The sequence below is a fragment of the Ruegeria sp. F12 genome (assembly GCF_056533885.1).
Genome location: NZ_JBQFOV010000007.1, coordinates 57672 through 112915, shown reverse-complemented (window position 1 = coordinate 112915; position 55244 = coordinate 57672). Strand labels below are relative to the sequence as shown.

The 55244-nt window shown below is 59.0% G+C and carries 61 protein-coding genes (1 of these 61 only partly in view); 24 read left to right on the top strand and 37 right to left on the bottom strand.

What is annotated here, in order from left to right; genetic code table 11:
• The 4 genes in view from flhA to ACR0CA_RS11770 are tightly spaced (each overlapping or abutting the next) and all read left to right on the top strand, a layout consistent with a single transcriptional unit that may run on beyond the window.
• On the top strand, window positions 1-1122 hold the 3' portion of the coding sequence (gene flhA / locus ACR0CA_RS11785; protein WP_480899193.1) for a flagellar biosynthesis protein FlhA. The gene continues 966 nt to the left of window position 1, outside the view; 1122 of the gene's 2088 nt are visible here — the last part of the coding sequence; the start codon falls outside the window, past its left edge; its stop codon occupies window positions 1120-1122.
• Window positions 1119-1892: a flagellar biosynthetic protein FliR gene (locus ACR0CA_RS11780; protein WP_480899191.1), complete on the top strand. Its 774-nt coding sequence runs from the start codon at window positions 1119-1121 to the stop codon at window positions 1890-1892. Before flhA ends, ACR0CA_RS11780 begins: the two co-directional genes overlap by 4 nt.
• Complete coding sequence (gene flhB, locus ACR0CA_RS11775; protein ID WP_480899189.1) at window positions 1889-2971, top strand: flagellar type III secretion system protein FlhB; 1083 nt, start codon at window positions 1889-1891, stop codon at window positions 2969-2971. Before ACR0CA_RS11780 ends, flhB begins: the two co-directional genes overlap by 4 nt.
• On the top strand, window positions 2971-3354 hold the full coding sequence (locus ACR0CA_RS11770) for a hypothetical protein (RefSeq protein WP_170790095.1): 384 nt from the start codon (window positions 2971-2973) through the stop codon (window positions 3352-3354). The genes flhB and ACR0CA_RS11770 overlap by 1 nt, the downstream gene beginning before the upstream one ends.
• Before the next feature lie 5 nt (window positions 3355-3359).
• Here the strand turns inward: ACR0CA_RS11770 and ACR0CA_RS11765 are convergent, their stop codons facing one another.
• From ACR0CA_RS11765 to ACR0CA_RS11725, 9 genes are read right to left on the bottom strand one after another with little or no spacing between them, the layout of a single operon-like run.
• Entirely contained in the window at window positions 3360-3887 is a 528-nt protein-coding gene (locus ACR0CA_RS11765) for a flagellar basal body-associated FliL family protein (protein ID WP_170790096.1), read from the bottom strand.
• Window positions 3888-3897: 10 nt separating this feature from the next.
• Window positions 3898-4629: a flagellar basal body L-ring protein FlgH gene (flgH, locus tag ACR0CA_RS11760; protein ID WP_480899186.1), complete on the bottom strand. Its 732-nt coding sequence runs from the start codon at window positions 4627-4629 to the stop codon at window positions 3898-3900.
• Window positions 4629-5045, bottom strand: coding sequence for a flagellar basal body P-ring formation chaperone FlgA (gene flgA, locus ACR0CA_RS11755; protein ID WP_480899184.1), 417 nt, complete (start codon window positions 5043-5045; stop codon window positions 4629-4631). Before flgA ends, flgH begins: the two co-directional genes overlap by 1 nt.
• Window positions 5045-5830: a flagellar basal-body rod protein FlgG gene (gene flgG, locus ACR0CA_RS11750; RefSeq protein ID WP_480899182.1), complete on the bottom strand. Its 786-nt coding sequence runs from the start codon at window positions 5828-5830 to the stop codon at window positions 5045-5047. The genes flgA and flgG overlap by 1 nt, the downstream gene beginning before the upstream one ends.
• A gap of 21 nt (window positions 5831-5851) precedes the next feature.
• Entirely contained in the window at window positions 5852-6562 is a 711-nt protein-coding gene (locus ACR0CA_RS11745; protein WP_480899180.1) for a flagellar hook-basal body complex protein, read from the bottom strand.
• The gene (locus ACR0CA_RS11740; protein WP_170353788.1) at window positions 6562-6834 is read right to left on the bottom strand and encodes a flagellar biosynthetic protein FliQ; all 273 of its coding nucleotides are present in this window, start codon (window positions 6832-6834) and stop codon (window positions 6562-6564) included. Before ACR0CA_RS11740 ends, ACR0CA_RS11745 begins: the two co-directional genes overlap by 1 nt.
• A gap of 4 nt (window positions 6835-6838) precedes the next feature.
• On the bottom strand, window positions 6839-7129 hold the full coding sequence (gene fliE, locus ACR0CA_RS11735) for a flagellar hook-basal body complex protein FliE (RefSeq protein ID WP_480899178.1): 291 nt from the start codon (window positions 7127-7129) through the stop codon (window positions 6839-6841).
• Between the two features lie 11 nt (window positions 7130-7140).
• Window positions 7141-7527, bottom strand: coding sequence for a flagellar basal body rod protein FlgC (flgC, locus tag ACR0CA_RS11730; protein WP_170790101.1), 387 nt, complete (start codon window positions 7525-7527; stop codon window positions 7141-7143).
• Window positions 7528-7539: 12 nt separating this feature from the next.
• On the bottom strand, window positions 7540-7926 hold the full coding sequence (locus ACR0CA_RS11725) for a FlgB family protein (RefSeq protein WP_480899245.1): 387 nt from the start codon (window positions 7924-7926) through the stop codon (window positions 7540-7542).
• 87 nt (window positions 7927-8013) lie between these two features.
• Here ACR0CA_RS11725 and ACR0CA_RS11720 point away from each other — a divergent pair, with 87 nt between their 5' ends.
• The 6 genes from ACR0CA_RS11720 to ACR0CA_RS11695 all read left to right on the top strand — a co-directional run bounded on the left by ACR0CA_RS11720 (window position 8014) and on the right by ACR0CA_RS11695 (window position 15238).
• The gene (locus tag ACR0CA_RS11720) at window positions 8014-9351 is read left to right on the top strand and encodes a FliI/YscN family ATPase (RefSeq protein WP_480899176.1); all 1338 of its coding nucleotides are present in this window, start codon (window positions 8014-8016) and stop codon (window positions 9349-9351) included.
• Window positions 9352-9437: 86 nt separating this feature from the next.
• Window positions 9438-10274 carry a flagellar motor protein MotB gene (locus ACR0CA_RS11715; RefSeq protein ID WP_480899174.1) on the top strand — a complete coding sequence of 279 codons (837 nt, stop codon included), beginning with the start codon at window positions 9438-9440 and terminating at the stop codon, window positions 10272-10274.
• Window positions 10275-10371: 97 nt separating this feature from the next.
• Window positions 10372-11667 carry a flagellar hook protein FlgE gene (locus ACR0CA_RS11710; protein WP_170790104.1) on the top strand — a complete coding sequence of 432 codons (1296 nt, stop codon included), beginning with the start codon at window positions 10372-10374 and terminating at the stop codon, window positions 11665-11667.
• An 18-nt stretch (window positions 11668-11685) separates the two neighbouring features.
• Entirely contained in the window at window positions 11686-13137 is a 1452-nt protein-coding gene (gene flgK, locus ACR0CA_RS11705; RefSeq protein ID WP_480899172.1) for a flagellar hook-associated protein FlgK, read from the top strand.
• 2 nt (window positions 13138-13139) lie between these two features.
• A complete protein-coding gene (locus tag ACR0CA_RS11700; protein ID WP_480899170.1) occupies window positions 13140-14147 on the top strand; it encodes a flagellin in 1008 nt (335 codons plus the stop codon).
• Complete coding sequence (locus ACR0CA_RS11695) at window positions 14144-15238, top strand: flagellar basal body P-ring protein FlgI (RefSeq protein WP_480899168.1); 1095 nt, start codon at window positions 14144-14146, stop codon at window positions 15236-15238. The genes ACR0CA_RS11700 and ACR0CA_RS11695 overlap by 4 nt, the downstream gene beginning before the upstream one ends.
• 56 nt (window positions 15239-15294) lie before the next feature.
• On the opposite strand, the gene ACR0CA_RS11690 is transcribed toward ACR0CA_RS11695, so the two are convergent.
• The 8 genes from ACR0CA_RS11690 to ACR0CA_RS11655 all read right to left on the bottom strand — a co-directional run bounded on the left by ACR0CA_RS11690 (window position 15295) and on the right by ACR0CA_RS11655 (window position 22715).
• Window positions 15295-15942, bottom strand: coding sequence for a DUF1523 family protein (locus tag ACR0CA_RS11690; protein ID WP_480504199.1), 648 nt, complete (start codon window positions 15940-15942; stop codon window positions 15295-15297).
• 11 nt (window positions 15943-15953) lie between these two features.
• Window positions 15954-16220 (bottom strand): hypothetical protein, encoded by a 267-nt coding sequence (locus ACR0CA_RS11685; RefSeq protein ID WP_170790109.1) that lies wholly within the window; start codon window positions 16218-16220, stop codon window positions 15954-15956.
• On the bottom strand, window positions 16221-17558 hold the full coding sequence (locus ACR0CA_RS11680; RefSeq protein ID WP_480899166.1) for a DUF6638 family protein: 1338 nt from the start codon (window positions 17556-17558) through the stop codon (window positions 16221-16223).
• A gap of 241 nt (window positions 17559-17799) precedes the next feature.
• Window positions 17800-18096: a hypothetical protein gene (locus ACR0CA_RS11675; protein WP_480899164.1), complete on the bottom strand. Its 297-nt coding sequence runs from the start codon at window positions 18094-18096 to the stop codon at window positions 17800-17802.
• A gap of 154 nt (window positions 18097-18250) precedes the next feature.
• Window positions 18251-20182, bottom strand: a complete 1932-nt coding sequence (locus ACR0CA_RS11670; RefSeq protein WP_480899162.1) for an AAA family ATPase — start codon at window positions 20180-20182, stop codon at window positions 18251-18253.
• 57 nt (window positions 20183-20239) lie between these two features.
• On the bottom strand, window positions 20240-21358 hold the full coding sequence (locus tag ACR0CA_RS11665; protein ID WP_480899160.1) for a hypothetical protein: 1119 nt from the start codon (window positions 21356-21358) through the stop codon (window positions 20240-20242).
• Window positions 21355-21615: a hypothetical protein gene (locus ACR0CA_RS11660; protein WP_480899158.1), complete on the bottom strand. Its 261-nt coding sequence runs from the start codon at window positions 21613-21615 to the stop codon at window positions 21355-21357. Before ACR0CA_RS11660 ends, ACR0CA_RS11665 begins: the two co-directional genes overlap by 4 nt.
• Before the next feature lie 20 nt (window positions 21616-21635).
• A complete protein-coding gene (locus ACR0CA_RS11655) occupies window positions 21636-22715 on the bottom strand; it encodes a hypothetical protein (protein ID WP_480899156.1) in 1080 nt (359 codons plus the stop codon).
• Window positions 22716-22985: 270 nt separating this feature from the next.
• Between ACR0CA_RS11655 and ACR0CA_RS11650 the strand changes: the two genes are divergently transcribed.
• Window positions 22986-25169 (top strand): esterase-like activity of phytase family protein, encoded by a 2184-nt coding sequence (locus tag ACR0CA_RS11650; RefSeq protein ID WP_480899154.1) that lies wholly within the window; start codon window positions 22986-22988, stop codon window positions 25167-25169.
• 73 nt (window positions 25170-25242) lie between these two features.
• Here ACR0CA_RS11650 and ACR0CA_RS11645 read toward each other — a convergent pair whose 3' ends face one another.
• The 7 genes from ACR0CA_RS11645 to ACR0CA_RS11615 all read right to left on the bottom strand — a co-directional run bounded on the left by ACR0CA_RS11645 (window position 25243) and on the right by ACR0CA_RS11615 (window position 31975).
• Window positions 25243-25485: a glycine zipper 2TM domain-containing protein gene (locus ACR0CA_RS11645; RefSeq protein WP_480899152.1), complete on the bottom strand. Its 243-nt coding sequence runs from the start codon at window positions 25483-25485 to the stop codon at window positions 25243-25245.
• A gap of 252 nt (window positions 25486-25737) precedes the next feature.
• Window positions 25738-26205 carry an Hsp20 family protein gene (locus ACR0CA_RS11640; RefSeq protein ID WP_170771055.1) on the bottom strand — a complete coding sequence of 156 codons (468 nt, stop codon included), beginning with the start codon at window positions 26203-26205 and terminating at the stop codon, window positions 25738-25740.
• A 123-nt stretch (window positions 26206-26328) separates the two neighbouring features.
• Window positions 26329-27141, bottom strand: coding sequence for a trypsin-like serine peptidase (locus ACR0CA_RS11635; RefSeq protein ID WP_480899150.1), 813 nt, complete (start codon window positions 27139-27141; stop codon window positions 26329-26331).
• Window positions 27138-27926, bottom strand: coding sequence for a trypsin-like serine peptidase (locus ACR0CA_RS11630; RefSeq protein WP_237217300.1), 789 nt, complete (start codon window positions 27924-27926; stop codon window positions 27138-27140). The genes ACR0CA_RS11635 and ACR0CA_RS11630 overlap by 4 nt, the downstream gene beginning before the upstream one ends.
• A gap of 115 nt (window positions 27927-28041) precedes the next feature.
• Window positions 28042-29364: a glycolate oxidase subunit GlcF gene (glcF, locus tag ACR0CA_RS11625; protein ID WP_480899148.1), complete on the bottom strand. Its 1323-nt coding sequence runs from the start codon at window positions 29362-29364 to the stop codon at window positions 28042-28044.
• 4 nt (window positions 29365-29368) lie between these two features.
• Window positions 29369-30469, bottom strand: coding sequence for an FAD-binding protein (locus ACR0CA_RS11620; RefSeq protein ID WP_480899146.1), 1101 nt, complete (start codon window positions 30467-30469; stop codon window positions 29369-29371).
• 66 nt (window positions 30470-30535) lie between these two features.
• Window positions 30536-31975: an FAD-linked oxidase C-terminal domain-containing protein gene (locus ACR0CA_RS11615; protein WP_480899145.1), complete on the bottom strand. Its 1440-nt coding sequence runs from the start codon at window positions 31973-31975 to the stop codon at window positions 30536-30538.
• 82 nt (window positions 31976-32057) lie between these two features.
• On the opposite strand from ACR0CA_RS11615, the gene ACR0CA_RS11610 reads away from it, so the two are divergent.
• Together ACR0CA_RS11610 and ACR0CA_RS11605 are read left to right on the top strand one after the other, a co-directional pair.
• Entirely contained in the window at window positions 32058-32756 is a 699-nt protein-coding gene (locus tag ACR0CA_RS11610; protein WP_480899144.1) for a DUF599 domain-containing protein, read from the top strand.
• A gap of 35 nt (window positions 32757-32791) precedes the next feature.
• Window positions 32792-33139 carry a hypothetical protein gene (locus ACR0CA_RS11605; RefSeq protein WP_170786363.1) on the top strand — a complete coding sequence of 116 codons (348 nt, stop codon included), beginning with the start codon at window positions 32792-32794 and terminating at the stop codon, window positions 33137-33139.
• A gap of 2 nt (window positions 33140-33141) precedes the next feature.
• On the opposite strand, the gene ACR0CA_RS11600 is transcribed toward ACR0CA_RS11605, so the two are convergent.
• The 4 genes from ACR0CA_RS11600 to ACR0CA_RS11585 all read right to left on the bottom strand — a co-directional run bounded on the left by ACR0CA_RS11600 (window position 33142) and on the right by ACR0CA_RS11585 (window position 36008).
• Window positions 33142-33627: a flavodoxin family protein gene (locus tag ACR0CA_RS11600; protein WP_480899143.1), complete on the bottom strand. Its 486-nt coding sequence runs from the start codon at window positions 33625-33627 to the stop codon at window positions 33142-33144.
• A 1-nt stretch (window position 33628) separates the two neighbouring features.
• Window positions 33629-34099 (bottom strand): 23S rRNA (pseudouridine(1915)-N(3))-methyltransferase RlmH, encoded by a 471-nt coding sequence (gene rlmH, locus ACR0CA_RS11595; protein ID WP_170771073.1) that lies wholly within the window; start codon window positions 34097-34099, stop codon window positions 33629-33631.
• Window positions 34100-34143: 44 nt separating this feature from the next.
• Window positions 34144-34503: a ribosome silencing factor gene (gene rsfS / locus ACR0CA_RS11590; RefSeq protein WP_058276550.1), complete on the bottom strand. Its 360-nt coding sequence runs from the start codon at window positions 34501-34503 to the stop codon at window positions 34144-34146.
• 155 nt (window positions 34504-34658) lie between these two features.
• Window positions 34659-36008 (bottom strand): mechanosensitive ion channel family protein, encoded by a 1350-nt coding sequence (locus tag ACR0CA_RS11585; protein WP_170790124.1) that lies wholly within the window; start codon window positions 36006-36008, stop codon window positions 34659-34661.
• A 90-nt stretch (window positions 36009-36098) separates the two neighbouring features.
• Here ACR0CA_RS11585 and ACR0CA_RS11580 point away from each other — a divergent pair, with 90 nt between their 5' ends.
• The 6 genes from ACR0CA_RS11580 to ACR0CA_RS11555 all read left to right on the top strand — a co-directional run bounded on the left by ACR0CA_RS11580 (window position 36099) and on the right by ACR0CA_RS11555 (window position 41076).
• Window positions 36099-36206 (top strand): isopropylmalate isomerase, encoded by a 108-nt coding sequence (locus ACR0CA_RS11580; protein WP_174819376.1) that lies wholly within the window; start codon window positions 36099-36101, stop codon window positions 36204-36206.
• A 43-nt stretch (window positions 36207-36249) separates the two neighbouring features.
• A complete protein-coding gene (gene leuC, locus ACR0CA_RS11575; protein WP_170786357.1) occupies window positions 36250-37653 on the top strand; it encodes a 3-isopropylmalate dehydratase large subunit in 1404 nt (467 codons plus the stop codon).
• Between the two features lie 37 nt (window positions 37654-37690).
• The gene (locus ACR0CA_RS11570; protein WP_170771080.1) at window positions 37691-38245 is read left to right on the top strand and encodes an HdeD family acid-resistance protein; all 555 of its coding nucleotides are present in this window, start codon (window positions 37691-37693) and stop codon (window positions 38243-38245) included.
• A 42-nt stretch (window positions 38246-38287) separates the two neighbouring features.
• On the top strand, window positions 38288-38893 hold the full coding sequence (leuD, locus tag ACR0CA_RS11565; RefSeq protein WP_170790125.1) for a 3-isopropylmalate dehydratase small subunit: 606 nt from the start codon (window positions 38288-38290) through the stop codon (window positions 38891-38893).
• A 327-nt stretch (window positions 38894-39220) separates the two neighbouring features.
• Window positions 39221-40051: a hypothetical protein gene (locus ACR0CA_RS11560; protein WP_170771085.1), complete on the top strand. Its 831-nt coding sequence runs from the start codon at window positions 39221-39223 to the stop codon at window positions 40049-40051.
• On the top strand, window positions 40048-41076 hold the full coding sequence (locus ACR0CA_RS11555) for an endonuclease/exonuclease/phosphatase family protein (protein ID WP_480899139.1): 1029 nt from the start codon (window positions 40048-40050) through the stop codon (window positions 41074-41076). Before ACR0CA_RS11560 ends, ACR0CA_RS11555 begins: the two co-directional genes overlap by 4 nt.
• Before the next feature lie 97 nt (window positions 41077-41173).
• Here the strand turns inward: ACR0CA_RS11555 and ACR0CA_RS11550 are convergent, their stop codons facing one another.
• Entirely contained in the window at window positions 41174-41572 is a 399-nt protein-coding gene (locus ACR0CA_RS11550; RefSeq protein ID WP_480899137.1) for a hypothetical protein, read from the bottom strand.
• A gap of 182 nt (window positions 41573-41754) precedes the next feature.
• Between ACR0CA_RS11550 and ACR0CA_RS11545 the strand changes: the two genes are divergently transcribed.
• Window positions 41755-42609 carry a LysR family transcriptional regulator gene (locus tag ACR0CA_RS11545; RefSeq protein WP_480551606.1) on the top strand — a complete coding sequence of 285 codons (855 nt, stop codon included), beginning with the start codon at window positions 41755-41757 and terminating at the stop codon, window positions 42607-42609.
• A gap of 24 nt (window positions 42610-42633) precedes the next feature.
• On the opposite strand, the gene ACR0CA_RS11540 is transcribed toward ACR0CA_RS11545, so the two are convergent.
• On the bottom strand, window positions 42634-43161 hold the full coding sequence (locus ACR0CA_RS11540; RefSeq protein ID WP_170786347.1) for a redoxin domain-containing protein: 528 nt from the start codon (window positions 43159-43161) through the stop codon (window positions 42634-42636).
• A gap of 91 nt (window positions 43162-43252) precedes the next feature.
• On the opposite strand from ACR0CA_RS11540, the gene leuB reads away from it, so the two are divergent.
• Window positions 43253-44356, top strand: coding sequence for a 3-isopropylmalate dehydrogenase (gene leuB, locus ACR0CA_RS11535; RefSeq protein WP_480899135.1), 1104 nt, complete (start codon window positions 43253-43255; stop codon window positions 44354-44356).
• A 57-nt stretch (window positions 44357-44413) separates the two neighbouring features.
• Here the strand turns inward: leuB and ACR0CA_RS11530 are convergent, their stop codons facing one another.
• The gene (locus ACR0CA_RS11530) at window positions 44414-46600 is read right to left on the bottom strand and encodes a transglycosylase domain-containing protein (protein WP_170790127.1); all 2187 of its coding nucleotides are present in this window, start codon (window positions 46598-46600) and stop codon (window positions 44414-44416) included.
• Between the two features lie 258 nt (window positions 46601-46858).
• Between ACR0CA_RS11530 and ACR0CA_RS11525 the strand changes: the two genes are divergently transcribed.
• Both ACR0CA_RS11525 and ACR0CA_RS11520 read left to right on the top strand, forming a co-directional pair.
• Window positions 46859-47197: a P-II family nitrogen regulator gene (locus tag ACR0CA_RS11525; protein WP_058273036.1), complete on the top strand. Its 339-nt coding sequence runs from the start codon at window positions 46859-46861 to the stop codon at window positions 47195-47197.
• A gap of 32 nt (window positions 47198-47229) precedes the next feature.
• Window positions 47230-48534, top strand: coding sequence for an ammonium transporter (locus ACR0CA_RS11520; protein ID WP_170771102.1), 1305 nt, complete (start codon window positions 47230-47232; stop codon window positions 48532-48534).
• Window positions 48535-48642: 108 nt separating this feature from the next.
• Here ACR0CA_RS11520 and ACR0CA_RS11515 read toward each other — a convergent pair whose 3' ends face one another.
• From ACR0CA_RS11515 to ACR0CA_RS11500, 4 genes are all read right to left on the bottom strand, one after another.
• Window positions 48643-49827, bottom strand: a complete 1185-nt coding sequence (locus ACR0CA_RS11515; protein WP_480859527.1) for an amino acid aminotransferase — start codon at window positions 49825-49827, stop codon at window positions 48643-48645.
• Window positions 49827-50681: a 3-mercaptopyruvate sulfurtransferase gene (sseA, locus tag ACR0CA_RS11510; RefSeq protein WP_480899133.1), complete on the bottom strand. Its 855-nt coding sequence runs from the start codon at window positions 50679-50681 to the stop codon at window positions 49827-49829. The genes ACR0CA_RS11515 and sseA overlap by 1 nt, the downstream gene beginning before the upstream one ends.
• A gap of 80 nt (window positions 50682-50761) precedes the next feature.
• Window positions 50762-51031, bottom strand: coding sequence for a CBU_0592 family membrane protein (locus ACR0CA_RS11505; protein ID WP_170786337.1), 270 nt, complete (start codon window positions 51029-51031; stop codon window positions 50762-50764).
• Between the two features lie 22 nt (window positions 51032-51053).
• Window positions 51054-51605: a helix-turn-helix domain-containing protein gene (locus ACR0CA_RS11500; RefSeq protein WP_170771112.1), complete on the bottom strand. Its 552-nt coding sequence runs from the start codon at window positions 51603-51605 to the stop codon at window positions 51054-51056.
• Between the two features lie 108 nt (window positions 51606-51713).
• Between ACR0CA_RS11500 and ilvD the strand changes: the two genes are divergently transcribed.
• Window positions 51714-53546, top strand: a complete 1833-nt coding sequence (gene ilvD / locus ACR0CA_RS11495; RefSeq protein WP_480899131.1) for a dihydroxy-acid dehydratase — start codon at window positions 51714-51716, stop codon at window positions 53544-53546.
• Window positions 53547-53631: 85 nt separating this feature from the next.
• Here the strand turns inward: ilvD and ACR0CA_RS11490 are convergent, their stop codons facing one another.
• Together ACR0CA_RS11490 and ACR0CA_RS11485 are read right to left on the bottom strand one after the other, a co-directional pair.
• Complete coding sequence (locus ACR0CA_RS11490; RefSeq protein WP_170771117.1) at window positions 53632-54072, bottom strand: hypothetical protein; 441 nt, start codon at window positions 54070-54072, stop codon at window positions 53632-53634.
• 235 nt (window positions 54073-54307) lie between these two features.
• Entirely contained in the window at window positions 54308-55126 is an 819-nt protein-coding gene (locus tag ACR0CA_RS11485; RefSeq protein WP_480899129.1) for a sulfotransferase family protein, read from the bottom strand.
• Window positions 55127-55244 lie beyond the last annotated feature (118 nt).

Below are 55244 nucleotides of genomic sequence, written 5' to 3'. Positions count from 1 at the left end.
CAAAAGGCCGAGGCTGACGCCGCCATCGCCCCAGCGACCACCGACGACACACTGGTTTCTCAGGCGATTGGAGACATTCTGGATCTGGACGACGTGCATCTGGAATTTGCGCCGGATCTGGTCAGCATGGTGTTGAACCCCGGCACCGGGCTGGACGCACGGATCACCAATATGCGGACCTATGTGGCCTCAACCTTTGGTCTGATCCTGCCAGACATCCGCCTGACCGACCGCGCCGATCTGCCCATGGGCACATATGTGGTCAAGGTCCACGGGGTTGAACAGGCGCGTGGCGAATTGAACCCTGATCTGGTGCTGGCGCTAGTGCAGGACGACCGTGATTTGCTACCCGACGGCACCGACGTGACCGAACCCGTCTATGGCGCCCCTGCCCGCTGGATTCTGCCCAAAGATCAAGAGGCCGCGGCGATGAGCGGGGCCACCATCGTCTCGCCCCCCGAGATCCTCGCCACGCACCTGCTTGAGATCATCAAACAGAACTTCTCGCGCCTGCTGACATTGAAATCTCTGCGCCGGCTGCTGGCCGAGATGACCAAGCTCAGCGATCCCATCCGGGCCGAGGCCAACCGCAAGCTGCTGGATGAACTGATCCCCGACAAAGTGCCGATCGACACGCTACATGCGGTGTTGCGGCTGCTGCTGGATGAGCGTGTTTCGATCCGCAACATGGCCCTGATCTTGGAAAGCGTGGCCGAGGCGCGCCTGACCACGACACAGCCTGAAGGTATCTGCGAACTGGTCCGTCAGCGCTTGGGCTTCCAACTGGTGGCCGAGATGAAGCGCGAGGATGGCTCGATCCCACTTATCCAACTGGCCCCGGAATGGGAGGATACGTTTTCGACCTACCAGATCGACGCGCCAAATGCGGGGCTGGACGTCGCGCTGCCGCCGAACCTGTTCAACAAACTAGCCGATGGAGTCGTTAACACGGTGTCACAATCGGCCGATCATGGGCTGTTTCCGGCGGTTGTGACTTCGACCCGGCGACGGCGATTGTTGCGCACGATCATGCACGCGCGCGGCGTCGCGAACCCGGTCCTCTCGTTCGAGGAAATCGGACTGGAAGCACGCCCTGCCCTGGTCGGAACGGTGCCCGCGTGATCGCCCTGCCGCCCGAGCTTCTACCCCAATTGGGGGATGGGCTGTGGCACCTCTTTGCCGTCTTACTGCGTGTCTCTGCACTGGTTTCTCTGCTGCCCGCATTTGGCGAGCACAGCATTCCGACCCGCGTGAAACTGGGCATCTCGGTGGCGTTCACACTGATCATCCTGCCTGCCACCCCGGCACCAATCCCGTCCCCCGGCCTACTGCCGATGGTACGGCTTATCGTGACCGAGATATTGGTCGGCGTGGCACTGGGGCTGGGGTTGCGACTTTTCGTGCTGGCCCTGCAAACCGCCGGCTCTATCGCCGCGCAAGCGACCTCTCTGTCCCAGATCCTGGGTGGCGCGGCCGCTGACCCGGTTCCGGCTATGGGCTACATGCTCACCCTGGCCGGCCTGACCCTGGCTGTATTGCTGGGGCTGCATGTTCACGTCGCGCAATTCCTGATCCTAAGCTACACGCTGTTTCCGATGGGCGTGGCCCCGGCAGCCTCGGACCTGTCGGAATGGGGCGTGCAGCGGATCGCGCGCAGTTTCAGCCTTGCGTTCAGCCTCGCCATGCCCTTCGTCATCGCATCATTGATCTATAACCTCGCGCTTGGCGTGATCAACCGAGCCATGCCACAGCTTATGGTGGCTTTTGTCGGCGCCCCCGCGATTACCTTTGCCGGACTGTTCCTGTTGTTTGCCGGCACGCCTTTGATCTTGTCGGTCTGGGCCGACGCGCTGTTTTCCTTCATCGTCAACCCGGTCGGAGCCAGCAGATGAGCAGTGATGACGACAGTGACAAGTCATTCGAGCCAACGCCACAGAAGCTTCAGAAAGCACGCGAGAAGGGCGAAGTTGCCAAGTCTAACGACCTGTCGGTTGTCGCGGCCTATTCGGGGTTACTGGTGGCTCTGCTGTCCGCAGGCAGTTATGGCGTCCAGCAAATGGGGACACTGTTTGTCGTTCTGGTCGATCAAGCCAGCGACTTGTCAGAATTGTTGATCGAGGGTCCAGCCGTCAATCCGGTCGCTGGGCTACTACAAACCGCTCTGGTGGCGATGTCCATCCTGTTCGCCTTGCCCGCCGCGGCCGTATTGCTCAGCCTGATTGCCCAGCGGGCCCTGATTTTTGCGCCCAGCAAGCTGAAGCCCAAACTCTCGCGTATTTCGATCCCATCCAACGCCAAGAACAAGTTCGGGCGTGGCGGTCTGTTCGAATTTGCCAAGAGCTTTGTGAAACTGGTGATCTATGGAACGTGCCTGACCCTGTTTCTGCGCGCCAATCTGGACCAGATCCTGTCAGCCAGCGCGGCACCGGCCAAGGCATCTTTGCTTTTGATGATGAATTTGTTGTTTCGGTTCCTGTTTATCGTCGTCGCCGTGGCTCTCGCGATCGGAGCGGTGGATTACCTTTGGCAATATGCCGAGCATATCCGCAAAAACCGGATGTCGCGCAAAGAAATTCAGGACGAAACCAAGGACGCCGAGGGCGATCCGCATGTCAAACAGCAGCGCCGCCAGCGCGCGCAAGAGATCGCGACAAATCAGATGATGGCGGACGTGCCCAAGGCAGATGTGGTTGTTGTCAACCCAACCCATTTTGCAGTCGCGCTAAAGTGGTCGCGGGCCGCCGGCTCGGCCCCGGTCTGTGTTGCCAAGGGCGTGGACGAGGTCGCAGCCGCCATTCGATCGGCGGCTGGAACAGCGGGCGTTCCAATACACTCGGACCCGCCAACCGCGCGCGCGCTGCACGCGACCGTCGAGATCGGGCAGGAGATTGCAGAGGAACATTATAAACCCGTCGCTGCGGCTATTCGGTTTGCCGAGGCAATGCGCAAAAAAGCAAAAGGGCAGATTTGATGAAACGCCAAAAGCTTTCAAACTTGCAAATAGCCACAGACGCACTTTTCCAGAAAGAGCATCAAGCCCTGGCACCCATCTTGCAGGCCGAGATCCGTATCCAAAACCAGCTGGCACGATTGGACGGTCAAGTTCGGCAAACGCGCCGGGATACCAACGACACCGAAGGATATCGTGTCACCGGAACAGATATCCTGTGGCATGGGTGGGAATCCAATACCCGTCGTCAGTTGAACATGGAACTGGCGCGGGTGAGATCGCAAAAGCTTGCAGCTCTGGACGCGTTGCGCTCCGCGTTTGGGCGCCAGCAGGCGGTTACCCGGCTGTCTGATATCGAAACGGAAAACCGACGCCGCGCTTTGCAGAAGAAACAGATACCTTAATGCGCTCAGGCATCCTGCCGGTTCACGCTCAGGATCATCACGTTCGAGATTTCCTTGCCCAGGTCTTTCTGCGCCACTTCCAACAAGGACTTACGCAGCGTGTCCAGATTTTCCGAAGTGGTGAAATTGCCGTCAAACCCACCTGTGTTGGCGTGATCGAACAGAACTTGCAGGAAGCGGTCGCGCAATTTCGGCTCTATGGCATAGAAAGTGTCGGTCATGCCCGGTTTAGCCTCAAGGCTAACGGACATCGTTACCATGGCCGAAATGCGCTCGGCTTCAACAACTGGTATCACAAACTGTTTGGTCAGTTTCAGATATTCCACATCGCTGCTCTTGTCGTCTTTCTCCGACGTTTTGAACTTCGGTTTGGGTTTCTCATCTTTGGCCTTTTTGTCCTTGGGCTCCTTTTCCGCGGACGCATATTCCTTGCCCTCTTGTGCGGGCGCGTCGGATGGGGCCAGGAAAAGCCCGGCCCCGACACCTACGCCAAGGCCTGCCAACAGAAACAAAACGGGGATCAGTTTTTTCATCAATCAACCCTCAAAACGGTAGAAGAGTGTCTAGAACCTGCTGCCCATAGCGCGGCTGCTGCACATCGGTAATCTGACCGCGCCCCCCATAGGACACCCGCGCAGAGGCAATCTTGTCATACGTGATTTCGTTCTGGCGCGAGATATCCTGCGGGCGCACATAGCCGGTTACCAGCAGCTCGCGCAGTTCGAAATTCACCCGTATTTCCTGCGAACCCGAGATCGCCAATACGCCATTGGGCAGCACATCAATCACGGTTGCTGCAACGCGCAGCGTCAGTTTCTCTTTGCGCTTTACCGACCCTTTGCCGCGACTGTTGGAGGCTGAATCAATCGACACCGCCTCATCCAAAGAGGCGCCTTCGGGCAGTTGCTCTGCCGCTCTTTGCGGCAGCCCGAACAGACCGGGCACCGAAAGGCTTTCGGATCCCGCGCGGGACCGGTTGGTGTCGTTGGAAATCTCGGCTTTTTCATCCAACTCGATCACGACCGTCAGGATATCGCCTTTCTTGATCGCCCGCTGATCGCCCAGCAGCGATTGCTGCCCGCCCGTCCACAGCGACGATTGATCGACCGCGCGTTGGGGCTGCGTATGCAGTGGCAGGCCGGGCCAAAGCATGGCGACATGTTCGGGCGAATCCTCATTGGGTGTGAAGCTGGGGGGTTTACCCAGGTGATCGACGCGGCCACAGGCGGTCAGAACCAACGTGCCCAGTAGGAGTGATTTGGTATATACTGACATCATTTTACCTCGATTTGTCCGTCGGTTCGGATAAAGCCGGTCACAGTGGTTCGCGACGACAGGTTCATCACCCGAATGCGATCGCCGACTGCCCCGCGACCCAACGCGCGCCCTTCTGCAGTGATCGACAGCGGTTGGCGATCAAAAATCAGAACCACCCGATCATTGCGGTCGACGATTGCGGGCGGTCCGAAATCGCCCGCGCGAATGGGACGGCCGGGATAGAGCGCCACGCGCGCCTCCTGCCCGATCAACACGTCCTGGCTGGAAATCGCCCCGGGTATGTCCTGTTCCTTGGTGGCCAGATCGGCGGCCGCGATGATCTCTTTCGCGCGGATCGTACGGGTCGGGACAACAATATCGGCCATCGCCGCGCAGGGTCCGGCCATCACAAGAATAAAAAACAGTACCCGCATCAGCGCACCTGTGTGGTTGCGCCCATCATCTGATCGACGGCCGAGATCACCTTGGCGTTCATCTCGTATCCCCGCTGGGCTTCGATCAGTTCGGTGACCTCGCGCACGGCGTCGACGGAACTGTCCTCAAGATAGCCCTGTCGCAGCGTGCCCAGGCCATCCTCGCCCGGAGATCCGACAACTGGTGCGCCCGAAGCTTCGGTCTCTTTGAACAGGTTACTGCCGATGGCCTCTAAGCCTTTGGCATTTGAAAAACTTGCCAGGGTGAATTCACCCAGCAGCTGCCCTTCGGCGGCATCGTCGAAATAGGCATAGACTTCGCCCGCTGAGTTGATTGAGATTGAGCGCGCGTCGTCGGGGATGGTAATCTCGGGCGCAACCGCGAACCCGTCCGAGGTGACAATCAGCCCCTCGGCTGACCGCTTAAGACTGCCGTCGCGGGTAAAGGCGGACTGACCATTGGGCAAAGCCACCTCCAGATAACCACGCCCTTCGATCGCCACATCCAGATCACTGCCCGTCGCTGACAACGCACCTTGCGCAAGTTGCACCGTCACCGCAGCGGGGCGCACCCCAAGACCAAGCTGAATACCCGTCGGCAATACCGTACCGTCATTGGCATTCACCGACCCGGCGCGCGCCATCTGCTGATAGTGCAGATCGGCAAATTCAGCCCGCCGCGCGTTGTAGCCGGTGGTGTTCATATTCGCGAGGTTGTTCGAGATCGTCTCAACCCGCATCTGCTGCGCGGTCATACCCGTCGCTGCGATTTTCAATGCCCGCATGTCAAATCCTCCGTTCTAAAGTCAGCGCATCAGCGCCTTGAGCGCGCCACGCACCCGTTCGTCTTCGGTTTCAAGAAAACTCTGGCCCAGCTCATAGGCGCGCTGGATTTCGACCAGCCGTGTCACTTGTTCGATCGCGTTGACGTTGGACCCTTCGAGAAAGCGATGAACGATAACCGGCTCTTCGATCGGCACTACGTCGCCTTCGCTACGGAACTGCGTGCTGCCTTCGCGCACCAGGGACTTGGGATCTTCGACCCGGTAGACACCAAGCTGTCCCAGCAACTGCCCCTCAATACTGAGTGTGCCGTCGCTGCCGACGTCGATCGAGGCCACGTCGGGGGGTACAAAAACCGGCGCGCCGTTGCTATCCAGCACACGGTGGCCATCCATCGTGACCAAATCTCCCTCGGCGCTTGGCGAGAACGCCCCTGCCCGTGTCAATCGATTGCCGGCCGGAGTTTCGACCATGAAGAACCCATCGCCTTCGATGGCGAAATCAAAATCGCCTCCAGTCTCAGTCAGAACCCCTTGCTGCAATGACGTGTTGCGCACCTCAGCCCGCGCCATTGACAAGGACGGATTGCCGGGCATGTCGCGCACGAATTCGGAAAACACCAAGCCTTGCGCGCGGTATCCGGTGGTGTTGGCATTTGCGATATTGTTCGCCACCAGCCGCATTTCGTTCATCAGCCCCGACTGGCGGGACAAGGTGGTATAGGCGGTATCCATCAGCGACCTCCGGCGATCAGCGGGACAAGGGTTGTGGTGAAAAACGTCACCAGCGTCTGGGTCATGAACCCCATGGAAATCCAGAACACGATGACGATGGCGATCAGCTTGGGCACGAAGGTCAGCGTCATCTCCTGCACCGAGGTCAGCGCCTGGAACAGGCCCACGATCAGGCCCGAAACCAGCGCCACAGCCAGGATCGGGACCGAGGTGATCACCGCGACCCACAGCGCCTGACGCACGATGTCATAGAACAGACCTTCGCTGAGCATCGCGTCAGACCGGCATCCGCAGGATTTCCTGATAGGCCTCGACCACTTTGTTGCGCACGACCACGGCCGTCTCGACCGCCAGTTCGGTCTGCGCCAGCGCCTGCACCAGCGCGTGCGGATCAGCCTGGCCGGTCATCGCGGTCTGCGAGATGGCCTCGGACTGTTTCAGCGTCGCGGCAAAATCCTGAAACGTGCTGCGCAATCCCTGCGCCATTCCGGCGTGATCGGAATCGGCCTGCGTTGCAGAGCGCGCGCCCGCATAGTTCTGGGCAGCATTGAGGGCTCGGATATCCATTCTGGTGTCCTTTATTTTCTGAGGAGTTCCATCAGGCTCGACGACATCTGACGTGTCTGGTCGAACATCTTGAGATTGGCTTCGTAACTGCGCTGTGCCTCGCGGGCGTCGGCGATCTCGATCATCAGATCGACATTCGAGCCGCGATAATGGCCGGTCTCATCCGCCATCGGATGACCGGGGTCGTAAACGCGCGACGCGTCGCGGCGGTCCAGCTTGACCCGCCCGGCCTGTACCACCTCACGCCCGTCTTTTCGCACGGTTTCGAACGGTACAGTCTTGCGGCGATACCCCGGCGTATCGGCGTTCGAGATATTCTCGGACACGTGTCGCAGACGCGCCGATTGCGCGCGCAGGGCGCTGGTCGAGGCGGCAAGGGAATGGGAAAAATCACTCATCTCACTACCCCTTTATGACCGGCCAAGACTGGTGCGCAGGATGTTCATCGAAGATTTGTAAATGGTCAGTGCGCGGTCATGCTGGCGCTTGACCTCGACCGCCTTGAACATCTCTTCCTCGATAGAAACACCGTTGCCATTGGGATCGCCCGAAGGCGCGACGTCATATTCGGCCCAAGGCTGCGACGCGTTGTTGCCGTTCAGATGCCCGGCCCGCGTGGCGATCATCGCCCCCTTGAGCCCGGTTTCTTCGAATGCTGTTCGAAAGGCCTCAAGATCGCGGGGCTGGTAGCCCGGCGTATCCGCATTGGCCATGTTACGCGCAATTACGGCCTGCCGTTGCCCGGCATGGGTTGCCATTGCGTGCGCTGTCTTAAAGACGTTCAGGTCATAGAACATCGGGGCTTCTCCCTCGATCAATTTCAATCAAGGCTTAACCCCGATTCCTTTAGAAACCGTTTTCAGAAACCCGTTGGAGAACCCACGATGTCCGATCTCGACCCAAGCTTTCTAAAATGCGAATTCGACCGTCTTTCCGCTGTGCGCCATGTGGGGCGTGTGTCCAGCGTGGCGCGTGGAGTTGTTGAAATTCAAGGACTTGAAGGGCAAGCACGGATCGGCGATCACCTGACCCTGCGGCGGCGCAGCGGTCCGGATCTGGGCGGGGAGGTGCTGCATGTCGAATCGGATTTGATTCATATGATGCCCGCGGCCGCGCCCGATGGCGTTTGTCTGGGCGACCGGGTGATTCTAGAGCAGACGCCTGAGTTTGCGCCGGGGATGCATTGGCTTGGACGGGTGGTTGATCCGTTCGGGAAACCACTGGATGGCAAACCTCTGCTCTCTGGCACGCAGGAGCGTGACATCATGCAGGCCCCGCCCCCCGCCGTCACCCGCAAACCGCTGGGCGCGCGGATGGAGACGGGGTTGGCCATGCTCAACACCATGCTGCCGGTGGTGCAGGGGCAGCGCATCGGGCTGTTCGCGGGTTCGGGCGTGGGCAAGTCGACGCTGCTGGCCACGCTGGCCAAGTCGATGCAGGCGGATGCGGTGGTGGTTGCACTGGTTGGTGAACGCGGGCGCGAGGTGAACGAATTCGTCGAACATGCGCTGGGGGCCGAGGGGATGAAGCGGTCGGTTGTGGTGGCCGCGACCTCAGATCAGTCGGCTCTGGCGCGCAGGCGTTGTGCCTGGTCGGCCATGTCGGTGGCCGAATATCTGCGTGATCAGGGGCTGAACGTCCTGTTCCTTGCCGACTCGGTGACGCGTTTTGCCGAGGCGCACCGCGAAATCGCTGTCGCCATGGGCGAGGCCCCGTCGCTGCGCGGTTTCCCTCCGTCAGTCACGCCGCTGATCGCCGGTCTGTGTGAACGGGCCGGACCTGGGACGGCGGATCAGGGCGATATCACTGCCGTGTTCAGCGTTCTCGTAGCAGGATCGGACATGGACGAGCCCGTGGCTGACATCCTGCGCGGCGTTCTGGACGGCCACATTGTCCTGAGTCGCGAAATTGCCGAGCGCGGGCGTTTCCCGGCCATCGACCTCAGCCGCTCAGTCTCGCGCAGCCTGCCCGGCGCGGCGACCGAAGACGAAAACCGCATGATCGCCGAGGCCCGCAAGCTGGTCGCCAGCTACGAGCAATCCGAGGTGATGATCAAGGCAGGGCTGTATTCCGAGGGCGCAGACCCGCTGCTGGATCAGGCCGTGCGCGTGCATGAGGAACTGGATACATTTTTTGCCAAGGCTGAACCAGATGGGATCGAAGGCAGCTTCAACCGGTTGAACCTGATCTTGCGGCGGGCAGGATCCAACCTTCCGCGATAGGGAAATCAAGACAGTTTTAAGTGTTAAGCCCACCTTAAGACCTGCCCGGCTACCCCTGTAGTCGGGTGATAAAAAAGGTGGTGGAGATGGGTGCGCAATCCAATGCGGCGCCAATCATCATCAAGAAGAAACGTGTGTCAGGTGGTGATGGCCACCACGGCGGCGCGTGGAAAGTCGCATATGCCGACTTTGTCACGGCCATGATGGCTTTCTTCATGTTGATGTGGCTGCTGAATGCAACGACGGAAAAACAACGCAAAGGGCTGGCGGACTATTTTTCGCCGACGATCCCGGTGAACCCGGTTTCGGGTGGGGGTAGCGGGGCCTTTGGTGGCGACAATATGTTCTCGGAGAAGACCCTGGCCATGAGCGGCTCTGGCGCCAGTCAACGCAGACCGACCGAAGCAAGGCAGGCGAAGGGTTCCATCGGGGTCAGTGCAGATGGCGGCGAGCGCGAGGTTCAGGATTTCACCACGCTTGAGGCCGAACTGATGGGGCGGACAGGCGAAAGTATGGTCTCGAACAAGGTCTTGCAGCACATCGTCACGCGCGTCACCGACGAAGGTCTTGTGGTCGAGCTGTTCGATACCGAAGACCAGCCCCTGTTCGAATCGGATAGTGACACACCAACGGCGATGATGCGGGCGCTGGCACTTTTGGTGGCGCGGTCCTCGGACCTGGTGACAAATGCGGTGGCCGTCGAAGGGCATGTGCGCGCCTCGCCCGTGGTTCTGGCACAGAACCCGGCCTGGGACGTATCAACCGCGCGCGCTCAGAAAGTGCGGCAAATGCTGCAGGATAAAGGGGTTACGCCGTCTCGACTGGATCGCGTCACGGGACATGCTGACCGAGAACTGACGGCCAAAAACCCGATGGCCGTGCGCAATAACAGGGTTGAGGTCATCTTTCTACGCAATCCTTGACCGCAAAAGGTAGGACGCATTTTACCTGTTAGCGCGCTGTTAAGGCCCAGCGCGTTAGCTGTTGCATCAAGAATTGACGCAACAGAAGGGCGTGCCAATGACTATTTCTTCTTCGCTGAATGCCGGTGTGGCCGCATTGAAGGCCAATGCCAACCGGCTGGCGACCATTTCCGACAACATCGCGAACTCATCGACTTTCGGATACAAACGGGTCGAGACGGATTTTCATTCCATGGTCACGTCCGGTCAGGGCGGCAGCTATTCCGCGGGGGGTGTCCGCACCACCAGCCAGCGTCTGATCGACCAGCGCGGCTCGCTTGTGACCACCAACAATTCGACCGATCTGGCCGTACGCGGGCGTGGGATGCTGCCGGTGCGGCCCAGCTCGCAAATCGCGAGTGGCTCGAATGAGATGTTGCTGACCACTACGGGCTCGTTTCGCACCAACGAAGAAGGGTATCTGGTCACGGAATCCGGACTGGTGCTGCTGGGCTGGCGCGCCAATCCGGACGGGACAATCCCGGCTGTACCGCGCGACACACCTGCCGCGCTGGAACCAATCCAGCTGAGCGTCAACCAACTGTCCGGTGCGCCAACCACACAGATGAACCTGCGTATGAACCTGCCCGCCACGGCCACCGATGCCGGGGCACCGGGCGACACACAGCCCCTGTCGGTTGAATATTTCGACAATTTGGGCAAATCGGAAAGCGTGGATATTGAGCTGGTCCCAACGGTTCCCGCCACAGGCAGTAGTAATGAGTGGACTATGATCCTGCGCGACTCCGCGTCGGGTGGGGCAATCGTCGGGGAATATACCCTGACTTTCACCGACAGTCGCACCGCGGGCGGAACACTGGCCAGCGTGACAGCGGTTTCCGGTGGTGCTTATGACCCGGCGACGGGAAGCCTGATGGTGAACGTGGCGGGCGGCCCGATGGAGATCAATATCGGTCAGATTGGCGACGCCGATGGCATCACGCAGTTGTCGGATACGTTTGCTCCGGTCTCGATCACCCGAGATGGTTCGGCGGTTGGAACGATGACCAGCGTTCAGGTCGACGAGAACGGATATGTCTACGCGTTTTATGACACAGGCGTCAGTCGCCGCATGTTCCAGATCCCGCTGGCGGATGTGCCCAACCCGAACGGGCTGACGGCACTGGACAGCCAGACCTACGCCCCCTCCCGTGAAAGCGGGACCTTTTTCCTGTGGAACGCGGGCGAGGGTCCAACCGGCGATCTGGTCTCATTCGCGCGCGAGGAATCCACGACCGATGTGGCGACCGAACTGACCTCGATGATCCAGACACAAAGGGCCTATTCCTCAAGTGCCAAGGTGATCCAGACGGTGGATGAGATGCTTCAGGAAACCACCAATATCAAACGTTAACCCAGGGGGATCTGTCTCATGAACATGTCGACAGCCTTGAACAACGCCATCGGCGGCCTGACCGCCGCCAGCCGTGGCGCCGCTGTTGTCTCCGGCAATATCGCCAATGCGCTGACACCGGGATACGCGCGCAGGTCGCTGGAGCTGACGACCAACACGATTTCCGGCCACGGCGTTCGAACTGTCGGCGTGGTTCGGCACCAGGACCCGGTCCTGACGGCCAATAGGCGAAGCGCGGACGCGGATCTTTCCCTTCAAACGGTAGTTTCGGGACTTCACACTCAACTCGAACGTCTGGTGGGCGGACCCGACGATGCGACCTCGCTCGCGGCTAGGCTTGCCGATTTCGACGGCAGTCTGATTACCGCCGCCAGCCTGCCCGAGTCGTCCGAACGGTTGGATCAGGTGGCGCGTACGGGGCGCGATCTTGCAGACAAATTGAACGCGACCTCGGAAGGGTTGCGTCAGATGCGATCGGACGCTGATCGCACAATCGGCAAACAGGTGGACAGCCTGAACCAGACGCTCAAAGATCTGAAAGAGATCAACGCCAAAATCCCCGCCGTGAAATATGCGGGGGGCGACATCGGCGCGCTTCTGGATCAGCGCCAAGTACTGATTGATCAGGTGAACCAGATCTTACCCGTCAACGTCGTGCCGCGCGCGAATGATCAGGTATCGATCTATTCTGACGGCGGCTTGATCCTTTTGGAGGGCAGCGCGGCCGAGTTCTCTTACACCACGACCGGTGACACCAAGCCCCATATGACCGTCGACAACGGGCTGCTGTCGGGTCTGACACTAAACGGCAACCCGGTTCGAACGTTAGGCGACAACGCACAGATCCGGGGCGGCGCACTGGCTGCACAGTTCCATATCCGCGACGCGCTTGCAGTTGAGGTTCAGTCCAATCTGGACACGGTAGCCCAAGACCTGATCGAACGGTTCGAAACACCGGGGCTGGACCCGACCGCCCTACCCACTGACGCAGGGGTGTTTACGGATGGAGGCAATCGGTTTGACCCGGCAGCACCGGCGGGACTTGCATCGCGGATCAGTCTGAACCAAATCGTCGACCCCGATGCGGGGGGTCAAAGCTGGCGGCTACGCGCGGGGCTTGGGGCGGCGGCTCCTGGTGATCCGGGGGATGCCTCGCAATTGCATGCGTTCAGCGCCATCCTCAGTGCGGCCCGGCCGGTTCCAAACCCAGTTTTCGGCACCGGAGATATGCGCGCCTCGGGCTTGACCGAAGCGCTGATGTCCAAAACCGGGGCCGACGCGCATACGGCCAATCAGCGTCTGGTTTTCGCCAACAGCACGCAAGAAGAGATGGCCCGGATCGAAGCCGAGCAGGGCGTCGACACGGATCAGGAATTACAGCGCCTCATCCAGATCGAGCAGACCTACGCCGCCAATGCGCGGCTGATCTCGGTAGTGGATGAGCTGATGGAAACCCTGTTGAGGTTGTAAGAATGAGTCTGACGTCTATCGGAGATCTGGCGCGGGGTTTGACGTTGAAAACTCGCGCGACCGACATCAAAAACCAGATCGAAACACTGTCCTACGAAATGGCCACCGGCAAAGTGCAGGATGTATCGGGCCGTTTGGACGGAGATTATTCGCATCTCTTGGATCTGGATCGCAGCCTTGCCCGACTTGATGCCTTTCAGGTCGCCACGTCCGAGGCCGGGTTGTTCACCGATGCCATGCAGCTGAGCCTGACAACCGTTGACCATTCCGTCTCGGAAATCACTGCATCTCTGCTGTCATTCGGAACATCCAACCAGGCCGTGACCCACGAAAACGCCTCGGTTCAGGCGCAGAATGAGTTGGACACGGTTATTTCTGCGCTGAACACGCGGGCGGGCGGGCGCAGCCTGTTTTCCGGAACGGCGACCGATGTATCTCCTTTGCCGTCTGCGCAAACTTTGCTGGCCGCGCTCAAGACTGAGCTAACCGGGGCGGTTACAGTGGCCGATATCCGTCAACGCGCCGAGGATTGGTTCAACGATCCGGCAGGTTTTGATGCGGTGATCTATCAGGGCTCTGCAACGACGCTGTCCCCAATGCAAATATCGGAATCAGAAAGCGTCAGAGTCCCGGTGACGGCAACCGATCCTGCGCTCAAGGCGGCCTTGCGCGATATCGCTGTTGCGGCCGCTGTCGCCGACCCTGCCTTGGGAATTCCACGGGATCAACGAACAGATCTCTTCGAGCAACTCGGGGTTGATCTGGCCAATACCCAGAACGAAACCGTCAATCTGCGGGCCAGGATCGGTGTGGCCGAGGCGCGGATTGAACAAGCCGCCACGCGCAACAATGCCGCCCGGACCAGTCTGGAATACAGCCGCAACAAACTGATCGCCGCAGACCCCTATGAAACGGCGGCACAGTTGCAAACAGTCCAGTTCCAGTTGGAAAGCCTGTTTTCCGTCACAGTCCGCAACGCCAACCTGTCACTGGTGAATTTCCTGAGATGAGAGTTCTTGTTTTCCTTTTGATGTTGCTGCCCAGCCTGGCATCTGCCGGGGCAATCCGCCTGAAAGACCTAGTGGATTTCGACGGAGTGCGCGGCAACGATCTGGTCGGTTATGGTCTTGTGGTCGGGCTGAACGGAACCGGGGATGGGTTGCGCAACTCGCCGTTCACCGAAGAGATCATGTCGAACATTCTGGAACGGCTGGGCGTGAACGTCACCGGTGAAGATTTTCGTCCCAAAAACGTAGCGGCTGTGCTGGTGACAGCCAGCCTGCCGCCATTTGCGCGGGTAGGTGGGCAGATTGACGTGACAGTCTCTGCCATAGGGGATTCCAGCAGCCTGTTGGGTGGGACATTGATCATGACCCCGCTGAACGCCGCCGACGGGCAGATCTATGCGGTCGCGCAGGGTACAGTACTTGCGGGCGGTGCCTCGGCTGAAGGTCAGGCCGCAACCGTGGTGCAAGGCGTGCCGACCGCGGGCGTGATCCCTTCGGGTGCGCGGGTGGAACGGGAAATCGACTTTGATCTGTCGACCCTGACGCAGATGCGGCTGGCCCTGCGCGAACCGGATTTTACCACCGCAGGCCGAATTGAGGGGGCGATCAATACCGAATTCAACCGACCTGTTGCCATCATGCGGGATTCGGGCACCGTTGAGCTGAACATCGCCGCCACTCAGGCCATATCAACAGCGCACGCGATCGGTCGGATCGAAAACATCCTGGTCGAGCCCGAAACAAAGGCCCGCGTGGTCGTCGATCAACGGTCAGGCACAATCGTAATGGGACAAGAGGTGCGCATTTCGCGCGTTGCGGTCTCTCAAGGAAACCTGACCCTGACGGTCGAGGAAGCCCCAATTGCGATACAGCCCAACCCATTTGCGCGGGGAGAAACAGTTGTGGTGCCCCGCACGATCGCCGGGATCGAAGAGGAAGAAGGCACGGGATTGGCCGAAATTCCCGAGGCGACAACCTTGTCCGAGGTTGTCGCCGGCCTGAACGCGCTTGGTGTGTCGCCGCGTGATATGATCGACATCCTCAAGACAATCAAAGCCGCTGGGGCGCTCCACGCGGAATTTGTCGTTCGCTAGATGTACAAGGGTCTGCTTCGGCAAAGAATGGCAGCAGACCCGGTATCTGGAATACGTTACTTCGATTTCCAGGTATTCAACCACTTTTTGAAACGGCTGCTTTGTTCGCCGATCGCGTCGCCGGCAGCGTAGAGCCCATCCTCAACATTCTCGATCACCGGATCGACCCGCGCCGCGCGGAAGCGTCGCCAGCGCACCCAAATGGCCCAGATCAGCGCTGCGAGCACCGTCAGAAAAATGATGTTGAACCAGGGGATCAGGCGCACATCCGGGCTGTCGACGGGGCGCACGGAAACAGCGTTGGGAAAGATCGACATCAGCTGATTGCGCCAGCCATAGTGGCGCAAAACCACCCATTGCGGGTTGTCTGCTGTCGAAACAAGGTTGGTCAACTCGGCCTGCAAGTTGGAACTATCCAACTTGAAATAGGGTGGCCAGCCCCAACCGGTATCTTCGTTGCGATAGACGCGCGGCTTGCCGTTGGGGCGGAAAGTTTCGACAAAGCGCACGTCGCGGTTGACGGTCTGCGCACCTTCTTGCCCGGTGTCCTGCTGCGCCCAAAAGATCGAATTCTCACCGAAATCGACGCGCCGCACCTCGGTCTTCACGATACGCACCACATCCTGTTGTGGCAGAGTGTATTCCAAAACCGAGGCAATCAGCCCCCAGAACACAATGATGAACGCCCATTTGACATAGACCATCTATCCGGTCCTCACATGAAATTTGTTATATAGATCAACAGGGCAATCGCCCCAAGCGGGATGACATAGACACCCAACAACAGTTTCTTGCGAAACGAGTTGTCATACTGCCGCATCCCACGTTCAAGAAATGCGTCACGATCACCACGCAACCCTTTCTTTTCCCAATGGGCAATCAGCTTGCGGCGACGCACCAGACGGGAATAGATCGACAGCCCAACGTAGATCACGGTCAGGACAATCAACAGGGGGATCAGAAATCGTATCGCGACGAACATTCACCCTCTCTCCAATGCGCCCCAGGGGCCGACCCGCGCAATCACCGCCTCACTGACCCGGTCCTGGCCGCTCATGTCGGGCTCATGCCCAAACAAGGCGGCGCGAGCCCCGGCCTTGTCCACCTGATACTCGCGCGCGAGAAAGTCGGCAACATAGGTTTTCTTGTTCTCAGGCCAGGTTTTGTAGGTGCTGTAGAACAATTCCTTGTGGCAGATGAACAACTGGCGCGGGTCCAACGGGGCCAATTCGGCCAGCAGCATATTCACCAGATCCCGATGCGGGGTGTCCTTTGCGCGCAGGGTGTAGAAATAGGCCGGATGGTCCGAAGTGATTCGCGGCCACGGCCCGCCATCGGTCGCCCAGCGCAGCAATTGCGCCAACCCGTGATAGGCCTCGGGCAGGTGGTCGGCGTGGTTTCGGGCTAGACGACGCATGTCGCGGCGCTCCAACCCTGTCAGATCAACCCCTGAACCCGCAGCCGCCGCCACGGTCAGAAAATCCATCTTTTGTTGCAGAATGGCGGCGGAATCCACGCCGCGCGCCTCGATGACCGTTTCGACAAGATTGTTGTAGCCCAGAAACTTGGCGATCTGATTGCGCTGCGATTTGTGGAACACATACTTCATCGACAGATCGTCAGGCGTATCACCCATACAGATCGCCGCCGGATGGTCGAGGTCCGGAAAAAGGTAAAGCCCGCCATAATGCGCGGTCCAGAAATTCGGCTGCTCAAAGGCTGTGTGGCGCAGCCGAACCGGGTTGCGGGTGACGTCACCGGTGTCCTTGGCGGTATCGATCATCTCGGCAATCAGAACATCATCGAACCAGGCGTCCTGTTCGGTCTTGAACCGTTCGACCAAACCCGCAAGCTGTTCAGCCTTGCGCAAGGTGCCGCCGACCGTATCGGCCTCGATCTCAATCTTGCGCAGGTTCAGCAGATCATTGGGCGTGCTGAGTTTGAAGACCGAGTTCACCAGCTCTCCGGCCACGGCATCGGTGGCGGTCAGGGCGAACAGCTGCGCCTCGTTCATCTCGATGAACTCGCGCAGAATGTCACGCGAAGTCGAGAATTTGACGTTCAGCAGAGGCGCGCGTTTCTGCTCGGTCGTCAGCAGGATGAACTGCCGGTTGACCCCGTTTGGGTTGAGGTAGAGCGGGTCGTCCAATTCCTGCCCAATCTCTGGGGAATAGCCCGAGATATCGACGTGGAAATCCGTAAGCTGAGTGGCCTTGCCCGCCAGATGCTGCAACGCGCGGTTATACCGTTCGACCAAGGCCGGGCTGGAGATGTGGACAAGATTGCCGAACATCAGGCCTTTTTCGATGAGACGGATCATGACGTTTGCCTCTTCGAAATCCATTTCCAAAACACAACCAAGGAAGACACAATCACGCCCAAGACGCACCCAAGCACTAGAAAGCTATAAAAAACTTCGCTTGGTGGATCCGTAACGCCGCATGTCCGTACAACACGGAAGTTTTCAGGCAGCAGTCCTTCCCAACCGCAAATAGTGACTGTCATCAATACAGCCAAAAAGACCGCGAAAAAAGCTGTGACGATGATTAATCTCAAGCTGGTCACCTCGTCATTCTATTAAGGCGCCAAACAACCACAACCGCCAACACCAGCAGCGGAAGTGCAAATGCCCGCGCAGTGATTTGCAGGTTGAAACCGATGTAAGACACCACGCTGCCCTCGAACAGGATCAGCGTCTCTTCCCATGTCGTGCCCTCAAACCCGCCGCCTGCGTTCACGCCGAATTGGGTTAGGAACAGCACCGCCACCGCGCCCAGAAAGCCGAATACACCCCAGCGCAGGGGCAGGATCAGACCCAAAACAAGGGCGAAAGCGGTGATTGCGACTGTCAACGTCATGTCTCTTTCTCCTTTGACTGACAGAGCGCATCAGTGCGCGCTCTGACGTTCAAAGTCTGTGCGATCACATGTGGTAACAACGGCCGGCCAAGAAAACGTGAAGGCATTTCAGCCAACTGATCTGGACAGTTTGATTGCTTGATCAAAGTAGCCGTCACCCTTTCCCCTCCAGGTGCCGCCGCTTGGCCTCTTCCATCCGACCCATCTCGCGCACTGCGTTCTCAATCGCGACCTCATCGCTCTTGTCGGCATAGCGGAACTCGCTGTCGGCGTAGCGGTTGATTTCCTGCATCACCATCTCGACCGTGATCGGCTGGCGCAGCTCCTCGATCATGCCCTTCTTGGTGTCGTAGTCGCGGAACAGGAACAGGTCGGGGTTCTCCATCCACTCATCCGGCAGTTCGAAATCCATCGCACGGACCTTGACCGCGTCGGTGATGTTCTTGATCGCGCGACCCGTAAACCTCTCGTCCGCCTGCTGGATCGCCTTGAGGTAGGTGCCCAGCTTGGCAATTGTGTCCATCTGGCCGATCTCACCGGAAACCCGGTCATAGACCTGTAGCAAGGCGTCCCCATGCGGGCGGGAGTGGCTTTCGAAACTGGCGGCGACGGCCTTTTTAATCTCCTGCGCGGCATAGGCGTCGTGTTCACCCAGCGGGATATCGTGGTTGCGGCCCATTAACAGGTGCAGGATGTCAATGTAATCCTCGCGCGTTTGCGGCCCGTCCACCAGGAACCGCGCGCCCGCCCGCTGGCGTAGGGCGTCGTCCACATTCTCGGGGTAGTTCGAGAACATGCCAAAGGTGCAATTGCCGCGCACAACAGTGTTGGCACCTGCAAAGCTTTCCATCAGCACGGCGGTGATTTCCAGTTGGCCCGCGCTGGACTGCCGGTCGCCGCGTTTGCCTGCCAGTTGGTCGATATCATCGATGGTGCCAAAGCCGATAACCGAGGGGTCGATGATCGTGTTGATAAACGCCTTGGCGTTCTGACCGGACTTGCCCTGATAGCTGTCTATATTGTCGGTGCTCAGGTTTTGATAGCGGAACGGATAGCCCGCGTTCTGGCAATAGTCGTTGATCAACCCGGCCATCATCTGGATCAGGGTGGTCTTGCCGGTGCCCGGTTTGCCGTCGCCCATGAAGGTAAAGATGAACCCGCCCAACTCGGCAAACGGGTTCAGGCGGCGGTCAAAATCATAGGCCATGAGCATCTTGGCCAGCTTCATCGCCTGATATTTGGCGATATGGTTGCCGACCACTTCGTTCGGTTTCTTGAACGTCATGGTCAGGGTGGTGGATTTGGCTTTGGAGGCGGGTTCGAACCCCCGGATCGTCAAGTCATCCGCCTCGATATGCCAGGCGGCGTTCTGGAACGGGGTCAAATGACCCGCCGACTGCGCGCGTAGGGCGGCCTTGTCCATCAGTTGTTCGGCATAGGCGCTGGTGGCCGCGATCAGATGCGCATCGTCCGGGGCGTGTTTCGCCAACATCTGATCCAGCTCCCACAAGGCACCGTGCAGCGCAAGCTGGCCATTGTCGGTCAGAATCTCTTCAATCTCGCCCAGATCAACGGTGGTTTCGCCCAGATGGGACGACATCAGATACGCCAGTGCATTGCCGAAGGTGTGAGATGTAATCAAAGCCTCAGCCGTCAGCAATTCCGAAAACTCGCTCTTGCGCGCAGCGGGCAAATCCCCCGCCAGATTGGCGCGCTTCAGATCGGCCAGAGCGGTTTGCTCCGCATAAGCCTCGGCCACGGCCAGGGCGATGGCAATCGCGCGGCGCACAGCCTGCTGCGTCGTGGCCTGTTGCGGAGAAACCAACGCATCGCCATCATCCGCAGCCTCGATCCGCTCGACCAGATGCACCCCATCCGCGCGCACCGTGCGCCGTGTCACCAACCCCGGAGTCGTGGATCTAAACCGCCGCCCCGTCGACACGCCCGAGGACCGCTCGACCGCCGCCTCAACCGGTTTGGCAATCCGCGGCGCATGCTCGAACCCGTTCAGCAAGGCGGTCGCTGCCGGGTAATGCTTACGAATATCGTCTTCGCGCAATTCCATCTGATCTGACGTCAAACTCATCTCAAAAACTGCCCTTGCTTCTTCTGTTCAAAAATACCTCCGCCGGAGGCAAAAAATCTAATAGCGCAACACTTGCCCCGTCTTGCTGACAACGAATTTGCGCACGTCACCAAAGCCCGGCGGGTCGCGCTCTGCCAGAACCTGAAACGGGCGCTGAGGCAGGATAATCGACCGCTGCGTGCGCGTGGCCCCAGTCTCGGCCCCTTGCGCGCCAAACGGATCCAAAGCAAAAATTTCGCGCTCAACGGTCGAGAACCACCCGGCGCGTTCCTCGAAAACGTCCTCGCTCTCCAGTTCCTCGGTGGTCCAGGCCAGCGCCCAATCCTGACCCTCGGGGGCCTGAGCGTCCTCCAGCACTTGCCGCAAGGGGCCGGATTGCTCGGTATAGGCCGAGGAATACATCGGCCCCACATGGATGCGGCGCAGGTGCTTGGGGTGCAGATCGTCGAAATCCTGATCGAACCCTTTGGCAATCGTCACCAGCTTCAACCCGCCCAAGGATTGCGCCATCAGATGCGCCTGCACCTCGGGCCAGCGGCGTTGGTCTTTGGGCAGGGCGGTCCTGCCACTGTCCTCCACCTGCATCATGTAGATGACCGGCAGGTTGATCTGACTGTCATAGACCGCCCAATGGATCAGGAACTTGCGCCGCTCACCCTCATTTCCAATCCAGTGGCACTCGGGATCGTTGCGGGACCAGAACAACTGACCTTTCAGCAATTCCTCGTAATAGAGCCTTTGAGACAGCGCGAATTGCAGCTTGGTCGGGATTTCGCGGTCGCCAATGATCGTCCGCACCATGTCGGTTTTCAGATCATCGGCTGAGGGCATATTCGCCAGATGCACCTGCGCCTGTTGCGCGTCGTTGGCCATGGTCAGCAACTCGGCCGCCACCGGAAACCCGCTGTCGCGCTTGTCCATGGCGAGGCTGCCAAAGAACCGCCCCGTATCGCGCCCGACCAGCAGGTATTTCATGCTGAGCGCTCTAAAGGTGTAGAGCAGCCCCGAAAGGTAGCGCGACACGATCCGCACCTCTTGCTTGCTGATGGCGCCCTCCGCCTCCATCGTCGCGGCCACGCGCAGGAGGTGGACGGAGATCACCTCGAATTTGCGGAAATATCGGCGCGAGGCGAAGGTGTCGGTCAGGCCGACATGATCTTGGGTAGGGTCAGTCATTTGCGGTTTCCGAACCCATCGAAGAGCCACGGACGATGTTTCTTATCTATTCTTTGCATTTCTTCTTTTAGCATCCCCATCGAAAAAAGAAGGGCGCAAAAGCTCCCGATCCCTACAGCAAGGTTCACCAAGAGGAACAAGAATTCGTACTCACCCAAAAACCTTTGGGATACGAAAAATACAACAAGCATCGCTGCCGCTAGGCACGCGCACATCGTCAGCATCTTTAGGAGCAGAAAAACTACGTCTTTTGCCACGTTGCAGTCCGCCGTCTGGCTCAACCCCCATACAAATTCTTATCATGCTTCTCGACAATCGAGGCAAACCGGCGGGCAAAGCGCTCATCCGCCTTGGCCTTTTTCTCCAGCACATCGCGGGCAAAGACCATGTGGCCTTCGTGCGCCTCAAGCATGTCGGCCATTTTCTGGTTGGTCGCGGTGCCGATGGCGGCCATCGCCGTCTGCGCCTCTTGGTCCGTCTGCACGCCGATCTCGTTGATGCGGTGGGCCACGTCCTGCTGCTGCGCGGTTTTCAGCGATTTGGTCAGGGCGTCATACAGCACCACGCGCTGTTGCGTGTCTGTCTGCAGCTTGTTGATCAGCACCATCTGCGTCGCCGCCTGGTTTTGCAGTGAATCGACCCAGGTTTTGCCCTTTTCGATATAGCGCTCCAGCGTTTGCGATTTGGCCAGCTTGACCTGTTCCTCCTGAACCTTGGCGTTGTATTGCTTGTTCAGCTCGGCCAATTCAGTCTCTAACTGGGTCCGCGCAGCGGCGTCCTGTTCGACGCTGATCTTGTTCTCAAGCGTGATAATCGTCGGGTCCATGCCTTGGATCTCGGCACGCAAGGCCTCCAACTCGGCCACGGTGGCCTCGCGATCATCCAGCGTGACGGTCAGGTTGTCCTCGACCTTCACGCGCTGTTCTTCCAGCACCGACAGTTGGCCTTCCAGCAACTTTACGATCACGTCCGATTTGGCAATCAGGTCCTGCAGCTTGTCGTCAATATTGGCTGTGCGCATCCGCTCCTGCCGCATCGACTCGGATTTGCCCTTGGCGAAGATGCCCACAAACGACTCCCACCCGGTTTTCGAGCGCATCTCGTCGAAATCCTTGGAGAACGCGTTGGTGACGTCATCCAGCCCCATAATCAGCTCAGCAATATTGGCGTTCATCACCTCGGTATGGGCATGTACGTCTTCAAGCGTGGCGTTTTCGATGTCGATATCTGCCTCGGCCGTGCCAATCTTGGCCCGCGCCGCGTCAATCCGCGAGGTCAGGCTTTCGATCTGCGACTGGCTTTCACGCACTTTCGTCTGCGTTTCTTCGATCAAGGCGTCAAATTGATGGTTCGACATCTGCTATCCCTTTTTTTGTTAAAATCCCCAATAAGATAGGCAATGTTACGCCTATTTACATCCCCTTGGGCGGAAAATTCCTGCAAAGACTGGCAAAAATACATAGCAAAAGATAGACCCTGCAATCTGGGCGCGACCTGAAACGAACAAACGCATCGCCGCAGCAAGAAGGCAGCCCATCTTGTCACCAATTTGAAACAAAACCGTCACGCCAGCGTAATGAACCACGTCCATCCCCCCTTGCAACTAAGCAAGAGAGGATACCAACCGATGTCATTGCGCTGTGTCTGTCTGACATCTGCCTTGGCCCTGACCGCCGGTCAGGCCGTGGCAGAGATGAATTTCAACCGAATTGCGTCATTTCCAGTTGTGAAGAACATGGCTGAGGGTGCGGATATGAACCGCGAAACCTCGCCTGAGATTATCGCGGCGACTGCAGATGGCATGACGCTGGTCTATACCGACAGCCCGCTGGGCGTGATCGGTATGGTCGACATCGCCGACCCGGCGAACCCGGCACCTTTGGGTGCGATGGAGGTGGGTGGCGAGCCAACCTCAGTTGGAATCGTTGGCTCGACGGCTTTTGTTGGCGTGAACACGTCGGACAGCTACACCGCACCCTCGGGCAAGCTGATCTCGGTCGATATTGCGGGCAAAGCGCAAACCGGCGCTTGTGATCTGGGCGGTCAGCCTGACAGCGTCGCAATCGCCCCGGATGCCAGCTTTGTCGCCGTCGCGATTGAGAATGAGCGTGACGAAGATCTGAACGACGGTTTCATCCCACAGCTACCTGCAGGTGAGCTGGCTCTAGTGCCATTGAAAGATGGCGCGCTGGATTGTGCGGGCATGAAAATGGCCTCGCTGACCGGTTTGGCCGAGGTTGCGCCGACCGACCCCGAGCCCGAGTTCGTGGACATAAACAGCTTGGGTGAAACCGTCGTCACCCTGCAAGAAAATAACCACATCGCGGTTATTGCCAAAGATGGCACCGTGATCAGCCATTTCTCGGCCGGCAGCGTGGATCTGGAAGGCATCGATGCCACCGATGAACGTGGCGCGCTAATCTTCACCGAAAGCCAGCCGGGCCGCCTGCGTGAACCCGACGCGGTGAAATGGATCGACGACAACCACTTCGCCACCGCCAATGAAGGCGATTATGAGGGCGGCTCGCGTGGTTGGACGATCTTCCACAAGGACGGCACCGTTGTGTATGAGAACGGCACCGAGTTCGAGAAAGCGATCATCCAAATCGGGCACTACCCCGACAAACGCTCGGACAGCAAAGGCGTTGAGCCGGAAAGCGTGACCGCAGCCACCTATGGCGGTACGCCGATGATCTTTGTCGGGGCGGAGCGCGCCTCGGTCGTGGGTGTCTATGACGCCACTGACCCCGCGAACCCGGTTCTGAAACAGCTGCTGCCCTCAGGCGTTGGGCCGGAGGGTTATGTTGCCATCCCCGAGCGGAACCTGCTGATCTCGGCCAACGAAAAAGACCTGATCGAAGATGGCGGCCCGCGCGCGCATGTTTCGATCTTCGAGTATCAGGATGCCCCCGCCGCCTATCCGCATCTGACCTCTGCCGGTGCGGATGAGCTGATTGGATGGGGTGCGCTGTCCGGTCTGGTCGCGGATGAATACGGCATGATCTATGCGGTCAATGACAGCTTTTACGGCTTCCAGCCCTCGATCTTCAAGATCGACCCCAGCCAGCAGCCCGCCCGCATCGTTGACGTCATCCGCATCCACCGTCAGGACGGCAATCCGGCACAGAAACTGGACCTTGAAGGTATCACGCTGGACGGCAACGGCGGGTTCTACGTGGCCTCCGAAGGCCGCACCGACCGTGTTATCCCGCACGCGATCTATCACGTCAGCGCGGATGGTCTGATCAAGGACCGCAAGGGTGAGATCGGCCTGCCTGCCGAACTGATGGCAGTCGAGAAACGTTTCGGCTTCGAAGGTATCACCCGCGTCGGTGACACTCTGTGGATGGCTGTTCAGCGTGAATGGAAGGACGATCCGGAAAACCACGTCAAACTGGTGGCTTACAACCTTGAGACACAGGAATGGGGCGCAGTCCACTATCCCAAGGCAGACCCGGACACTGGATGGGTCGGTCTGTCGGAAATCGTGGCCTTCGGCGACCATGTCTATGTGATCGAGCGCGACAACCAGCATGACCACCGTGCCGTGACCAAAAAGGTCTATCGCATCCCACTGTCGGAAATGACCCCGGCCCCGCTGGGCGGCCCCCTGCCCGTGGTCAGCAAAGAAGAGGTTCGCGACCTGCTACCTGACCTGACCTCAATCGGCGGGTACGTTCTGGACAAGATCGAAGGTCTGGCCATCCTGCCCTCGGGCGAGGCGTTTGTGATGACCGACAATGACGGCGTCGACGATGCCTCAGGCGAGACGATGTTCTGGTCGATCGGACAGGTGACGGCTGGGAACTGAAGCACATATTCCTAAATTAAAAGCGCCGCGCATCACCTGCGCGGCGCCAAACTGTTCAGCATGTAACTTTTCGTCAGTTGCAAGCCGACTGGCCTGCATACATTCCAAGTCCGGCACCAGCCGCGGTCGCCAGTGTTTGGCCTGATCCGCCGCCAAAGCGATTACCGACAACGCCGCCGATAGCCGCGCCACCCAAAATACCTGCTGCGCAACGCGCATCGTGTTGGACCTGGGCCTGTGTTGGCGTCGTTGGCGCGCTGCACGCCGCCAAAGCTAGCGTGCCCACAAGCAGGCAAGATATAGTTACTTTCTTCATTTCAGATTCCTTCCATTCACTCGCACTCAATTGTCCTTACTTTTGGTTTTGTAAGACCCAACGACCCCCCCACCACGGAACTGACCCAGATCAAGATGGCTGGGTTCAAGTAGCTCGTTGAACATTCAACCTCTGCACTATTGCGCAGGATAGATATTGGTTTGGGGAACAACGCCCCGCGTCTGGAGGTACGCGGGGCGTGCAGTCTGCGATAGCCCCGAGAGGCAGGACTATCGCGGTGGTCGGACGGCCTTAGTTCACGGCTTTGGCGTCAACCACGTCCTTTTCGATGGCCTGACCAGACGAAATCTGAATCCGGCGCGGTTTGAGCGCTTCGGGCACCTCGCGCTTGAGGTCGATGTTCAGCATGCCGTTCTCATGGCTCGCACCGGTCACGCGGACGTGGTCAGCCAGTGCAAAGCGGCGCTCGAACGCGCGGGTGGCAATGCCACGGTGCAGGTAGGAACGGTCCTTGTCCTCGGCGGCTTTCTTGCCGGCCACGATCAGGGCGTTTTCCTTCACCTCGACCGACAGATCGGCCTCGGCGAAACCGGCGACAGCGACGGAAATCCGATAGGCGTCAGCGTCGGTTTTTTCGATGTTATAAGGCGGATAGCTGGGCTGAGCCACGTCATTGGTCAGAACGCGATCCATCATGTCGGCGATCTGGTCAAAGCCAATGGTTGCGCGGTGCAGCGGAGCAAAATCAAAAGTTCGCATGTGTCATATCCTCAAGTCTGAGCGATCTACGATATGCCCTCCGGTTCGGACGGGCGGTTTGCTGTATCAGGCCCCGTTCGTGGCGACCCGATACAGTTCACATGGGTAACGATTTGGCCGAGTTCAACCCCCGCCGGGGCTGATGAATTTCGCACCGGAATTGGACTTGCCCGACCCGACCTGTAGACGATTGATCGAGGCTTTGGGCTGCGGTGCATCGCGGCGCAGATCGGCCTTCAGATCCGAGACAATTCCGGCCAGTTCCATGCCAAACCCAACCTTGCGGCCATTAACTGCGCCAACCGCCGAAACCACCGACAGAATCTGCCAGCGCGACCCTTTGCGCGCCAACAGGGCCGAGCCCGAAGACCCAAAGGTGATATCGCAGTTAAACAGGATTAGCCCCTGCACTCTTTGCAGAATATCGCAGGACCGTTCGCGGGTAATCGCCTCGGATCGACCCCGCCCGTACGAGGCCAGGCTGACCTCACCCCCCGTCACACGCCCGCTGTGCAAGGCAAAAGGGTCCGCAATGGAAAGAGGGATCGATTGTTCCAGCTTCATCAGGGCAACGTCGGCCCGAACGCCAGCATTCGAAAGCGATGGATGCTTGGCATAGTCGGGATGAACTGCGATCTGTACAACCTTTCGGTCTGCCAGCGATTGCCCCTGACTTAGACCCGCGCGGAACGTCACCTGCCCCGGCGCATAGGGTCGGCCCGTTGCCCTATCCAGCGCACAATGCGCGGCGGTCAGTACAATGTCCTGCGCGATCAGGGTGCCAGTGCAAAAGCCTTGGGTTCCGATATCCAGACGCCCGACCGCTTCCCAACCATAGAGGTCTTCCCGGTCGGTCAGCTTGCGCTTGGCACTTTGGGCGCTTGCGGTTGTCGCCATCACCAGCAGACACAATAGGGTCGCAAGAATACGCGTCACGGTTTGACAAACCTCGCACCCACATTGTTGCGGGCCGCTCCTGGTGGCGTGTCGGCGATGAACCCGCGCCCGGCGGATAATTCACGGTGCAGAACATCCAGTGAATCCTCGACCGTTGTGCCCACGGCCACACGTTGGCCATTGAATTCGGCCTTGGCAGCCACGACCGAGACGATGCGCGGGCGGTCGCCTTCGAACGAAAACACAGGCGCCCCGGACGCGCCGAATTCCACATCACAGGACATCACCAAAACGTCCGAACGTCGGGTCATGACCGAGCAGACCTCTTGCAACGATGGCGCTTCAGCCCTGTCCTGCGCGTATGAGACCACGCCAACCTCTTCCCCTCGCGCCGGGCGTGCGCCGGTTTCAAACGGGATGACGGTGGTGTTGCGGATCGGTTGCCACAGCTCGACCAGCGCGATATCGCTGCCAATCCGGGCAGTGGAGTCCTCGCCAAACTGGTATTCGGGATGAATGACAGCTCGCCGCGCCGCCCGATAGGCCGACGCTCGACCCAAGCGCCATGCGGCTAGAAACTCGACATCTGACAAGTCCACGCGTTGGCCAGTAACCTTGTCAAACAAACAATGCGCGGCGGTCAGTACAATAGTCGGCGAAATCAGGGTGCCTGTGCAAAACCCGGCACCGCCGATATCCAGCCGCCCAACAGCCATCCACGCGCGCCCGGCATCGGTGGTTTCCAGGCTTTTCAACCTTGAATCCTGAGCCATTGCGGCCATGGGCATCAGCGCCAGTGCTAAGACCTTGATCCAGTTTCGCAAGCGGTTCTCCGGCGTAGCTTCGACTTATCCTCCTACGCAGTGCGTAAGGCGAAATTAGGGCGCTCGCTTGACAGCCGGGTTCTGAACGCGACCAGTGCGTCGCGGGAACAGATACCTACCTTAAGATCGGCACCTCGCGGTCCGGCCTGTGGTCCTGCTGCATGGCCCTTGGCAGGGGCCCTCCGGTCGTCCAGTCCAACAACTCGACCGTGTGCAGAATCGGAACCTCGGTAGCCGATCCGATCTGCATCATACATCCGATGTTGCCTGCGGCAATCACATCAGGGTTACCAGCCTCCAGCGTCCTGACCTTGCGTTGTTTGAGTTTCCCGGAAATCTCAGGCTGCATCAGGTTGTAGGTTCCGGCGCTGCCACAGCACAGATGGCTGTCCGCAGGTTCGACCACAGTAAACCCTGCACGTTTCAAAAGGTCCTTGGGATAGGTTTTGATTTTCTGACCATGCTGCAACGAACAGGCTGCGTGATAGGCCACAGTCAGACCCTTTTCGCCACCTTCGGGCATATCCAGCTGCATCAGTAGCTCGCTGATATCCATGGCAATCTCCGACACCCGCGCCGCATCTTTGGCCAACGCGTCATTGCGGAACATATGCCCGTAGTCCTTCACGGTCGTTCCACAGCCCGAAGTGTTGATGACGATGGCATCCAACCCGTCCCCGTCCATCTCGGCCACCCAAGCGCGGATATTGGCAGCGGCCGCTTTGTGGCTGTCATCGGACTTGCCCATGTGATGCGTCAGCGCTCCACAACAGCCCGCACCTTCGGCCACGACAACCTCACACCCCAGCCGGGTCAGCAAACGGATAGTGGCATCGTTGATATCAGTGTTCAGCGCCTTTTGCGCGCACCCCGTCATAAGCGCCACACGCTTTTTGTGCGCACCCTTGGGGGCAAAGCTTTGCGGGTCGTCGTTGCGACTGACCGGAGGGATATGTTTTGGCGCCATATCCAGCATCGCCCGCAACCGCGCATCTGGCATCAGGAATTTGAACGGACGGCCCAGCTTAGCCCCGATCAAAGCCCAGCGGAACCGCATCGGATAAGGCAGGATCTGCGCCAGCACCCAGCGCAGGGCGCGGTCGGTGAAGGGCCGTTTGTAATTCTGTTCGATATATTCACGCGCGTGATCGACCAGATGCATGTAATGCACACCGGACGGGCACGTGGTCATGCAGGCCAGACAGGACAGGCAGCGGTCGATATGTTTGACCGTTTTCTCATCCGGCACACGCTCGTTTTCCAGCATGTCCTTGATCAGGTAAATCCGCCCACGCGGGCTATCCAACTCATCTCCCAACACCTGATAGGTGGGGCAAGTGGCGGTGCAAAACCCACAATGGACGCAGTTGCGCAAGATCTCGTTCGAGCGCTGGATCTCCGGGTCTTGCAGTTGTTTTTCGGTGAATGTTGTCTGCATCTGTTTACCCCATCAGACCCGGGTTGAATAACCCGCGCGGGTCGAAACGCTGTCGAATGCCCTGTGTCAGAGCCTGAATTCCGGCGTTTTCCGGCTGAAACCGCCCCAGGGCCTCAACCGTTTCGGCATCGGCCCTGACCAGGGTCGCGTGACCTTCAAAAGCGCCGATGCGTGCGCGCAGGTCCGTGCCTTTGGGCACCAGCGCCCAGATCAGCCCGCCGCCCCAGTCATAGAGGGTTCGATCCGCTCCAATCCGCTGCGCAATCCCGGTCGCATCCGAAGGTTTGACCGAAATCCGCCACACATCCCCATCCACACCATGAAACGCAGATACGTCCCGAATGGCCTGCCACCGCTCGACCGAGCCATCGATCTCAGCAATCTCTCCGAAACCGGCCAATGTCGATTTCAACTGCTCAACGCGATAGGCGACAGAGTCCGTGAACCCTTCGACCCTCAGAAGAACCCGCATCTCTTGCGGGTCATAGGCCGCACCCGACACTTCGAACGGGGATTTCAACGCCGCTGACATCACCGCAACAGCCTCGCTGACATCATCAGCGCGCAAGGCCAATGTCGCCACCGCCTCTGGCTTGGGCAGCACTTTCAGCGACACTTCGGTCAGAACACCCAACGTGCCCCATGACCCGCCCATCAGTTTGACAAGATCATAGCCGGTGACGTTTTTCATCACCCGCCCGCCATTCTTGACCACATGGCCCTTGCCATCGACATATCGCACGCCCAACAGGAAATCACGGCAAGCCCCGGCCTGAATGCGGCGCGGGCCTGAGATATTAGCGGACACGACACCGCCAATGGTCGGCGCACCATTCGTGCCCAACAGACCGCGATGATCCATCGGTTCAAACGCCAATTGCTGCCCTTCGGCCTCTAACGCCGCCTCGACCTCGGCCACCGGAGTACCGGCCTGCGCCACAATCGTCAGCGCACCCGGCTCATACAGGGAAATACCGCTCAGTCCGCCGGTTTCGATGGTCATCTCAGGCCCGCCGATCCCGCGGGATCCACCACCGGCAATTCGCACGGGGCCCTGCAGCCCGGCCACTATTTCGGCCAGTTCGGCCTCTGTTTCAGGTCTCATGACACTTCTTCTGTTCAAAAATACCTCGGGGGAATCGCGGCTTGCCGCGATGGGGGCAGCGCCCCCTTACTCGGCTGCAATCCGGTGCGCCTCAGACACATCCAGCGGGAACACCTTGGCCGGGTTCAGCAACCAGTTCGGATCAAACACATCCTTGACGGCCATCTGCGCTTCAAGGTCCGCTGGCGCGTATTGATGCGACATCAGATCCCGCTTTTCGATGCCCACACCATGCTCGCCGGTCAGGCAGCCACCTACATCCACGCACAGCTTCAGGATTTCCGCGCCGAACGCCTCGCATTTCTCAAGATCGCCAGGCTTGTTGGCATCAAACAGAATCAGCGGGTGCATATTGCCGTCGCCCGCGTGGAATACGTTGCCCACCGGAAGGCCATATTCCTCGCTCAGCTCTCCGATACGGCGCAACACCTGGGGCAATGCCGAGACCGGGATGGTCCCATCCAGACACATATAGTCGTTCATCTGCCCCATCGCGCCAAAGGCGGATTTTCGGCCCAACCAGATTTTCGCGCTTTCCTCAGCCGACTGACTTTCGCGCAGCTCGACCGGATTGTGACGCTTGGCAATCTCTATGATTTTGGTCAGCTGATAGTCGATCTCGGCCTCTGATCCTTCGACCTCGACAATCAGCAAAGCATGGCAATCGGGATAGCCCGCCTGCGCAAAATTCTCACACGCCTTGATGCACAGTGTATCCATGAATTCGATCGCCACCGGCAGAATGCCCGATTTAATAATGTCAGAGACACATTGCCCGGCGACTTCGTTATCATCGAACCCCATCAGCACGGGCCGCGCACCCTCGGGCTTTCGCAGAATTCGCAACGTTGCCTCGGTCACAACGCCTAACTGCCCTTCCGAACCACAGATCACGCCCAGCAGGTCCAACCCGCCCGCGTCCAGATGCGCGCCGCCGATCTCGACCACGCTGCCGTCCATCATCACCATTTTGACGCCCAACAGATTATTTGTGGTCACGCCATACTTCAAACAATGCGCCCCGCCCGAATTCATTCCAATGTTGCCCGCTATCGCACAAGCCAGCTGCGATGAAGGATCAGGAGCATAGAAGAAGTCTTCCGCCTCCACCGCGCCGGTCACGCTCAGGTTGGTGCGGCCGGTCTGCACGCGGATGATGCGGTTGTCATAGTCGGTCTCCAACACAGCGTTCATCCGGGCAATGCCCAGAATAACACTGTCAGCCGTGGGCAACGCCCCACCCGCCAGCGAGGTACCCGAGCCGCGCGGCACCACCGGAACCCCCTCTTCATTGCAGATGCGCAGCACGTCCGAAACTTCGCCGGTCGTAGACGGCAGCACCGCCAGCATCGGAGGGCAACGATAAGCTGTCAGCGCGTCGCATTCATAAGCGCGCGTCTCGGCCGGGTCGTGAATAACGGCGTCTTCAGGCAGCACTTGCAGCAAACGGCGCAACACCGCATCCTTTCGGCGCAGAACGTCAGGGTTAGGCGTCGGCATTTCCATGGCTGATCCTCCAGTTTGGTAAAATAATATTACCAATTTTCCGATCTGGCAAGTTTTTCCCGTAAAACGTAGGGTCCAATGCATGTCCTGGATTTATCAATCAATGCCCTTCGCACCGTTGGATTTCGTCGGTATCGCCCTGCTGATCGGCGCGTGGCTGGGGATCGGCTGGCGGATCGAAAACCCGTCACCGAACAAGCCCTCGGTTGGAATGATCATGGACGACTACCGCCGAGACTGGATGAAAGAAATGGTGACCCGTCAGCCGCGCATGTTTGACGCGCAGGTCGTCGGCACGATGCGGCAGGGCAGCACGTTCTTTGCCTCAACCACGATGATTGCCATCGGGGGTGGACTAGCTCTGCTGGGCAACACAGAGCGCCTGGCCGGGCTGGCGCAGGATCTGGCACTGGGAACCGCGCCCGCGCTGGTGTGGGAGATCAAAATTCTTGTGATCCTGCTGTTTTTGGCGAATGCTTTTCTAAAATATGTCTGGGCACACCGGTTGTTTGGCTATTGCGCCGTATTGATGGCGGCTGTGCCAAATGACCCTGAAGAGCCCGCCGCCTATCCACGCGCCGCCCAAGCGGCCGAGATTTGCGTCACCGCCGCGCGTAGTTTCAATCGTGGTCTGCGGGCGACCTATTTTGCGCTGGCTTCTGTTGCATGGATCTTGGGCCCCTATGCGCTGATTGCGGGCACGGTGATCACGCTGGCTATGCTCTATCGGCGTGAATTCGCGTCGCATTCCCGCACAATTCTCCTCAACACCGGATCGTGATCCCTCAGTTCACCACAAAAGGTTAAGCTCATATCATGAGATATCTTGTTCTGAGCGCCCTTCTGGCCACTCCGGCCCTTGCAGATGACCCCGTGATCGAAGCCGTCACCGCGAAATCAAACGGTGGCACATGGCGATTCGATGTGACCGTCTCACATCCTGAAACCGGATGGGATGACTATGCAGATGGCTGGCGTGTGCTGGATATGGAGGGGAAAGAGCTGGGACTGCGCGTGCTGCATCACCCGCATGAGAATGAACAGCCCTTTACCCGCTCACTAAGCGGTGTGGCGATCCCGGCGGGCACGTCGCAAGTGCAGGTACAGGCCCGCACCAATACGGATGGCTGGGCCAAAAATACCTTTGTGGTCGACCTGAACTGAAGTCAGAACACGCCCATCTGCAAACCGGCGGCCATGGCAAGACCCAGCTCGCAGCAATTTTCAAGCTGGTCGTCGGGGATGGTTTTCTCGGCCAGAATCGCCTCAGGTGTTTGCGCATGGGTGCAGATGATCAGCGGCGGCTGCACCTCTTTCAACCGCCAACCGGTTGCGATGCGGGCGGTTTGTCGCGCGGCGTTTTCGCCATCAGACCCGGCGCAGATCATCTGCGCATAGGGGCGGCCTTCGATCCGACCCAGCACCGGATAATAGCTGCGGTCGAAAAACTCTTTCATCAGACCCGAAATAGCGGCCAGATTCTCGGGCGCGCAGAAGATATAGCCGTCGGCTTGCAACAAATCTTCGGGTCCGGCCTGATCGGCGGGTTTCAGAACCACATCCGCCTCATCCCCTGCAGCCTTGGCTGCAGCTTCGGCCATTTGCCGGGCCCCGCCGGTGCGCGAATGGTAAATGATCAAAAGCTGCGCCATATCAGACCCGGTGATAGGGGCCGCCCGACAAAATGGTTGCGGCCCGATAGAGTTGCTCGGCCAGCATCACACGGACCAGCATATGGGGCCATACCATCGAACCAAATGAGATCGAAAAATCCGCCTCGGCACGCAGATTAGGGTCTATTCCGTCTGCCCCGCCGATGATCAGCGCCAAATCTTGCCGCCCGGCATCGCGCCAGCCGCCCAGCTTTTTGGCAAATTCCGGCGAGGACATCACACGGCCCCGTTCGTCCAGAGTACAGATGACCGCGCCTTTGGGCAGCGCCTTGCGAAGCAGCGTCGCCTCGGCGCCCATTCCAGCGTTTTTCTTGTCTTCAACCTCGATCACCCGCGCAGGACCAAGGCCCAAAGCGCGTCCGGTCCGGTCAAAGCGTGTCAGGTAATCGTCAAGCAGGGTCTTCTCGGGTCCGGCGCGTAATCGCCCGACCGCAACTATGCTAATCCGCATATCTCTCTCGCCTCCGGCCTTTCAATACAGGCCGGGATAGCGCCTCAGTTCGCCGAGGCGCTGCCGCCCTGAGGCAGCCACATCTTTTCCAGCTGATAGAATTCACGCACTTCGGGGCGGAAGATATGGACGATAACGTCGCCCGTATCGATCAGCACCCAGTCGCCGGCGTCCTTGCCTTCGACCTTCGAGGTGAAACCGAATTCCTGCTTGATGCGATCCGTCAGCTTTTCCGCCATGGCCGAGACCTGACGGGTCGACCGACCCGAGGCGATCACCATGTGATCCGCAACAGAAGACTTACCTTGCAGGTTAATCTGCACGACGTCTTCGGCCTTGTCATCGGAAAGTGAGGAAAGGATACGCTCAAGCAGCTTGTCGCTGATTGACTGAGAGTGGGCCATCACGCTGGCCCCGTCATCGGCGGGCAACCCCGCCTGGGTATGTAGAGACAGGACATAGTCCTCCTTTGCTGCGCGCCATCAAATCCCGGCGCCGGGGTACTAATAAGGTAACAAGGGGAATGCAACATTTCAATGAACGCGCCATCAACGCAGCGTCAATCCTCTACGATCTGTTGCGGGTCTGCGTCGGGCAGCAGGCGCACCTCGCGCTGCGGGAAGGGCAGCGAGATACCCTCGGCCTGAAACGCATCCCAGAGCGCTAGGTAGACATTGCCGCGGATATTGGTCAGCCCCTTGGTTGGGTCGCTGATCCAGAACCGCAGCACGTAGTCGACGCTGCTGTCCCCGAATCCAGTGATATGGCAGACCGGTTCATGTAGACCGCCACTCAGCACGCGGGCCACGGACTTCACTGAACGGATAGCGGTGGCGCGCACCTTGTGGGGATCGTCGCCATAGCTGGTACCAAACTCCAGATCCAGCCGCACGAACTTGTCGGAATGCGACCAGTTCACGACCTGACTGGTAATCAGATCTTCGTTCGGGATCAGGTATTCCCGCCCGTCCCGTGTCACGACCGAGACATAACGCGCGCCCAGCGCGTTGATCCACCCAAACGTATCCCCCAGCGAGATCACGTCGCCCGGCTTGATCGAGCGATCCATCAAGATGATGATTCCCGAGATCAGGTTAGACACCACCTTTTGCAGCCCAAACCCGATGCCCACACCGATCGCACCAGACAGCAGCGCGATTCCGGTCAGGTCAAACCCTAGCGTCCGGATCGCAGCCATGAAGACGGCCCCATACAGAACCACCTGAATGCCTTTGGCCAATAGCACCTGCATGGAAGGCGTGATGTCATCATTGCTTTTCAAACCACGTTCGGCTGCGCGCGTACCCACACGCGCCAACGTCAGCAGAACACCGATCAACAGCGCCGCCTTGATGATCCCCAGCACCGAGATATGCAGATCTCCAATAGAAATCGCGACTCCGTCCAAAAACTCGGCCACGTCATCAGTCAGATTCAGGGCGACAAGCGTTGCATAGACCCACATGGCCCATTTGAAGATCCGCCGCAGCGTCCGGTTGCGCACCAGTCGCGCCGCCAGCGCTATGGCCAACCACGCCGTCGCCAAAGTCGCGATAACGCCAATGATATAACTGCGGGACGGCCATGTGATCTGCTGCATGACCAGATACAGTGCCCAGGACAGCAACACGAAATAGACCAGCGTCAAGCGCTGCATCAGCTGTACTAAAACGCGCAAACGCCATTTGGGCCACCCAGTGCGCGCCCGCGCCCAAGAATCCCACCGGCCTTGCGTGAAAAGCTTAAGGCCAAATGCCAAAGCCCATAGCAATAGAATGATCACCAGCTGGTGCTGACGCCAGCCCGGCGTGACCACCAGTTCAAGAAGGTTTTCGAATTGCACAGAAAAGCCCGCGACCATGTTGTCATAAAGGTCCGACAGCGAGCTGGGGATCAGGTCTTGATTCATACCTGCAGCTTGGACAGCACAGCCCCATGATGCAAGCCTGACGCGGTTTTGAACCTTGATTGACGGCAATGGGCAATATATCTGGACGCCATGAGACTCACCGTAGCCCAGATTCAGAACCTTGAAGATCGCGCCCGTCTGCGCGAACGGTTCTATGGGGCTGCCCGCACGGTTCTGGCCCGCCTATCGGCGGCCTAAGCCACCTCGCCAGCCAATTCTCATTACATACGGGAGAGGACCGATGTCCCCCAAAACACTCTATGACAAGATCTGGGATGCCCATGTCGCGCATGAAGCCGACGATGGCACCTGCCTGCTGTATATCGACCGCCATCTGGTACACGAAGTGACCAGCCCTCAGGCCTTCGAAGGCCTGCGCATGGCGGGCCGCAAGGTGCGTGCGCCGGAAAAAACCATCGCCGTGCCGGATCACAACGTGCCCACCACGCCGGACCGCGTGAACGGGATCGAAAACCCGGAATCACGCATTCAGGTCGAGGCGCTGGACAAGAATGCCAAGGATTTCGGCATTCACTACTACCCGGTGCATGACGTCCGTCAGGGCATCGTCCACATCGTCGGCCCCGAACAAGGTTGGACCCTGCCCGGCATGACTGTTGTCTGCGGCGACAGCCACACCGCCACCCATGGCGCGTTTGGTGCTCTGGCCCACGGCATTGGTACTTCTGAGGTTGAGCATGTTCTGGCCACGCAGACTCTGATCCAGAAGAAATCCAAGAACATGAAGGTGGAAATCACCGGCAAATTGCAGCCGGGCGTGACCGCCAAGGATATCACTCTGGCCGTGATCGGTGAGACCGGCACAGCAGGCGGCACCGGCTATGTTATCGAATATTGCGGCGAAGCGATCCGCGATCTGTCGATGGAAGGCCGCATGACCGTCTGTAACATGGCGATCGAAGGCGGCGCCCGCGCGGGTCTGATCGCCCCCGATGAGACCACGTTCGAATACGTCAAAGGCCGCCCCCACGCCCCGAAAGGCGCCCAGTGGGAAGCCGCAATGGAGTGGTGGAAAACGCTTTACACCGATGAAGGCGCGCATTTCGACAAGGTCGTGACCCTGCGCGGCGAAGATATCGCGCCCGTGGTGACATGGGGCACCAGCCCCGAAGACGTGTTGCCGATCACCGCAACCGTGCCGAACCCCGAAGATTTCGAAGGCGGCAAAGTTGACGCGGCCCGCCGCTCGATCGAATACATGGGACTGGAAGCCGGTCAGAAGCTGAGCGACGTGGAAATCGACACCGTCTTTATCGGGTCTTGCACCAATGGCCGGATCGAAGATCTGCGCGCCGCTGCTGAAATCCTCAAAGGCAAAAAGATCAAGGACGGGATGCGCGCAATGGTCGTGCCCGGTTCGGGTCTGGTCCGATTGCAGGCCGAGGAAGAAGGTCTGGCCGACATCTTCAAAGAGGCCGGTTTCGAATGGCGTCTGGCAGGATGTTCGATGTGTCTGGCGATGAACCCCGACCAGTTGCAACCGGGCGAGCGCTGTGCCGCGACCTCGAACCGTAACTTTGAGGGTCGTCAGGGCCGCGGAGGACGCACCCACCTGCTGAGCCCGGCAATGGCTGCCGCAGCGGCCCTAACAGGACGGCTGACAGACGTCCGAGACTTGATGTAAGGTACCCTCATATCTAGATATTTGAGGGATTGAACAAATGAGTGACTGGATCAAATGGCTGCTGCTTGGACTTCTGTCCATCGTGTTTGGCATCTTTGTGCTGGGCGCGCCGGCGGTGGCGTCGATTGCCGTAACGGTGGTGACGGGTGTGTTGCTGCTGATCTCGGGCGCGTTGCAGGTTGTCGGCGGCTTTACCGTCGAAGGCACGGGTAACAAAATCCTGTCACTCATCATGGGTGTGGTGATGCTGTTTCTGGGCTGGTCCTTTCTGGGTCACCCGTTGCAGGGCACGCTGACGCTGGCCACCGTTTGTCTGATCCTGTTTCTGGCAGGCGGAATCGCCCGAGTTATCCTGTCGTTCCAGATGCGTGGCACTCAATATTTCTGGGCCACGCTGATCTCTGGCATCATGTCGATTGTCCTGGCGATGCTTATCTGGCGCTTTGCCACAGTCGAGCCTGCGATCATGCTGCAATTGCTGGGCATTCTATTGGGCATCGAGATGATCTTTAACGGGCTCGGCCTGGTCTTTATGGCGTTCTACGTCAAAGACGCACCCAAAGACGAAACAACAGAAGCGAAAGAAGCTTAAACGCGGGGCACGGGCGCGGCCCTCTCCCGCAGGAGTGTGAACATGGAAAAGTTTGACAAAGTCCACGGGGTGGCCGCCCCAATGCCACTGATCAATATCGACACCGATATGATCATTCCCAAAGTGCACCTGAAAACCATCAAACGGTCTGGCCTTGGCGTCGTGCTGTTCGACGAGATGCGCTATCACGACCATGGCGGCGAGAATGAAGAATTCGTTCTGAACAAACCCGCCTATCGCAACACCGAGATTCTGGTGGCAGGCGACAATTTCGGCTGCGGCTCGTCGCGGGAACACGCGCCCTGGGCGATCAAGGATTTCGGCATCAAGGTTGTGATCTCGACCAGCTTCGCGGACATCTTCTTCAACAACTGCTTCAAGAACGGCATCCTGCCCATCGTCGTCGAAGAAGAGCATCATGCGGTTCTGATGGATGACGCGCACAAGGGCGAGAACGCCCGCATGACTGTGCATCTGGAAGATCAGAAGATCACGACCTCGGACGGCGTCGAGATCGAATTTGACATCGACCCTCACCGCAAGCACTGCCTGCTGAACGGTTTGGACGATATCGGCCTGTCGATGGAAAAAGAACATCATATCGACAAATTCGAAGAGCACGCCTCTCAGGCGCGTCCGTGGGTGTGATTCTTTTAGACATCGTATGCAATGCAACTTAAAGGGGTCGCTTCGGCGGTCCCTTTCGCATTCTTGGGGTCTGAAATTCAGCAAACACAACATGTTGCGGTGACCTTAAACTAGACGACGGTTTTGCGTCAGGAATGATGCAAACCAGCACCAGTTTTGCCATCTTTTTGCCTCAAATGGCGTGTTTTCTGCACCTTGGCTTGAGCGAATTGCCTTGGGGGGTCAATGTTGGCGCTAATGAGGCATCCGTCAAAATAATCAATGACGGGCACAAGTTGGAATGAAGTCGGCAAAGATCGGCCCGTCCAGTTTGAAAGGGTTCGGAAAGTGATTGCGCGCACAACAGGGGCGGCAATTCGGGGCATTCTTGTTGCACTTGTGGTGCTGACCCCCGCGTTGTATCTGCCCGTATCGTCAACGAATGGGACCGAGATCGTCGTCTTTCTCGCCATTCTCGCATTTTTTCTGACCTTTGCCGAATATAACTCGGCCTTTCCCAGCTTTATCGAATTCCGCGATGCGCCGCCGGTGAACCGGTTGCGCTTTGTCGGGTTAGTTACAATGGTCACCTTCCTGACGCTGATCTGCAAGAACGCCTATATGCCCACCAGCCTGACCGAGGTTTTCTATTCGGTCGGCCTAGGTATCGCGAATATCGTGGACTTCCCCTATTCTCCGGTCCGCCTGATCGTCCTGATCCTGCCGTCAGGGGCAAGTGCGCCACTGACCGAGCTAGTGCGTATTTCCGCCAGCGTCGCCTATGTCGCCGCCTTGGCGACCATCGCGGCTTTTGCTTATGCGGTGAAGCTGCGTGGTTGGCCAACCGGCAACGGTGCATTCAATGTCTGGACAAATCTACCGCTATTCGACCCGACCAAGGGCGGCGACGTCGTCACCCGGCTGCAACGGGACGGACGGCTGAACATCTCGATCGGGGTGCTGTTGCCCTTCCTGATCCCGGCGTTGATCAAGATACTGACGGAATACGCCGATCCCATCTCGCTTAATAACCCGCAAACCCTGATCTGGACGATGAGCGCATGGGCCTTCCTGCCCGCTAGCATGATCATGCGCGGGATGGCGACTTTGCGGATTGCCAACCTGATCGTCGAAAAACGCCGCGCCTACTCCACAACCGAGTCCACTCAGGCCGCATGATCCGTGCCCTGATCCTTCTGCTGCTGCCGATCATGGCGCAGGCAGAACCTTTACGCGTGGCCACCTTCAACACCGAACTCAGCCGCGACGGGCCTGGACTGTTGCTGCGCGATATCCAGCGCGGCGAAGCACAGGTTCAAGCGGTGGTAGAGGTCCTGTTGGCGGTTCAGGCCGATATCGTCGCGTTGCAGGGGATCGACTGGGACCTGAACGGTCAGACGATCCGGGCGCTGACCACGCAAGTGTCATCACAGGGGCTGAGCTATCCGCATATCTATGCCGCCCAGCCGAACTCTGGCCTGGAAACCGGGCTGGATATGGATGGCGATGGCCGCACATCAGGGCCCGGTGATGCCCAGGGCTGGGGCCGGTTCACCGGTCAAGCGGGGATGGCAGTGTTGTCGCGCTATCCCATCACCACGGATCAGGTGCAGGAATTTACCGCGCTGCGCTGGCGCGACCTGCCGAATGCCAAGTTGCCGCTGGTCGATGGGCGACCCTTCCCCTCCACCAACGCGCAGGACATCCAGCGACTTTCGTCCGTGGCCCATTGGGCGGTCCCAATAGAAACCCCACAAGGGCCGCTAACTTTGATGACCTTCCATGCTGCCCCTCCGGTGTTTGATGGGCCAGAGGATCGCAATGGTCTGCGCAATCATGATGAGATCATGCTGTGGCGCGCAGTTCTGGATGGCGATCTGGGACAGGCCCCCAATGGCCCTTTCATCATCGCCGGGGATGCAAACCAGGATCCGACGCAGGGTGAAGGCCTCAAACTGGCGATCCACAGCCTGCTGACCGACCCGCGCCTGACCGACCCGCGTCCGCAGGACCCTACCGGTGCATTGACTACGGTCACATGGAAAGCGGTCGGGGATCTGAGGGTCGACTATGTTCTGCCCTCGGCCCACTGGACCGTGCAGCGCGCGGGCGTGTACTGGCCCAAACCGGGCACGCCAGAGCGGGACGCGGCCGAAAAAGCCAGCCGCCACCGGCTGGTCTGGGTCGACATAGACATGGACTGAAGAAAAAAGGGCCACCAAGCGGTGGCCCAATTTCAGGTCGAGGATTGTCAATTACCCGGACAGACTCGTTACTATACAGACTTAAAAATCGAAAAACTTACGTGCGCGGCGTGCCGGGTGCGGACGCCCCCCCCGTTGGGTCACGCCCATCTCCGGTCGAGGTGCTGTCGCTTGGATCGCGCCCTCCGTCAGGGTCACGCCCACCGCCGGATGTCGAACTGTCGCTTGGATCACGCTCTTCCCCCGGAGGGGTGCAAGGAACAGACGCCGTTCCAGCAACCGAGGAATCATCACAGCCTTCCGGTGGAGGCGGCGGCGGCACACAGGGCTCGGTTGCCGTACCTGCGGGTGATGAACCGTCCGAGCATCCGATAACGTCACCATACTTGTTGAAAATCGGCTCAGCCTGAATGGGCTGCGGAGCCTCGGTTTGACTGCACGCCGCCACAAATGTCAGGCAGACCGCCGTAGTCCAAACTTTCGAAAAAACTTGCATTCACTTGTCCTTTATCACGGGATCCAGAACAGACCCCAACACCCCAAAAAGAAAACTCATAACCCACTGTGAACTTTGGAAAGTGCAGTGCCTCTTCTGGATTGCCTGAATTTAGATTTGATTTCTGCTGACAAAAAGGCACTAAACTGCATCAAGATCATGCAATTTTGCAGGTAACTGACATGAATTGGGACAATCTGAAAGTGCTTCTGGCCATTGGTCGGGCCGGTTCACTGACCGGCGCGGCGCACGCGCTTGACGTCGACGCGACGACGATGGGGCGGCGTCTGACTGCGCTTGAAAAAGAGCTGGGAGTTATCCTGTTCGTGCGCTCTAAATCCGGCTTTGTCCCGACCGAGGCGGGCGTCATCGCGATCCGGCAGGCCGAACAGATCGAGGCACATTATCACCAGATGACCGACCAGATTTCGCAATCGCAGGCCAGCGCCGTAGGCGTGATGCGGCTGGTTGGAAATTCATGGACAATGCAACGGCTGGCAATGACCGGCATGGATCGCTTTCTGGCCACCAATCCGGGGCTGGATCTGCGACTGATGACCCGCGCACCGTCTGCGCGTGTCTCGGGTGAAGCATCGATCCAGATGTGGTTCGAGGTTCCACCCGAAGCTGCGGAATACACCGTCACGCTTGGTCAGGTGCCATATGCCGTATACCGCGCGGCGCATCTGGACACACCCCCTGCCAATTGGGTCGCCTTTTTTGACGAAGAAGCAAGTCGCCCGATCATCAGCCGGGCTGTCGAGCGGCTGAGCAAAAGTACCGAAACCATGCGCGTCACCGCCACCGATGCCAGCGTTCTGGTTTCAGCCGTCGCCGCAGGGGTCGGCAAGGGTCTGTTGCCGATGTGTCTGGCCAAAGGGCGCGACGATCTGGTGCGTGTGGGCACAGGCCGGCCCGAATTTAACCGAAGCCTGAACCTCTATCTCAACCCCGACACAGTCGGATACAAACGGGTTCAGGTCACGGTCGAATGGCTGCGCGCCGCCTTTTCGGACGCGTTTGGGCCCTCTGGCTGATCCAGAAGGCCCATCCACCACCACCTACAGGGCACCGGTATAGGTGCCGCGCGGGGGATAGCCGTTGTTCAGCGCAAATTTGATGCCTCCGGCAATATCGGCAATGGCGGGGCGGGCAAAGGGAATGGTCTGCTGCCAGGCGAAATACAGGTTGCGGTCGGGCGAGATGTAGAAATGTCCCGGCTCGGCGAAGAACGCGGCCTCTGCAGTCCCTTCACGTCCTTCCGAGATGTTCAGCCCCCAGTCTTCCCGCGCCTCGGCCATAGGCAGACTGTGACCCACACGCAGGCGCGACACGCCCGCTTTTTCAACCGTTTCAGCAGCGCGCTCGGCGGTGTCCGTGGTGATCATTACCACCTCGATCCCCAGTTCGGCAAAGTCATCCAACGCCGCTTCGACCTCGCCCATCTGACGAATGCAGATCGGGCAATGCAACCCGCGATACTGAATCACCAACGTGCCGTTTTCGCCCTTGTCGCGCTCAAGATCGAAGTCCCCACCGGCGACGGTTTCAATTTTCAGTGCGGGAACCGGGTTTCCGGGTGTCAGCATGTGTTTTCCTCGTGGTTTGGCGGGATCGTCTCATTGACCCGATGCGATGCAGACGCTAGGGCCTGTGCGACGAAACGCAAGGAGACCTTTCATGTCCAACCCCTCGCTCCTCATCCTGCCCGGAGACGGAATTGGCCCGGAAGTTATGGCCGAAGTGCGCAGAATCATCGGCTGGTTCGGCGACAAGCGCGGCCTTCACTTTGACGTGAGCGAGGATCTGGTCGGCGGTGCCGCCTATGACGCGCATGGCACGCCTTTGACGGACGAAACCATGGCCAAGGCGCAAGAGGTGGACGCGGTTCTGCTGGGCGCCGTGGGTGGCCCGAAATACGACGATCTGGATTTCAGCGTAAAGCCCGAGCGCGGCCTGTTGCGCCTGCGCAAGGAAATGGACCTGTTTTCCAACCTGCGCCCGGCCCAGTGCTTTGACGCACTGGCGGATTTCTCGTCGCTGAAGAAAGACATCGTGGCCGGTCTGGACATCATGATCGTGCGCGAGCTGACTTCGGGTGTCTATTTCGGCGAGCCGCGCGGCATCTTCAACGAAGGTAATGAGCGTGTAGGCATCAACACCCAGCGCTATACCGAGTCCGAGATCGAACGCGCCGCGCGCTCGGCCTTTGAACTGGCGATGCGCCGGAACAAGAAGCTGTGCTCGATGGAGAAAGCCAACGTGATGGAATCGGGCATCCTGTGGCGCGAGGTCGTGGACCGTGTCGCAGCGGACTACCCCGAGGTCGAGCTGTCCCATATGTATGCCGATAACGGCGCGATGCAGCTGGTGCGCGCACCCAAGCAGTTTGACGTGATCGTCACTGACAACCTGTTCGGCGATATCCTGTCGGATTGTGCAGCGATGCTGACCGGCTCGCTGGGTATGCTGCCATCCGCTTCGCTGGGTGCGCCCATGGCCAACGGCCGCCCCAAGGCGATGTACGAACCCGTCCACGGCTCGGCCCCCGATATCGCGGGTCAGGGCAAGGCCAACCCGATTGCTTGTATCCTGAGCTTTGCCATGGCGCTGCGCTACAGCTTTGACCAAGGGGATGAGGCCGATCGCCTGGAAGCCGCGATCGAGAAGGTTCTGGCCAATGGTGTCCGCACCGCCGACTTGCTGGCCGGAGAGGGCGTTGAGCCGGTCTCGACCACAGAAATGGGCGACGCCATTCTGGCCGCACTGAACGAAAGCGTCTGATTTCGCCTCACCACGTGTAGAAAAGGCGGTGCCCAGCGCACCGCCTTTTTTTGTGACTTAGTTGCCGAATATATTGTTCAGCAGGTTGTTGATGGCCTTCTCAAACCCGTTGTTCTGCCTGCGGCGCTGCTGCCGAGGCTGTTCGGTTCGCACCGGCGGGTCCGGGGCCAGCATGGGCAGTGGGGTGGGTGTCATCCCTTCGGTCACGCGCACCATCGTCTCTTTCCAGATCTCGGCGGGCAGGCCGCCGCCTGTGACGCCAGACAGCGGCGTGTTGTCGTCATACCCCATCCAGACACCGGTCACATAATCCGCCGTGAAGCCAATGAACCAAGCATCCCGCGCCGCCTGCGTGGTGCCGGTCTTGCCTGCCACCTGCCACCCCGGCAGTTTGGCGCGCCCACCGGTGCCCTCGGACACCACACGCTCCATCATCCAGGTCAGTTGCTTGGCCGCCTTGTCATTTATGACACGCTCACCAATACCGGTTGTCGTCACCATGACAGGGGTATCGTCACCCAACAGCTTCAGCTCGGTCAGGCCATAAGGTTCAACCGCAGAGCCTCCGTTCAAAATACCCGCATAGGCGCCCGTCATCTCGATCAGCGTGCTCTCAGACGCGCCCAATGCCAGTGCCGGGCCTTCGGCCAGATCGCTGGCGATACCGAATTCGCTGGCAACGGTGCGCACATTCTCTAGCCCTGAAATCTCGGCCACTTTCACCGCCGGGATGTTCAACGAGTTCTTCAGGGCATCCGCCAGTGTCACCCGACCATAGAACTTGTTGGTGTAATTCTTGGGACACCACTGGCCCGAGCCGGGGATATCGATGCAGTAAGGCTCGTCCATCACCGTATCCAACGGCGAATAGCCCAGTTCCAGCGCCGTGGCATAGACGAACGGCTTGAACGATGACCCGGTCTGTCGCAGCGCCTGCGTGGCGCGGTTGAACGCCCCCGACACGCGGGTCTTGCGCCCGCCAACCATGGCGCGCACCGCCCCATCGGCCGACATCACAACAATGGCGGCCTGCGCCTTGGACCCTTCGCGCACCTTTTCCTGAAAGATGTATTTCAGCGCCTCTTCTGCCGATGTCTGGATGCGCTGATCCAGCGTGGTGCGAATCACCACATCCTCAGTCGTATTACGGGTAAAGAATTCAGGTCCGCTGGCCATGACCCAATCGGCGAAATACCCCCCTGCGCGGGCAGCAGCAGCATCCGACAAAACCGCCGGGCGCGCGCGGGCTTCGCTAGCCTGCGCGGTGGACAGGTATCCCTGGTCCTCCATCAGCCCGACGACCAGTCGCGCCCGATCCTGCGAGCGTTGCAGGTTGTTCGTCGGAGCATAGCGTGTGGGCGCGACCAGCAACCCTGCCAACATCGCTGCCTCGGACGGCGAAACCTCGGCCGCCGAGATCCCGAAATAACGCTGGCTGGCAGCCTCGAACCCACGGGCACCGGCCCCAAGAAAAGCGCGGTTCAGGTAAATGGTCAGAATCTCGTCTTTGGAATACTTGACCTCCATCGCCATCGCATAGACGGCCTCTTTTGCCTTGCGCCAGAGCGAACCCTGACGGCAATCCGCCTCATACGCGGCCTCGGACTCCCACTCGGCGGGATCGTAGGGCACGCCAAGACACAACAGCTTGGCCGTCTGCTGGGTAATGGTCGACCCGCCATGGCCCGACAACGGCCCTCGCCCTTCGCTGAGGTTGATGCGCACAGCACTGGCAACGCCACGGGGACTGACGCCGAAATGGCGATAGAAGCGTTTGTCCTCGGTCGCGATGACCGCATGTTTTAGATGCGGCGACACGGTATCGGCGGTGATGACCCCACCAAACTGATCCCCGCGCCACGCATAAACCTTACCATCGCGGTCCAGCATCGTGACCGAACCGCGCGCACGACCGTCCAAAAGCGAATCGACATTGGGCAGCGTTGAGTAGACAACGCCGATCGCCAGCGCCAATAGCAGCGCACACACAGCCCCAACGCGCCAGGTCACGCCCCAGACCAGACGCCACAGCCAGCGGAACATCCGGCGGAAGATTCCGCCACCCTCGCCACCGGATTTCTTTCGTGTTTTCTTACGCGTGGCCTTGCGCGAGGTGGTTTTGCGCGCAACAGATTTCTTGCCCGCTGGCTTGGCCGCGCGCTTGGTCGTCTTGGGCTTGCGGCCCTTGGACGGGTATCTTTTATCCGCGACCAGAGGGGTCTTGCGGCGCCTGGACTCAGTCATTTCCGAACTCTGCCCGATTATCGTTTTGACGCACCATACCCTGCCGTACCGATGAAGTTGAGGTCAGAATTACCGGTAAATTCCCTCTCTTGAATGCATAATTTTTAATCGTTTTGCACTATTTGTGCAAAAATTGTGCACCTTGCCACAATTTTCCCCCTCTTCGCAGACCCGGGACGTTTCCTACAGCACCCGAGCACGCTTTTTTGCTGCGAGTGCAAACAAGCCGGACAGACCGGGGAAGCAGAGGGGATCAACGTGAAACTGATCATTGCGACAATCAAGCCGTTCAAGCTCGAGGAAGTGCGCGAGGCACTGACCGAAGCAGGCGTGCGCGGCATGATGGTGACCGAAATAAAGGGCTTCGGCTCGCAATCGGGTCACACAGAAATCTATCGCGGCGCAGAATATGCCGTGAACTTCGTACCCAAGATCAAGCTGGAGATCGTGGTGCCCGCCACGATGGCCGATCAGATCGTCGAAACCATCACCAAAACCGCCAAGACCGGCAAGATCGGCGACGGCAAGATTTTCGTCCTCGACGTCGAGCAGGCCCTGCGCGTGCGGACCGGGGAAACCAACGAGGAAGCGCTGTAATCCGCGCCCATCCGTAAAAGGACAGATATCAAATGAAACTAAACCGAATTCTCGCCACAGCCGCTGTGCTGGTCGCCTTTCCGGCGGCTGCATTCGCGAATGACCCGCCTTCTTCGATGGAGGACGTGGGCTATATCTTCACCACTCTGCTGTTCCTGATGGCCGGTTTCCTGGTCTTCTTCATGGCGGCCGGGTTTGCCATGTTGGAAGGCGGCCTTGTGCGTTCCAAGAACGTGGCGATGCAGATGATCAAAAACATCGCGCTCTTTTCCATAGCGGCGATCATGTATTGGTTGGTCGGCTTCAACACGATGTATCCCGGCGACTTCAATGGTTTCTTTGCCATTGGTGGTCCGACCGTGCTTGATCCAGTGGGTATTGGTTCCGATGCAGCGGCGCTTGACTATGCCTCGATCGGCTCGGATTTCTTCTTCCAGCTTGTATTCGTTGCGGCAACCGCCTCGATCGTGTCAGGTGCCGTCGCCGAGCGGATCAAGCTGTGGCCCTTCCTGATCTTCGTCGTTGTTCTGACTGGTATCCTGTACCCGATCTCGGGCTCGTGGCAGTGGGGCGGCGGCTGGTTGTCTGAGGCTGGCTTCTCTGATTTCGCAGGCTCGACCGTAGTACACTCGGTCGGTGGCTGGGCGGCACTGGCCGGTGCAATCATCCTTGGCCCGCGTATCGGCAAGTACAAGGACGGCAAAGTGCACCCGATGCCCGGTTCGAACCTGGCGCTGGCCACTTTGGGGACGTTCATCCTGTGGCTGGGTTGGTTCGGCTTCAACGGCGGCTCGCAACTGGCGATGGGCACCGTGGGTGACGTATCGGACGTGTCGCGCATCTTTGCCAACACCAACATGGCCGCAGCCTCGGGTGCTGTAGCAGCCCTGATCCTGACGCAGGTTCTGTACAAGAAACCTGACCTGACCATGGTGCTGAACGGCGCGCTGGCCGGTCTGGTCTCGATCACCGCTGAACCCCTGGCCCCGACCCTGTTCGGCGCGCTGTGGATCGGTGCGGTTGGCGGCATCATCGTAGTATTCGCGGTTCCGATGCTGGACAAGTTCAAGATCGACGACGTTGTCGGTGCCATCCCGGTTCACCTGTTCGCAGGCATCTGGGGCACTATCGCCGTGATCTTCTACGGTGAGGCCTCGCTGGGCACACAGCTGCTGGGTATCGCGGCCTACGGTGTGTTCACCTTTGTCGGTGCACTGGTTCTCTGGGGTATCCTGAAAGCCACCGTTGGCATCCGCGTTAGCGAAGAGGATGAGATCAACGGCCTCGACATGGCAGAGCTGGGTATGGAAGCCTACCCCGAGTTCTCGAAGGGCTAAGACTCGAGAGTATTCAAATCAAAACCGGGCGTTCGCGCCCGGTTTTTTTGTTTTCCCAAAAAGAAAGCCGCGCAGGAAAGCGCGGCTTTGCTTGATTTTGAAAGGGCCTCAGACGCCGACGTCAACAATCGCCTTAGCCAAAATCGGCACCGTCGTTGCGTTCAGACCGGCGATGTTCAACCGGCTGTCGCCCACCATGTAGATGCCGTGATCGACCCGCAGTTGCTCGACCAGTTCCGGCGCGGCACCCAGGCGCGAAAACATGCCTCGGTGCTGAGCAACAAAACCAAAGCGGTCAGAACCTGTCAGGCGTTGCAGCTCGTCCGCCAGTTGCTGGCGCAGACCCAGCATCGACAGGCGCACCTCTTCCAGTTCTGCCGCCCAGTCGGCGCGCAGGGCGTCGTCATTCAGGATCGTGGTCACAACGCGCGCGCCATGGTCAGGCGGGAAGGAATAGTTCTGACGGTTCAGGAAGGCCAGCGTCGATTGGTTCAGCGATGTCTGCGCCGCGTCATCGCTGATCGCCATCAGCAGGCCAGTCCGTTCGCGGTAGACGCCGAAGTTCTTGGAACAGGAGGCCGCGATCAGGCAACGCTTGACCGACGAGGCCACTAGACGAGTCGCCTGCGCGTCCTCTTCCAGACCATCGCCAAAGCCTTGATATGCGATGTCGATCATCGCCACGAGGCCTTGCGCATTGATCAAGTCCACGACCTCTTGCCACTGCACCATGTTCAGGTTTGCACCGGTGGGGTTGTGGCAGCAGCCATGCAGCAGCACCACGTCGCCCGCCTTGGCCGTTTTCAGATCGGCGATCATGCCGTCGAAATCGACGCCGCGCGTCTCGCCGTCGAAGTAGCGGTACGGGACGGTTTCGATGCCCAGATAGCTCAGGATCGACAGGTGGTTGGGCCATGTTGGGTTCGACACAAACACGCGGGCCTCAGGGTTGGCCATGCGGATCATCTCAAACGCCTGACGACAGGCACCGGTGCCCCCGGGGGTCGCCACGGCAGCGATATTGCCGCGCGGCACGGCATCGCCAAGGATCAGGCCGATCATCGCATCGGCATAGGCCGGATCACCAGCCAGACCGGTATAGGCTTTGCTGTCCTGCTCTTCCAGAATGCGCTTTTCGGCGGCCTTGACGGCGCGCATCACCGGGGTCACGCCTTCGGCATTCTTGTAGACGCCCACGCCCAGATCGATCTTTTGATCGCGCGGGTCGTCGCGGTACATCTGCATCAGCGCCAAGATCTTGTCGGCAGGCTGCGGTTTGAGGTTCTCGAACATCAGTTCTCTCCGGTTGCGACGGGCAGGGTCGGGAAGGCACCCCATTCAGCCCAGGAGCCGTCATAAAGCGAATGGTCTTTCTTGCCCATGCGTTCCAACGCAAGGCTGAGGATCGCGGCGGTCACGCCCGACCCGCATGAGGTGATGGCGGGTTTCGACAGATCAACGCCAGCGCCCTCGAACACGGCGCGGCACTCCTCAGCTGATTTCATCGTGCCATTTTTGTTCAGCAATTCGCCAAAAGGCACGTTGCGCGACCCCGGAATATGGCCCGAACGCAGCCCTTCGCGCGGCTCGGGCGCGGTGCCTGCAAAGCGGGCGGCCGCGCGGGCGTCGATGATTTCGTGATCGTTCAGCTTGGCTGCGGCCGAGACCTGCGTCACATCCCGCACCAGATGGTTCTGCACGCGCACTGTCATGTGACGGTCCCGGATCACAGGAGGCAAATCCTCGATCTCGCGACCCTCGGCCTGCCATTTGGGAAAGCCGCCGTCCAGAACGGCCACGTTCTCTTGCCCCATCAGGCGGAACAGCCACCAGACCCGTGCCGCCGACATCAGGCCTGCGCCGTCATAGACCACGACCTGATGCCCGTCGCCGACACCCATCGCCCGCATCCGCGACATGAATTTCTCGACCGGAGGAGCCATGTGCGGCAGGTCGGACCGCGCATCCGAAATCTCGTCTATATCAAAGAACCGCGCACCGGGGATATGGGCCGCATCATATTCAGCCTTGGCGTCGCGCTGCTGTTGCGGCAGGTACCACGACCCGTCCAATACCCGCAGATCGGGGTCTTTCATATGGGCTGCAAGCCATTCGGTGGAAACGAGGGTTTTCGGATCGTCCTGCATCTGGGCCTCCGCTGCGCGCGCTTGCGTTTTCCCTATACGCGCGCGAATGCGGGTTCAAGGCTGGATGGGCGGCAGAACAGCTACCTTGTGCGGCGCAGGCGGAAAAACTGCACAATACCGATCAGGCTGATCAAGATCCAGAATGTCTCGATCAGCATAGAGGCGAGGTTGAAATTCTCGAGCAGGGAATACACGATCAGGATGGACCCGGCGAGGTTCAGGATCGGGAAGGCCAGATCGTCTGAATTCATCATCCGCATCTGAGTGGCAAAATACGCGGCCACAACGACAAGCGCCCCGAAAGACCCGATGGCATCCGCCAGCGTGAGTGAGGTGATGAAATCTGCCACTAGAGCCCCTTTTCTAAGACCTTCAGACGGATGCGACCCGCGCGTAGTGATGCATATTCAAAAACGCGGCCCCCTCGGGCCCGGCGCGATAGCCATGCGGCAAGTCGGCGGCAAAACGCAGCCCCTGTCCGGCCCGCAAAGGCACCCATTCGCCATCGCGCAGAATTTCAAGCGATCCATTCAGAACGAATACCTCTTCGGTCACCCCTGCGGCATGGGCGGCGGATTCGTGGCTTTGGTTTGGGGCAAGATCAACGTGAAAGGTCTCGGCTCCCAGGGCGGGGTCATAAGGAAAGACAATCTTGACCTCGATGCTGCCGGGGAAAGTCACGGTTCGGAACAGGCTGGCATCCGCCGGGTCACGCAGAACGGACGATCCGATCAACGCGCTGAGCGGCAGCTGAAACCCTTTGGCGATCTTCCATAGGGTCGCGATGGTCGGGCTGGACTCACCACGCTCGATCTGGCCCAGCATGGCTTTGCTGACGCCTGTCATCTCGGCCACCTTCGACAGGCTCAGCCCCGAGGCCGCGCGCACATCCCGCAGTTTCAGCGTTATTTCATCCGGTGCCATGTCGTTCGTCTTTCGAATCCTCTTGTGCGTTATAGCGCACATGTGATACGTGCGCTATAACGTACAAACCCCAAGACATGCAACCCGAGGCAATAGGGAAACAGCGTCATGCCACTCTACCGATCCAGAACCTCTACACATGGCCGCAACATGGCCGGAGCCCGCGGCCTGTGGCGCGCAACCGGTATGGGGGATGACGATTTCGGCAAACCGATCATCGCCATCGTCAACTCGTTCACGCAATTTGTGCCCGGTCACGTTCACCTGAAAGACCTTGGCCAGATGGTCGCGCGCGAGGTTGAAAAGGCCGGTGGCGTCGCCAAAGAGTTCAACACGATCGCTGTGGATGACGGCATCGCCATGGGCCATGACGGGATGCTGTATTCGTTGCCCTCGCGCGAGGTTATCGCGGATTCGGTCGAATACATGGTCAACGCACATTGCGCCGATGCGATGGTTTGCATTTCGAACTGTGACAAGATCACGCCGGGTATGCTGATGGCCGCCATGCGCCTGAACATCCCTGCAATCTTTGTTTCGGGCGGGCCGATGGAGGCCGGCAAGATCGACATCGCCGATCTGGACGCCAAGAAAATCGACCTTGTAGACGCCATGGTTGCTGCCGCGGATGACCGGTTCACCGACGAACAGGTTCAGCACATCGAAGAAAATGCCTGCCCCACCTGCGGGTCGTGTTCCGGCATGTTCACTGCAAACTCGATGAACTGTCTGGCCGAAGCGCTGGGTCTGGCCCTGCCGGGCAATGGCTCGACGCTAGCCACCCATTCGGATCGCAAAGAGCTGTTCCTTGAAGCAGGCCGCCGCATCGTCGAGATCACCAAGCGCCACTATGATCTGGACGAAAAGGGCTTCCTGCCCCGCGAAATCGCCACGTTTGACGCGTTCGAGAACGCCATGTCGCTGGACATCGCCATGGGTGGCTCGACCAACACCGTGCTGCACCTGCTGGCCATCGCGCATGAGGGCGGCGTGGATTTCGACATGTCCGACATGGATCGACTCAGCCGGAAAGTGCCGTGTCTGTGCAAGGTCGCGCCCAATACTGAGAACGTGCATATGGAGGACGTCCACCGCGCCGGTGGCATATTCTCAATCCTCGGCGAACTCAGCCGCGCCGGTCTGCTGCACGAGGGGTGCAGCACCGTACATTCCGGCACCATGGGCGAGGCGATTGCCAACTGGGACATCAAGGTCGCCAACAACCCCAAGGCGCAAGACCTGTTCAAAGCCGCGCCGGGCGGCGTGCGCACCACGCAGGCCTTCAGCCAGTCGAACCGGTACAAAGAGCTGGACACCGACCGCGAGGGCGGCGTGATCCGGTCCAAGGAACACGCGTTCAGCCAAGATGGCGGTCTGGCCGTTCTGTTCGGCAATATCGCGCGCGACGGCTGTATTGTGAAAACCGCCGGTGTGGACCCGGCCAGCCTGACCTTTACCGGCTCGGCCTATGTTTGCGAAAGCCAGGATCAGGCGGTGAACGACATCCTGACCGGCAAGGTGAAAGAGGGCGACGTGGTCGTCATCCGCTACGAAGGTCCGCGCGGTGGGCCGGGGATGCAGGAAATGCTCTACCCGACCTCGTATCTAAAATCCAAAGGTCTGGGCAAAGCCTGCGCGCTGCTAACCGACGGTCGGTTCTCGGGCGGCACGTCGGGCCTGTCGATCGGCCATGTCTCGCCCGAAGCGGCCGAGGGTGGCGTCATCGGTCTGGTGCACCAAGGCGACAAGATCGAGATCGACATCCCCAAACGCTCGATCCATCTGGCGGTGTCGGACGAAGAACTGGCCACCCGCCTCGCCGAGCAGGACGAGAAAGGCTGGGAGCCGGCGGCACCGCGCAAACGCAAAGTGTCCACGGCGCTGAAAGCCTATGCCAAGCTGACCACAAGCGCGGCTAAAGGAGCTGTGCGTCAGGTCTGAGTTAGACGCCGCTCAACATAAATGGCCTACTTATCCGGTAGGCCGTTTTTGTTCTGTTGTGCGGACAATTCGGCCATTCAGCATGTTATGGCGGGCTCAGGTTCGCTCCTCCCAGTTCAAAGCGCATTTCGCCACCTTTACCGTCAACGAATACCAAGCTGCTTTCTTCCGAACTAACCTGTTTCATACTGAGAAACTTTTGCACCATGGGTGAATCCGCATCAATTCCAGGAGAACCCCAGGCGCATGCTGGCGAAGCGGAAGTTGGTTTGATCCTTAACTTGGGATAGCGACCTTTCATAACGCCTGTAGCACAAAGACAATGACCACAAATTGCGAATGCGGAGTTCTCGCCAATGTAGAACCTGAGGGGGCGTATTGGCGGCTTTCCATCGATTTCCACCAGGTCATAATCCCGCATAGTTTTGATGTGACTAACCACTGTGTCTGCTTGTGTATAAGAGGCCGTCGCGCATACGAATGCCGGGACAAAGACCGCGATGGTACCACTTCTCAGAAAACGCATACATCTGCTCCTAGATAGTGTTGAAATCTAAGACTTTAGGGAAAGGCTTACCCAGACATTTTCTGATTAAGTTATTGAGCAGCGCAAAGTGTCTCTTTGACTTGGGTCAATCAGTTTGTTTGTTGCCAGAGCCAATCAACTGGTCGAAAAACACATCTTTCGCAACTTCTGCTCTGGGCTCAATGCAGGCACTCACGTGCAAATCATGTTCTAAACAGATGCATCGTATTGCTCTTCAATCGCCAAGTTTGGCGTGGACCTCGTCCAGATCAATCTCGCCGATTGGCATCTTGTTGACCGGGTTCTCGAAATCGTATTTGAACAGCTCGAAATCCTGTTTGTAGATTTCGTAGACCAGATGCATCGACAGATCATCGAAGTAATCCTCGACCGGATGGGCGCGCTTGGGGCCGTGGCCCTCGGATTCGTTGAAGCGCGGGATCTGGGACAGGTCCACATCGTGCGGCGTGTCCAGATGGTTCAGGACATCCTGCATCCCTTCGTTGAAGGCTTCGGTCCAGAAAATCCGGTCATAGCGCCCGCCGTTGACGATAAAGGTCGAGACATGGCCTGACATGGCCGACCAATGAATATCCGGGTCCATCGGTCTGCGCCAGCGGATCGTGTCCCGCGCGAACAGCAGAAACCGACGAAAGCTGGCAATCTGGTCGAACTCGCCCTTGCCGTCATCGCCGCCAACCTCAATCCCATAATTATAGATCAGCGTCGGCACCAGGTTCCCGCGGTACCGTTTTCCGTTGCGCTGAATCCCACAGATCTTGTCAAAAAACGAGCTGAGAATCCGCGTGTAGGGATTGCGCACGCATGTGAACGCGTAAGACGCATGAGACCTGACATTGTCCGAGATCGGCCCCTTACTGCCATCAAAGGCCCATTTGTGCATCCCATCCTTGGCGTCATGGATATCACCGTCAAAGAAGCGGCCATGATCCGAGTAGTACATGATCTGGCCAATGGTCGAGCAGGCACATTTCGGCACCACCCGGTACACCATGCTTTCACTCTCGGTCATCCATGTACCGGGAAAACCCATCTGCTATGCCTCCTGCGCGGATCAGAACCTTGAAATCTTGTCCGCATTTTCAAATCAGAGAACCAAAAATATTCTGTTTATTCAATCGCTCATCCTCAGTATCACGGTTGCAAACGGG

Coding starts and splice junctions, on each gene's coding strand:
- flhB (WP_480899189.1), top strand. CDS start 1,889: ATGAGCAGTGATGACGACAGTGACAAGTCATTCGAGCCAACGCCACAG.
- ACR0CA_RS11770 (WP_170790095.1), top strand. CDS start 2,971: ATGAAACGCCAAAAGCTTTCAAACTTGCAAATAGCCACAGACGCACTT.
- ACR0CA_RS11765 (WP_170790096.1), bottom strand. CDS start 3,887: ATGAAAAAACTGATCCCCGTTTTGTTTCTGTTGGCAGGCCTTGGCGTA.
- flgH (WP_480899186.1), bottom strand. CDS start 4,629: ATGTCAGTATATACCAAATCACTCCTACTGGGCACGTTGGTTCTGACC.
- flgA (WP_480899184.1), bottom strand. CDS start 5,045: ATGCGGGTACTGTTTTTTATTCTTGTGATGGCCGGACCCTGCGCGGCG.
- flgG (WP_480899182.1), bottom strand. CDS start 5,830: ATGCGGGCATTGAAAATCGCAGCGACGGGTATGACCGCGCAGCAGATG.
- ACR0CA_RS11745 (WP_480899180.1), bottom strand. CDS start 6,562: ATGGATACCGCCTATACCACCTTGTCCCGCCAGTCGGGGCTGATGAAC.
- ACR0CA_RS11740 (WP_170353788.1), bottom strand. CDS start 6,834: ATGCTCAGCGAAGGTCTGTTCTATGACATCGTGCGTCAGGCGCTGTGG.
- fliE (WP_480899178.1), bottom strand. CDS start 7,129: ATGGATATCCGAGCCCTCAATGCTGCCCAGAACTATGCGGGCGCGCGC.
- flgC (WP_170790101.1), bottom strand. CDS start 7,527: ATGAGTGATTTTTCCCATTCCCTTGCCGCCTCGACCAGCGCCCTGCGC.
- ACR0CA_RS11725 (WP_480899245.1), bottom strand. CDS start 7,926: ATGTTCTATGACCTGAACGTCTTTAAGACAGCGCACGCAATGGCAACC.
- ACR0CA_RS11720 (WP_480899176.1), top strand. CDS start 8,014: ATGTCCGATCTCGACCCAAGCTTTCTAAAATGCGAATTCGACCGTCTT.
- ACR0CA_RS11715 (WP_480899174.1), top strand. CDS start 9,438: ATGGGTGCGCAATCCAATGCGGCGCCAATCATCATCAAGAAGAAACGT.
- ACR0CA_RS11710 (WP_170790104.1), top strand. CDS start 10,372: ATGACTATTTCTTCTTCGCTGAATGCCGGTGTGGCCGCATTGAAGGCC.
- flgK (WP_480899172.1), top strand. CDS start 11,686: ATGAACATGTCGACAGCCTTGAACAACGCCATCGGCGGCCTGACCGCC.
- ACR0CA_RS11700 (WP_480899170.1), top strand. CDS start 13,140: ATGAGTCTGACGTCTATCGGAGATCTGGCGCGGGGTTTGACGTTGAAA.
- ACR0CA_RS11695 (WP_480899168.1), top strand. CDS start 14,144: ATGAGAGTTCTTGTTTTCCTTTTGATGTTGCTGCCCAGCCTGGCATCT.
- ACR0CA_RS11690 (WP_480504199.1), bottom strand. CDS start 15,942: ATGGTCTATGTCAAATGGGCGTTCATCATTGTGTTCTGGGGGCTGATT.
- ACR0CA_RS11685 (WP_170790109.1), bottom strand. CDS start 16,220: ATGTTCGTCGCGATACGATTTCTGATCCCCCTGTTGATTGTCCTGACC.
- ACR0CA_RS11680 (WP_480899166.1), bottom strand. CDS start 17,558: ATGATCCGTCTCATCGAAAAAGGCCTGATGTTCGGCAATCTTGTCCAC.
- ACR0CA_RS11675 (WP_480899164.1), bottom strand. CDS start 18,096: ATGACGTTGACAGTCGCAATCACCGCTTTCGCCCTTGTTTTGGGTCTG.
- ACR0CA_RS11670 (WP_480899162.1), bottom strand. CDS start 20,182: ATGAGTTTGACGTCAGATCAGATGGAATTGCGCGAAGACGATATTCGT.
- ACR0CA_RS11665 (WP_480899160.1), bottom strand. CDS start 21,358: ATGACTGACCCTACCCAAGATCATGTCGGCCTGACCGACACCTTCGCC.
- ACR0CA_RS11655 (WP_480899156.1), bottom strand. CDS start 22,715: ATGTCGAACCATCAATTTGACGCCTTGATCGAAGAAACGCAGACGAAA.
- ACR0CA_RS11650 (WP_480899154.1), top strand. CDS start 22,986: ATGTCATTGCGCTGTGTCTGTCTGACATCTGCCTTGGCCCTGACCGCC.
- ACR0CA_RS11645 (WP_480899152.1), bottom strand. CDS start 25,485: ATGAAGAAAGTAACTATATCTTGCCTGCTTGTGGGCACGCTAGCTTTG.
- ACR0CA_RS11640 (WP_170771055.1), bottom strand. CDS start 26,205: ATGCGAACTTTTGATTTTGCTCCGCTGCACCGCGCAACCATTGGCTTT.
- glcF (WP_480899148.1), bottom strand. CDS start 29,364: ATGCAGACAACATTCACCGAAAAACAACTGCAAGACCCGGAGATCCAG.
- ACR0CA_RS11620 (WP_480899146.1), bottom strand. CDS start 30,469: ATGAGACCTGAAACAGAGGCCGAACTGGCCGAAATAGTGGCCGGGCTG.
- ACR0CA_RS11615 (WP_480899145.1), bottom strand. CDS start 31,975: ATGGAAATGCCGACGCCTAACCCTGACGTTCTGCGCCGAAAGGATGCG.
- ACR0CA_RS11610 (WP_480899144.1), top strand. CDS start 32,058: ATGTCCTGGATTTATCAATCAATGCCCTTCGCACCGTTGGATTTCGTC.
- ACR0CA_RS11605 (WP_170786363.1), top strand. CDS start 32,792: ATGAGATATCTTGTTCTGAGCGCCCTTCTGGCCACTCCGGCCCTTGCA.
- ACR0CA_RS11600 (WP_480899143.1), bottom strand. CDS start 33,627: ATGGCGCAGCTTTTGATCATTTACCATTCGCGCACCGGCGGGGCCCGG.
- rlmH (WP_170771073.1), bottom strand. CDS start 34,099: ATGCGGATTAGCATAGTTGCGGTCGGGCGATTACGCGCCGGACCCGAG.
- rsfS (WP_058276550.1), bottom strand. CDS start 34,503: ATGGCCCACTCTCAGTCAATCAGCGACAAGCTGCTTGAGCGTATCCTT.
- ACR0CA_RS11585 (WP_170790124.1), bottom strand. CDS start 36,008: ATGAATCAAGACCTGATCCCCAGCTCGCTGTCGGACCTTTATGACAAC.
- ACR0CA_RS11580 (WP_174819376.1), top strand. CDS start 36,099: ATGAGACTCACCGTAGCCCAGATTCAGAACCTTGAAGATCGCGCCCGT.
- leuC (WP_170786357.1), top strand. CDS start 36,250: ATGTCCCCCAAAACACTCTATGACAAGATCTGGGATGCCCATGTCGCG.
- ACR0CA_RS11570 (WP_170771080.1), top strand. CDS start 37,691: ATGAGTGACTGGATCAAATGGCTGCTGCTTGGACTTCTGTCCATCGTG.
- leuD (WP_170790125.1), top strand. CDS start 38,288: ATGGAAAAGTTTGACAAAGTCCACGGGGTGGCCGCCCCAATGCCACTG.
- ACR0CA_RS11555 (WP_480899139.1), top strand. CDS start 40,048: ATGATCCGTGCCCTGATCCTTCTGCTGCTGCCGATCATGGCGCAGGCA.
- ACR0CA_RS11550 (WP_480899137.1), bottom strand. CDS start 41,572: ATGCAAGTTTTTTCGAAAGTTTGGACTACGGCGGTCTGCCTGACATTT.
- ACR0CA_RS11545 (WP_480551606.1), top strand. CDS start 41,755: ATGAATTGGGACAATCTGAAAGTGCTTCTGGCCATTGGTCGGGCCGGT.
- ACR0CA_RS11540 (WP_170786347.1), bottom strand. CDS start 43,161: ATGCTGACACCCGGAAACCCGGTTCCCGCACTGAAAATTGAAACCGTC.
- leuB (WP_480899135.1), top strand. CDS start 43,253: ATGTCCAACCCCTCGCTCCTCATCCTGCCCGGAGACGGAATTGGCCCG.
- ACR0CA_RS11530 (WP_170790127.1), bottom strand. CDS start 46,600: ATGACTGAGTCCAGGCGCCGCAAGACCCCTCTGGTCGCGGATAAAAGA.
- ACR0CA_RS11520 (WP_170771102.1), top strand. CDS start 47,230: ATGAAACTAAACCGAATTCTCGCCACAGCCGCTGTGCTGGTCGCCTTT.
- ACR0CA_RS11515 (WP_480859527.1), bottom strand. CDS start 49,827: ATGTTCGAGAACCTCAAACCGCAGCCTGCCGACAAGATCTTGGCGCTG.
- sseA (WP_480899133.1), bottom strand. CDS start 50,681: ATGCAGGACGATCCGAAAACCCTCGTTTCCACCGAATGGCTTGCAGCC.
- ACR0CA_RS11500 (WP_170771112.1), bottom strand. CDS start 51,605: ATGGCACCGGATGAAATAACGCTGAAACTGCGGGATGTGCGCGCGGCC.
- ilvD (WP_480899131.1), top strand. CDS start 51,714: ATGCCACTCTACCGATCCAGAACCTCTACACATGGCCGCAACATGGCC.
- ACR0CA_RS11490 (WP_170771117.1), bottom strand. CDS start 54,072: ATGCGTTTTCTGAGAAGTGGTACCATCGCGGTCTTTGTCCCGGCATTC.
- ACR0CA_RS11485 (WP_480899129.1), bottom strand. CDS start 55,126: ATGGGTTTTCCCGGTACATGGATGACCGAGAGTGAAAGCATGGTGTAC.